General features: G+C 64.3%; 46 protein-coding genes and 1 pseudogene (2 of these 47 only partly in view). 23 read left to right on the top strand and 24 right to left on the bottom strand.

Annotated elements, in window-relative coordinates; all coding sequences use genetic code 11:
• Window positions 1–938, top strand: the 3' portion of a protein-coding gene (locus ABIG06_RS10850) for a Na+/H+ antiporter (protein ID WP_370136331.1). The gene continues 670 nt to the left of window position 1, outside the view; only the last 938 of its 1,608 coding nucleotides appear in the window; its start codon lies beyond the left edge, outside the window; it ends in the stop codon at window positions 936–938.
• 35 nt (window positions 939–973) lie between these two features.
• Here ABIG06_RS10850 and ABIG06_RS10855 read toward each other — a convergent pair whose 3' ends face one another.
• Window positions 974–1,789 (bottom strand): N-acetylmuramoyl-L-alanine amidase, encoded by an 816-nt coding sequence (locus ABIG06_RS10855; protein ID WP_370136333.1) that lies wholly within the window; start codon window positions 1,787–1,789, stop codon window positions 974–976.
• 231 nt (window positions 1,790–2,020) lie between these two features.
• Window positions 2,021–2,917 (bottom strand): TauD/TfdA dioxygenase family protein, encoded by an 897-nt coding sequence (locus ABIG06_RS10860; protein ID WP_370136335.1) that lies wholly within the window; start codon window positions 2,915–2,917, stop codon window positions 2,021–2,023.
• A gap of 119 nt (window positions 2,918–3,036) precedes the next feature.
• Between ABIG06_RS10860 and ABIG06_RS10865 the strand changes: the two genes are divergently transcribed.
• Together ABIG06_RS10865 and ABIG06_RS10870 are read left to right on the top strand one after the other, a co-directional pair.
• Window positions 3,037–3,426 carry a DUF7662 domain-containing protein gene (locus tag ABIG06_RS10865; protein ID WP_424578275.1) on the top strand — a complete coding sequence of 130 codons (390 nt, stop codon included), beginning with the start codon at window positions 3,037–3,039 and terminating at the stop codon, window positions 3,424–3,426.
• Entirely contained in the window at window positions 3,419–3,841 is a 423-nt protein-coding gene (locus tag ABIG06_RS10870; protein WP_370136341.1) for a type II toxin-antitoxin system VapC family toxin, read from the top strand. The genes ABIG06_RS10865 and ABIG06_RS10870 overlap by 8 nt, the downstream gene beginning before the upstream one ends.
• A gap of 9 nt (window positions 3,842–3,850) precedes the next feature.
• Here ABIG06_RS10870 and ispG read toward each other — a convergent pair whose 3' ends face one another.
• From ispG to ABIG06_RS10885, 3 genes are all read right to left on the bottom strand, one after another.
• Window positions 3,851–5,134: a flavodoxin-dependent (E)-4-hydroxy-3-methylbut-2-enyl-diphosphate synthase gene (gene ispG / locus ABIG06_RS10875; RefSeq protein ID WP_370136343.1), complete on the bottom strand. Its 1,284-nt coding sequence runs from the start codon at window positions 5,132–5,134 to the stop codon at window positions 3,851–3,853.
• Window positions 5,135–5,276: 142 nt separating this feature from the next.
• A complete protein-coding gene (locus tag ABIG06_RS10880; RefSeq protein WP_370140819.1) occupies window positions 5,277–6,260 on the bottom strand; it encodes a DMT family transporter in 984 nt (327 codons plus the stop codon).
• A gap of 35 nt (window positions 6,261–6,295) precedes the next feature.
• Window positions 6,296–6,790, bottom strand: coding sequence for a Fur family transcriptional regulator (locus ABIG06_RS10885; RefSeq protein ID WP_124160239.1), 495 nt, complete (start codon window positions 6,788–6,790; stop codon window positions 6,296–6,298).
• 157 nt (window positions 6,791–6,947) lie between these two features.
• Between ABIG06_RS10885 and ABIG06_RS10890 the strand changes: the two genes are divergently transcribed.
• From ABIG06_RS10890 to ABIG06_RS10900, 3 genes are read left to right on the top strand one after another with little or no spacing between them, the layout of a single operon-like run.
• Entirely contained in the window at window positions 6,948–7,430 is a 483-nt protein-coding gene (locus ABIG06_RS10890; protein ID WP_370136345.1) for a MarR family winged helix-turn-helix transcriptional regulator, read from the top strand.
• A complete protein-coding gene (locus ABIG06_RS10895) occupies window positions 7,423–8,592 on the top strand; it encodes an HlyD family secretion protein (protein WP_370136347.1) in 1,170 nt (389 codons plus the stop codon). Before ABIG06_RS10890 ends, ABIG06_RS10895 begins: the two co-directional genes overlap by 8 nt.
• Window positions 8,593–8,636: 44 nt before the next feature.
• A complete protein-coding gene (locus ABIG06_RS10900; RefSeq protein ID WP_124160236.1) occupies window positions 8,637–10,193 on the top strand; it encodes an MDR family MFS transporter in 1,557 nt (518 codons plus the stop codon).
• Window positions 10,194–10,316: 123 nt separating this feature from the next.
• Here ABIG06_RS10900 and ABIG06_RS10905 read toward each other — a convergent pair whose 3' ends face one another.
• The 5 genes from ABIG06_RS10905 to pcaF form a co-directional block, all read right to left on the bottom strand.
• Window positions 10,317–11,381 (bottom strand): phosphotransferase, encoded by a 1,065-nt coding sequence (locus ABIG06_RS10905; protein ID WP_124160235.1) that lies wholly within the window; start codon window positions 11,379–11,381, stop codon window positions 10,317–10,319.
• 75 nt (window positions 11,382–11,456) lie between these two features.
• The gene (locus tag ABIG06_RS10910) at window positions 11,457–13,145 is read right to left on the bottom strand and encodes a methyl-accepting chemotaxis protein (RefSeq protein WP_370136349.1); all 1,689 of its coding nucleotides are present in this window, start codon (window positions 13,143–13,145) and stop codon (window positions 11,457–11,459) included.
• A gap of 256 nt (window positions 13,146–13,401) precedes the next feature.
• Complete coding sequence (gene pcaG / locus ABIG06_RS10915) at window positions 13,402–14,004, bottom strand: protocatechuate 3,4-dioxygenase subunit alpha (protein ID WP_370136350.1); 603 nt, start codon at window positions 14,002–14,004, stop codon at window positions 13,402–13,404.
• Between the two features lies 1 nt (window position 14,005).
• A complete protein-coding gene (gene pcaH / locus ABIG06_RS10920) occupies window positions 14,006–14,707 on the bottom strand; it encodes a protocatechuate 3,4-dioxygenase subunit beta (RefSeq protein ID WP_124160232.1) in 702 nt (233 codons plus the stop codon).
• Window positions 14,708–14,909: 202 nt separating this feature from the next.
• A complete protein-coding gene (gene pcaF, locus ABIG06_RS10925; RefSeq protein WP_124160231.1) occupies window positions 14,910–16,118 on the bottom strand; it encodes a 3-oxoadipyl-CoA thiolase in 1,209 nt (402 codons plus the stop codon).
• Window positions 16,119–16,333: 215 nt separating this feature from the next.
• Here pcaF and mutS point away from each other — a divergent pair, with 215 nt between their 5' ends.
• Window positions 16,334–19,072: a DNA mismatch repair protein MutS gene (gene mutS, locus ABIG06_RS10930; protein ID WP_370136351.1), complete on the top strand. Its 2,739-nt coding sequence runs from the start codon at window positions 16,334–16,336 to the stop codon at window positions 19,070–19,072.
• 166 nt (window positions 19,073–19,238) lie between these two features.
• Here mutS and ABIG06_RS10935 read toward each other — a convergent pair whose 3' ends face one another.
• The 3 genes from ABIG06_RS10935 to ABIG06_RS10945 form a co-directional block, all read right to left on the bottom strand.
• A complete protein-coding gene (locus ABIG06_RS10935) occupies window positions 19,239–20,915 on the bottom strand; it encodes a methyl-accepting chemotaxis protein (protein WP_370136353.1) in 1,677 nt (558 codons plus the stop codon).
• A gap of 371 nt (window positions 20,916–21,286) precedes the next feature.
• Window positions 21,287–22,090: a hypothetical protein gene (locus ABIG06_RS10940; RefSeq protein ID WP_370136356.1), complete on the bottom strand. Its 804-nt coding sequence runs from the start codon at window positions 22,088–22,090 to the stop codon at window positions 21,287–21,289.
• A 171-nt stretch (window positions 22,091–22,261) separates the two neighbouring features.
• A complete protein-coding gene (locus ABIG06_RS10945) occupies window positions 22,262–22,771 on the bottom strand; it encodes an OsmC family protein (protein WP_124160227.1) in 510 nt (169 codons plus the stop codon).
• 247 nt (window positions 22,772–23,018) lie between these two features.
• On the opposite strand from ABIG06_RS10945, the gene ABIG06_RS10950 reads away from it, so the two are divergent.
• On the top strand, window positions 23,019–25,808 hold the full coding sequence (locus ABIG06_RS10950; protein ID WP_370136357.1) for a [protein-PII] uridylyltransferase: 2,790 nt from the start codon (window positions 23,019–23,021) through the stop codon (window positions 25,806–25,808).
• Between the two features lie 134 nt (window positions 25,809–25,942).
• On the opposite strand, the gene ABIG06_RS10955 is transcribed toward ABIG06_RS10950, so the two are convergent.
• Window positions 25,943–26,473: a methylated-DNA--[protein]-cysteine S-methyltransferase gene (locus ABIG06_RS10955; protein ID WP_370136358.1), complete on the bottom strand. Its 531-nt coding sequence runs from the start codon at window positions 26,471–26,473 to the stop codon at window positions 25,943–25,945.
• Between the two features lie 101 nt (window positions 26,474–26,574).
• Here ABIG06_RS10955 and ABIG06_RS10960 point away from each other — a divergent pair, with 101 nt between their 5' ends.
• Window positions 26,575–26,931: a DUF1304 domain-containing protein gene (locus ABIG06_RS10960; protein ID WP_199751492.1), complete on the top strand. Its 357-nt coding sequence runs from the start codon at window positions 26,575–26,577 to the stop codon at window positions 26,929–26,931.
• Window positions 26,932–27,065: 134 nt separating this feature from the next.
• Window positions 27,066–28,292, top strand: coding sequence for an ABC transporter substrate-binding protein (locus ABIG06_RS10965; RefSeq protein ID WP_124160224.1), 1,227 nt, complete (start codon window positions 27,066–27,068; stop codon window positions 28,290–28,292).
• A gap of 129 nt (window positions 28,293–28,421) precedes the next feature.
• On the opposite strand, the gene ABIG06_RS10970 is transcribed toward ABIG06_RS10965, so the two are convergent.
• A complete protein-coding gene (locus ABIG06_RS10970; protein ID WP_124160223.1) occupies window positions 28,422–28,847 on the bottom strand; it encodes a DUF1330 domain-containing protein in 426 nt (141 codons plus the stop codon).
• Between the two features lie 168 nt (window positions 28,848–29,015).
• Between ABIG06_RS10970 and ABIG06_RS10975 the strand changes: the two genes are divergently transcribed.
• Both ABIG06_RS10975 and ABIG06_RS10980 read left to right on the top strand, forming a co-directional pair.
• Window positions 29,016–31,232: a transglycosylase domain-containing protein gene (locus ABIG06_RS10975; RefSeq protein ID WP_124160222.1), complete on the top strand. Its 2,217-nt coding sequence runs from the start codon at window positions 29,016–29,018 to the stop codon at window positions 31,230–31,232.
• Between the two features lie 265 nt (window positions 31,233–31,497).
• Window positions 31,498–32,157 carry a hypothetical protein gene (locus ABIG06_RS10980; protein ID WP_370136361.1) on the top strand — a complete coding sequence of 220 codons (660 nt, stop codon included), beginning with the start codon at window positions 31,498–31,500 and terminating at the stop codon, window positions 32,155–32,157.
• A gap of 156 nt (window positions 32,158–32,313) precedes the next feature.
• On the opposite strand, the gene ABIG06_RS10985 is transcribed toward ABIG06_RS10980, so the two are convergent.
• The 4 genes from ABIG06_RS10985 to ABIG06_RS11000 all read right to left on the bottom strand — a co-directional run bounded on the left by ABIG06_RS10985 (window position 32,314) and on the right by ABIG06_RS11000 (window position 36,671).
• On the bottom strand, window positions 32,314–33,153 hold the full coding sequence (locus ABIG06_RS10985; RefSeq protein ID WP_124160220.1) for a M48 family metallopeptidase: 840 nt from the start codon (window positions 33,151–33,153) through the stop codon (window positions 32,314–32,316).
• A gap of 288 nt (window positions 33,154–33,441) precedes the next feature.
• Complete coding sequence (locus tag ABIG06_RS10990; protein ID WP_370136364.1) at window positions 33,442–34,770, bottom strand: polyhydroxyalkanoate depolymerase; 1,329 nt, start codon at window positions 34,768–34,770, stop codon at window positions 33,442–33,444.
• A 121-nt stretch (window positions 34,771–34,891) separates the two neighbouring features.
• A complete protein-coding gene (locus tag ABIG06_RS10995; protein ID WP_370136367.1) occupies window positions 34,892–35,710 on the bottom strand; it encodes an ABC transporter permease in 819 nt (272 codons plus the stop codon).
• Window positions 35,711–35,867: 157 nt separating this feature from the next.
• Window positions 35,868–36,671: an ABC transporter ATP-binding protein gene (locus ABIG06_RS11000; RefSeq protein WP_370136368.1), complete on the bottom strand. Its 804-nt coding sequence runs from the start codon at window positions 36,669–36,671 to the stop codon at window positions 35,868–35,870.
• A gap of 108 nt (window positions 36,672–36,779) precedes the next feature.
• Between ABIG06_RS11000 and ABIG06_RS11005 the strand changes: the two are divergent.
• From ABIG06_RS11005 to ABIG06_RS11015, 3 genes and pseudogenes are all read left to right on the top strand, one after another.
• Window positions 36,780–38,103 (top strand): annotated as a pseudogene (locus ABIG06_RS11005) (ActS/PrrB/RegB family redox-sensitive histidine kinase).
• A 102-nt stretch (window positions 38,104–38,205) separates the two neighbouring features.
• Entirely contained in the window at window positions 38,206–38,760 is a 555-nt protein-coding gene (locus tag ABIG06_RS11010; RefSeq protein WP_283811839.1) for an ActR/PrrA/RegA family redox response regulator transcription factor, read from the top strand.
• A gap of 357 nt (window positions 38,761–39,117) precedes the next feature.
• Complete coding sequence (locus ABIG06_RS11015) at window positions 39,118–40,107, top strand: c-type cytochrome (RefSeq protein WP_370136370.1); 990 nt, start codon at window positions 39,118–39,120, stop codon at window positions 40,105–40,107.
• Between the two features lie 74 nt (window positions 40,108–40,181).
• On the opposite strand, the gene ABIG06_RS11020 is transcribed toward ABIG06_RS11015, so the two are convergent.
• Window positions 40,182–40,673 carry an MmcB family DNA repair protein gene (locus ABIG06_RS11020; protein ID WP_424578577.1) on the bottom strand — a complete coding sequence of 164 codons (492 nt, stop codon included), beginning with the start codon at window positions 40,671–40,673 and terminating at the stop codon, window positions 40,182–40,184.
• A 275-nt stretch (window positions 40,674–40,948) separates the two neighbouring features.
• Between ABIG06_RS11020 and ABIG06_RS11025 the strand changes: the two genes are divergently transcribed.
• Complete coding sequence (locus tag ABIG06_RS11025; protein ID WP_370136373.1) at window positions 40,949–42,649, top strand: alpha-amylase family protein; 1,701 nt, start codon at window positions 40,949–40,951, stop codon at window positions 42,647–42,649.
• Window positions 42,650–42,809: 160 nt separating this feature from the next.
• Here ABIG06_RS11025 and ABIG06_RS11030 read toward each other — a convergent pair whose 3' ends face one another.
• On the bottom strand, window positions 42,810–44,411 hold the full coding sequence (locus tag ABIG06_RS11030) for an alpha-amylase family glycosyl hydrolase (RefSeq protein ID WP_370136376.1): 1,602 nt from the start codon (window positions 44,409–44,411) through the stop codon (window positions 42,810–42,812).
• A 182-nt stretch (window positions 44,412–44,593) separates the two neighbouring features.
• Between ABIG06_RS11030 and ABIG06_RS11035 the strand changes: the two genes are divergently transcribed.
• Window positions 44,594–45,274, top strand: a complete 681-nt coding sequence (locus ABIG06_RS11035; RefSeq protein ID WP_370136378.1) for an MBL fold metallo-hydrolase — start codon at window positions 44,594–44,596, stop codon at window positions 45,272–45,274.
• A gap of 206 nt (window positions 45,275–45,480) precedes the next feature.
• Here ABIG06_RS11035 and ABIG06_RS11040 read toward each other — a convergent pair whose 3' ends face one another.
• Window positions 45,481–46,668, bottom strand: coding sequence for an extracellular catalytic domain type 1 short-chain-length polyhydroxyalkanoate depolymerase (locus ABIG06_RS11040; RefSeq protein ID WP_370136380.1), 1,188 nt, complete (start codon window positions 46,666–46,668; stop codon window positions 45,481–45,483).
• A gap of 140 nt (window positions 46,669–46,808) precedes the next feature.
• Window positions 46,809–48,221 carry an MFS transporter gene (locus ABIG06_RS11045; protein WP_370136382.1) on the bottom strand — a complete coding sequence of 471 codons (1,413 nt, stop codon included), beginning with the start codon at window positions 48,219–48,221 and terminating at the stop codon, window positions 46,809–46,811.
• 274 nt (window positions 48,222–48,495) lie between these two features.
• Here ABIG06_RS11045 and ABIG06_RS11050 point away from each other — a divergent pair, with 274 nt between their 5' ends.
• Together ABIG06_RS11050 and ABIG06_RS11055 are read left to right on the top strand one after the other, a co-directional pair.
• Window positions 48,496–49,731 (top strand): LLM class flavin-dependent oxidoreductase, encoded by a 1,236-nt coding sequence (locus ABIG06_RS11050; RefSeq protein WP_370136383.1) that lies wholly within the window; start codon window positions 48,496–48,498, stop codon window positions 49,729–49,731.
• Between the two features lie 192 nt (window positions 49,732–49,923).
• A complete protein-coding gene (locus tag ABIG06_RS11055) occupies window positions 49,924–51,300 on the top strand; it encodes a cytochrome P450 (RefSeq protein WP_424578276.1) in 1,377 nt (458 codons plus the stop codon).
• Between the two features lie 141 nt (window positions 51,301–51,441).
• On the opposite strand, the gene ABIG06_RS11060 is transcribed toward ABIG06_RS11055, so the two are convergent.
• Window positions 51,442–52,278: an SDR family NAD(P)-dependent oxidoreductase gene (locus ABIG06_RS11060; RefSeq protein ID WP_370136387.1), complete on the bottom strand. Its 837-nt coding sequence runs from the start codon at window positions 52,276–52,278 to the stop codon at window positions 51,442–51,444.
• Window positions 52,279–52,457: 179 nt separating this feature from the next.
• Here ABIG06_RS11060 and ABIG06_RS11065 point away from each other — a divergent pair, with 179 nt between their 5' ends.
• The 4 genes from ABIG06_RS11065 to ABIG06_RS11080 all read left to right on the top strand — a co-directional run.
• Complete coding sequence (locus ABIG06_RS11065) at window positions 52,458–53,423, top strand: sensor histidine kinase (RefSeq protein ID WP_370136388.1); 966 nt, start codon at window positions 52,458–52,460, stop codon at window positions 53,421–53,423.
• A gap of 429 nt (window positions 53,424–53,852) precedes the next feature.
• Complete coding sequence (locus ABIG06_RS11070) at window positions 53,853–55,589, top strand: putative bifunctional diguanylate cyclase/phosphodiesterase (RefSeq protein WP_199751472.1); 1,737 nt, start codon at window positions 53,853–53,855, stop codon at window positions 55,587–55,589.
• Between the two features lie 157 nt (window positions 55,590–55,746).
• Window positions 55,747–57,189 (top strand): sigma-54 interaction domain-containing protein, encoded by a 1,443-nt coding sequence (locus ABIG06_RS11075; RefSeq protein ID WP_424578277.1) that lies wholly within the window; start codon window positions 55,747–55,749, stop codon window positions 57,187–57,189.
• A 243-nt stretch (window positions 57,190–57,432) separates the two neighbouring features.
• A protein-coding gene (locus tag ABIG06_RS11080) for an acyl CoA:acetate/3-ketoacid CoA transferase (RefSeq protein WP_370136389.1) crosses the window boundary here: on the top strand, window positions 57,433–57,671 show its beginning. It continues 1,786 nt past the right edge of the window; 239 of the gene's 2,025 nt are visible here — the first part of the coding sequence; it begins with the start codon at window positions 57,433–57,435; the stop codon falls past the right edge of the window.

A 57,671-nucleotide genomic window follows, 5' to 3' on the forward strand; every position in this document is an offset into this window, starting at 1 on the left:
CCTACTGGCTGCCCGAACATGTCGGCGGCTCCGGCGTGATCGCGACCGTCGCCTGCGGCCTCTACGTGAGCTGGAACGGGCCGCTGCTGATCTCGTCGGCAACGCGCCTGCAAGGCATCTTCTTCTGGGATCTGGTGATCTATCTGATCGAGGGCATGCTGTTCCTGCTCACCGGCTTCCAGATGCGCGCGCTCTACGAGAAGTCGAAGTCCTTCCCGCTCGACGACATTCTCATCGCGACGGCAGTGGTCCTGGTCATCGTCGTGATCGCGCGCTTCGCCTGGCTCTACCCCGCGACCTACCTGCCGCGGATGCTCAGCAAGTCTCTGCGCAAGCGCGACCCGTCGCCGCCATGGCAATGGCCGTTCGTGCTTGCTTTCACCGGCGTGCGTGGCGCCGTGTCGCTGGCGGCCGCGCTGGCGCTGCCGTTCACGCTGCCTGACGGCGAGGCCTTTCCGTATCGCGACCTGATCCTGTTCGTCGCCTTCGGCGTCATCTTCGTCACGCTGATCGGCGTCGGCCTGACGCTGCCGCCGGTCGTGCGCTGGCTCGGCGTCGCCGAGGCCGGCCGCCACGAGCATGCCGCGGAGCACGAGGCCGAGATCGCCGCCCGGCGCCAGGCGCTCGAGGCCGCGCTGGAATCGCTCGACGCGCTGACCGCGCAGAAGGAAGTGTCCGAAGAAGTGATGCGGCTGCTGCGCGCAAGGCACGACATCCGCGTCAACCAGCTCCCCGACTCGCTCGATCCCAACCACCACGACGTCTCCGCCGCCGGTACCGCGCTGACCCGCGAGCTGATTGCCGCCGAACGCAAATTCATCCACGGCCTCCTGCGCGAGGGCCAGATCACCGACGAGACGCGACGGCGGATCGAGCGGGATCTCGACCTGGAGGAGGCGAGCCTGGCGAACCGGGAGTATCGGGGCGCGCCCTTGTAGCTTCGCATCGTCTTCGCTTGAAGCGGCCAGGCAAGCTAGCGCCTGTCGCAAAACTCCCTCATTGCAGCCGCGACGGCTCCCGCGACGGCCTCGTGCCGCTCCGCCGAGTTCATCTCCATCTCCTCGTCGCGATTGATGATCGAGCCGGCCTCGATCAGCACGGCGGCGCTCCTCGTCCGCGACAGCACAATGAGCCCGTCATAGCGATAGACGCCGACGTCCTTGTCGAGCAGCTGGCGCCGGTAGCGGCCCATTAAGGGCAAGGTGTACTGGCTGGCATAGTGCAGGCCCTGCTGCTTCAACTGACTGCCGATCATCCGGGCCAGCATCAGGCTGGTGGCGAAGTGCGGATTCTGTCGCGACACGAACAGCGAATGCCCCGAAAAACGGTCGCTGAAATAGCTTTTTGCGCCGTCGAATTCCCAGGTCTCGAGCAGCTTGTCCGGCACCGAATCATGATGGACCGACAGGAACAGATCGGCGCGGCCTTCGTTCGCGGCACCGATGCGCTTGAACAGGCTCGGCCGTGCCTTGCCATCCGTGACGAGCAGGCGGGTTGCGGCAAAGCCTTCGGATTTGAGCTTGGCCGTGATGAGCCGTGCGAGGCGGAAGTTGAAGCCGAACTCCGGATCATTGCGCGCGCTCAACGCGCCGTAGGAGTCGGGGGTGTGCCCGACATCCACGACGATCCGGAATTTCGGCACCTCGCATTTGACTGGTGCGGGCGACGGCTTAGGTCTGGGTCTTGCAATCTTTCGCGCGGCAGCAGCGTCGCCGGCATCGATAATGGCGAGCGACGACAACAGGATCGACGCGACCAGCCCGGCGATGATGCTCCGCGGTTGCCCCAAGCGCTGCTCCGCTGCCGTGATCCGCGGGCGACCAATGAAGCCCGCAGTTGGTTTTCGGGAAGATTGGCGCGGCAGCGCGAGGACGTCAACGCGAGATCGGTTCGTGTCCCGGACGCGGCCCGGCATGGAATGACGCGACGCAGAGCCGGGACCAGCTTTCTCCGCAAGAATAGGCCCCGGCTCAGCAGCGCATCACTGCGTGCTGCGCCGCGTCCGGGGCGCTAGATCAGCCTACACCGGCCTTTCCCCTTTCACCGTCACGCGCGTGCCCGAGCGCGTGTGCGGCCAGTAGTCCCACATCGCGCGGTGCTGGGTGCAGCGGTTGTCCCAGAAGGCGATGGCGTTCTCGGTCCAGCGGAAGCGACACTGGAACAGCGGGTTCTCGGCGTGCTGGTAGAGATAGGCCAGCATCGCATCGCTCTCGTCGCGCGGGATGCCGTTGATGTGGCGGGTGAAGCCGCGGTTGACGTAGAGCGCCTTTCTGCCGGTGACCGGATGCGTGCGCACGACGGGATGCTCGGCATGCGGATACGAGGGACGGTCGGCGACGCCGTAATTGGCGTAGAGTCCGCGATAGATCGGTTCGCCATCGTGCAGCGCGGTGAGCCCATCGAGATAGGCCTTCATGCGGTCCGACAGCGCCTCATAGGCTGCATACATGTTGGCGAACAGAGTATCGCCGCCGCGCGGCGGGCACTGCCTGATGTAAAGGATCGAGCCCATCGGCGGATCGAGATCGCAGGACACGTCGGAATGCCAGCCCTCGCCATTGGCGCGCGGCGAGTTCTTGTCGGCGTAGATCTTCATCAGCGCCGGATCGTCGTCCTCGTGGGGCGCCGCGGGATGGACATGCAATTCGCCGAACTTGCGGCCAAAAGCGAGATGCTGCTGCGGCGTGATGTGCTGGCCGCGGAAGAAGATGACGAGGTTTTCGGCGAGCGCGCGATGGATCTCGTCCATCTGCCGGTTGGAGCGCGCGTCGCCATCGACGAGCTTGCCGATATCGACGCCACTGATTTCCGCGCCGATGATTGGGGTGAGCTTCTCGACCGCGATAGTTTCGTACGGCGCGCCGTCGTCCATCGTGTGGCGATAGCGCGGACCCTGCTTGCCGGCGAGTGAGCTCATGGCGTGTCTCCCGATCGTTCTGAGCCATCGTAGGCCTTACCGATGTGAGGGCAAGGGTCCACGGCGCAATCTTGACACACTCCTAAAGCTTTAGTAGTGTTTATAGATGGAGTTTGACTATGGGAAAATATGATCGACTTGGTGAGTTCCTGAAATCCCAGCGGACCCGGGAAGTGCCAATGTCCTTTGCCGATATCGAGCGGGTGATCGGCGGGAAACTGCCTCCCAGCTCACCCCAGTATCCGGCATGGTGGAGCAACAACCCCACGAACAACGTCATGACCAAGGTTTGGTTGGCGGCCGGCTTCCGAACCGAGCAAGTGGACACGAAGGCACGCAAGGTCGTGTTTCGCCGGATCGAGCAGAAGGCTCCGGAAGCCAATTTCCTGCGCACGAGGAAGAGCGGTCGCCATCCGCTTTTTGGTGCCCTGAAGGGATTGGCGCACGTGCCGGCGGGCGTGGACTTGACTGAGCCGGCGGACCCCGATTGGGCAAAGGTTTATGAGTAAGCCGGCGCCACTCCTGCTCGACACGCACGCAGCGATCTGGGCGGTCGAAGACCAGCCGATCGCCGCGGCTGCAAAGGAGGTCATCGACGACGCCTACCGGACCGGTCGCACGATCTTCGTTTCCGCTATCACTGCCTGGGAAATCGGCCTGTTGGTCTCGCGCAATCGGTTGGGCCTCTCCACGACACCCGAACGCTGGTTCCAACGATTCCTGGCAATCGAAGGGGTACACTTGGCCGAGCTCTCCCCCGATATTTTGATCGCATCGTCGTTTCTGCCCGGCGAGCCGCCCCGTGACCCCGCAGATCGCATTATACTCGCGACTGCTCGCGACCTCGGAGCTGCGCTGATCACGCGCGATCGGTTGCTGCTCAAGTATGGAGAAGCGGGCCAGGTCAGCACGATCGCATGCTGACCTGAAAAACTACTCCGCCGCAGGCGCCGGCACCTTGGCGCCCTGGCCGTAGCGCTGATCGATGTAGTCGATCACCAGCGCCTTGAAGTCGGCCGAGATGGTGGGGCCACGTAGCGTGCGGAACTTCTTGCCATCGACGAAGACAGGTGCGGCCGGCGCTTCGCCGGTGCCGGGCAAGGAGATGCCGATATTGGCATGCTTGGACTCACCGGGGCCGTTGACGATGCAGCCCATCACCGCGACGTTGAGTTCTTCCACGCCGGGATATTTCGTCTTCCAGGTCGGCATCTCGTCGCGGATGAAATCCTGGATCGAGCGCGCCAGCTCCTGGAACGTGGTCGAGGTGGTGCGGCCGCAGCCGGGGCAGGCCGCAACCAGCGGCACGAAGGTGCGGAAGCCCATGGTCTGCAGGAGCTCCTGGCCGACCTGCACCTCACGGGTGCGGTCGCCGCCAGGCTCCGGAGTCAGCGAGATACGGATGGTGTCGCCGATGCCCTGCTGCAGCAGGATGCCGAGCGCGGCCGAGGACGCCACGATGCCTTTCGAGCCCATGCCGGCCTCGGTAAGACCGAGATGGATGGCATAATCGGAACGAGACGCGAGATCCTGATACACGGCGATCAGATCCTGCACCGCCGACACCTTGGCCGACAGGATGATGCGGTCCTTGGGCATGCCGAGTTCTTCGGCGCGCGCGGCGGACAAGAGGGCCGATTGCACCATGGCCTCGCGCGTCACCGCGCGCACGTCGCGCGGATTGGCAGACGCGGCGTTCTCGTCCATCAGCTTGGTCAAAAGCTCCTGGTCGAGCGAGCCCCAATTGGCGCCGATGCGGACCGGCTTGTTGTTCTTGTTCGCGATCTCGATGATGTCGGCGAACTGGGTGTCGCGCTTGTCCTTGAAGCCGACATTGCCGGGGTTGATGCGATACTTGGCCAGCGCCTCGGCGCAGGCCGGATAGGCCGCGAGCAGCTTGTGGCCGATATAATGGAAGTCGCCGATCAGGGGCGTGGTGATGCCGCGCTTGGCAAGGCCGTCGCGGATGTACGGAACCGCGGCGGCGGCCTCCTCGCGGTCCACGGTGATGCGGACCATTTCGGAGCCGGCGCGCGCTAGCGCTGCGACCTGGGCGATGGTGCCGTCGATGTCGGCGGTGTCGGTGTTGGTCATCGACTGTACGACGATCGGCGCACCGCCACCGACGGCGACGTTGCCGACCTTGACCTGGGTGGTCCGGTGCCGGGGCGCCGGGCCTGCGAGGTCGGAATCGAGAGGGTTTTCGAGCTTGTTCATGGGGTCCAAATATCAGGTTTTGGTGACGTTCAGCAATGCATCACGCGGCGCCGCAGCCGATGAGGGTATTCCTTTGAATTCGAAGTTCGCCTCCCTTGCGGCGCCCCCGAGCGAACTTGGAATTCAAAGGAATACCAAGAACTTATGAATCGAGTGCGGCCTCCGGTTCAGGAGCTCCCTTACGAGCTTGCGGCACCGGGAGAGGGAGCTCCTGAACGGCCGCACTCGGACGGTTAACCAGGAAAAGCCCAGCAATTACAAGGACCGCGGCGGCCCCGAATGTCAGGCTCAGGCTGTCGTGCATGATGAAATAGCTACCCACCACGCCAAACAAAGGGGTGATGAAGGTAAAAGCGGACAATTTGCTGGCTGAGTAGGTCTTCACCAGCGCGAACCAAAGCGTGAACGTGGTTCCCACCACCCAGATCGCCTGGAACGCCATCAGGCCGAGCGAAAGCGGCGCCGGCATGTGTGTGATGGATTCGCCGAACAACCAGGCCGCCATCCCCAGAATCGGGATCGAGGTGGCGACCTGATAGCCCAGCGCCTTCTCGGGCGCGGCGAATCGCAGCCGCGTGCCCTTGGCGACCAGCGTCGTCGCGGCCCACAGCGCAGCGCCGCCGACGATCATGAGATCGCCGAGCAGAACATGCGAATCGACATTGGGCTGCGGCACGCCGATCGCGAGGGCGACGCCGGCAAAGCTGATGGCCAGGCCCAGCCATTGCGAGCTGCCAAGACGCTCTCCAAGCACCTGGTAGGAGCCGAGCGCAACGAAGAACGGCGCCGTATAGAGGAACACCACCGCACGCGAAGCAGACGTGAGACGCAGCCCCTGGAAGATCAGCACGAATTCGATGCCGAACATCAGCCCGGCGATCAGGCCGGGCTTCCAGGTGCCATCACGTTCGAAGAAATTGACGCCACGAAAGGTGCCGATGATGAACAGCACCGGCAGCGCGCCCATCGAGCGGATCGTGGCCTGGAGCATCGGCGGAATGTCCGGCAGGACCAGCTTCACCGCGATCTGGTTGAACCCCCAGGTCAGGCACAGCATGAGCATGAGGGCGATGGCGCCGGCACTGAGGGGGCGTGCGGCGGAGGGTACGATTTGAGCTGAGGACATCTCTTCCCGAATACCGGCTTTGCGCCGTTGTTGGTCTATGCAATCTTCTGACAATGGGTGCAGACGCCCGTGATCTCCACCACGGACAATTTGGGGGCAAAGCCCGAGGAGCGCGCGGCCGCATTGAGATCCCCGGCAAAGGACGCCGACGGAATCTCACCGACGAGGCCACAGCGCTCGCAGATCAGGAACGCGACAGCCGAGGTCGCATCGTGATCATGGGCGGCGCAGGCGAGATAGGCATTGCGGCTCTCGATGCGATGCACGAGGCCGTTGGCCATCAGGAAATCGAGGGCACGATAGACCGTGATCGGCGCCGGCCGCGCCATCGATTTTGCCAGTTCGTCGATCACCTCATAGGCACCGAGCGGGCGGTGGCTGGAAAGCAAGGCTCCCAGCACCTGACGGCGAATTGGCGTGAACTTCTGCGCACGCTGCTCGCAGACCGCCTCGGCATGCGCGAGCGCATCCGCGGCGCAGCGGCGGTGATCGTGATCTGGCGCGGGAAATGCCGGCTTAGCGAGGGTCATGCGATAAACCTTTTAGCATTTTGGCCCGGGAACCCAAAGCACGACGCTACGAACGGCTGCCAGCCATGCTGGCATTGCGGGACAGCCACCCGTTAATCCGCCATGAAATAATCATAAGCTTGCTTATGATATCTCCTGCTTATTGGAGACCAAGCTCATGACCCGCGGGTCTGTCGACCAGAATTTCCTGTTCACGCTCGCCGAGCTCTACCGCCTGCTGCGCGTCTATGCCGACAAGGAGGCCTCGCGGTTCGGCATCACCCGCGCGCAATGGGCCGTGCTGGCCAAGGTCGAGCGCAGCGAGGGCATGAAGCAGTCGGAACTCGCCGAACTGCTCGAGGTGCAACCGATCACGCTGACCCGCTTGATCGACAAGCTCTGCGACAATGACTGGCTCGAACGGCGCAGCGACGCCTCGGACCGCCGTGTCAAGCGCCTCTACCTGAAGAAGTCCGGCCGGCAGCTGCTCGGCCGGATGAGCGGGCTCAGGTCCGAAATCACCGCCAACGCACTCGACGGCATCAATCCGGCGGATGCCCATCGTCTCCTCACCCAGCTCGAAACCATCAAGGAAAACGTGCGGACCGCGATCCAGGCCAGCGGCGCGGAACAAGCGCGTAAGGAGCAGCGCTATGGCTGATCAGGTCCTCAAGTTCCAGCCCGAGCAGAAGGGCGAGAGCGGCAAGCCGGCGAAGAAAGCGGGCTCCGATCCGCGCCGCCGCCTGGTGGCGGGCCTGCGCCGCTATCGCCGTTTCCTGCTCCTGGTCGTGCTGCCGGTCGTGGTCGCCATCGGCGGCCTCACCTTCTATCTCAATGGCGGACGCTATGTCGGCACCGACGACGCCTATGTCGGCGCGCAGAAGGTGCTGGTGACGCCCGACATCTCCGGCAAGATCCAGAAGGTGGTCGTGAAGGAGGGCCAGTTCGTCAAGCAGGGCGACGTGCTGTTCGAGATCGACCCGGTGCCGTTCCGCCTCGCGGTGGACGAGGCCAGAGCACAGCTGACGCAGGCGCAGACGACCTATGACAATCTCCGCGCCAACATCAAGATCTACGGCGACATGCTCAATCTCGCTCAGCAGGGCGTCGACCTGAAGCAGCGCGACGTCGAGCGCAAGCAGGCTCTGGTGAAGAACAGTTTCGGCTCGCAGCTCGATCTCGACAACGCAGCGAATGCACTGGTCACGTCCGGGTCCATCGCGCAATATGTCAGGCAGCAGCTCTCGACGGCGAAGACCCAGCTACTCGGCGATCCCGACCTGCCGCTGGAAAAATTCCCAGCCTATGCGGAGGCCAAGGCCAAGCTCGACAATGCCGAACGCAATCTCGACCACGCCGTGGTGCGCGCCTCGATGGGCGGGGTGGCGACGCAGGTCGAGCAGATCCAGCTCGGCCGCTATGTCGCCGCCGGCACGCCGGTATTCACCATCATCGACGTCGCCCATCCCTGGGTTGACGCCAACCCGAAGGAGAGCGACCTCACCTACGTCACCGAAGGACAGCCCGTGACGCTCGAGGTCGACGCGTTTCCGAACCACGTCTTCAAGGGCAAGATCGGCTCGCTCTCGCCGGGCACCGGTGCGCAATTCGCGATCCTGCCGCCGCAGAACGCCACCGGCAACTTCGTCAAGGTGGTACAGCGCGTGCCGATCCGCATCTATTTCGACGAGACCGACAAATATGTGCGGAAGCTGAAGGCCGGCATGAGCGTCTATGCCACCATCGACACCGGCCACAAGCGCACGCTGGCCGGCCTGCTCGGCCTGTCGGCGACCGCGGGCCAGGACAAGGACCAGGACTAGGACTAGGAAAGACCAAGCTAGAGACTGCGACAAGGACTGATCCAATGTCCGAAGCCAATGCCAGCCTGATGGTCCCCGGCCTGCGCCGGAACATGGTGACGATCTGCGCCATGACCGCGACCGTCATGCAGGCGCTGGACACCACCATCGCCAACGTCGCCCTGCCATACATGCAAGGCACGCTGTCTGCGTCGCAGGACCAGATCAACTGGGTGCTGACCTCCTACATCGTCGCCGCCGCAATCATGACGGCGCCGGTGGGCTGGATCGCCAACCGTTTCGGCCGCAAGCGCATCTTCATCATCTGCTCGGCCGGCTTCACCATGGCGTCGGTGCTGTGCGGCCTCGCGCAGGACATCAACCAGATGGTGCTGTTCCGCCTGCTTCAAGGCGTGTTCGGCGCGGCTCTGGTGCCGCTGTCGCAGTCGGTCATGCTCGACTATTACACGCTTCAGGAACGCGCCAAGGCGATGTCGATCTGGGGCATGGGCGTGATGATGGGTCCGATCATGGGACCCTCTCTGGGTGCCTGGCTCACCGAGACCTATTCCTGGCACTGGGTGTTCTTCGTCAACCTGCCGTTCGGTGCCATCACCGTGCTCGGGCTGATCCTCTTCATGGACGAGACCAGGAAGGACCTCAGCCTCAAATTCGACTGGTTCGGTTTCGCCGCACTGGCGATCGCGATCGGCGCGCTGCAGCTCGCGCTCGACCGCGGCGAGCAACTGGGCTGGTTGGAATCCAACGAGATCCTGGCGGAGTTCATCGTCTCGGCCGTCGCCTTCTATTTCTTCCTCGCGCATTCGTTCACGACCTCGACCCCGTTCATCCGCTTCGCGCTGTTTCGAGACCGCAACTTCGTCACCGGCTGCGTGTTCATGATCGTGATGGGGCTCGTGCTGTTCTCGACCATGGCGCTGGCCTCGCCCTACATGCAAAACGTGATCGGCTATCCCATCATCACCGCCGGCCTGCTGCTGGCGAGCCGCGGCATCGGCACCTTCTTCGCCATGATGCTGGTCGGCCGCATGATGCGCTATTTCGAGGCGCGCACGCTGATCATCTCCGGCCTGACGCTGACCGCGGGCTCGCTGTTCCAGATGACCGGCTGGACCGACCTGACCCAGGTGCCGGAGATCGTCACCGTGAGCGTCATCCAGGGCTTCGGCTTCGGCCTCGTCTTCGTGCCGCTCTCGACCGTGGCGTTCCTGACGCTATCGAACGAGCTGCGCACCGACGGCACCGCGATGCTCACCCTGATGCGCAACGTCGCGAGCTCGGTCGGCATTTCCGTCGTCATCGCCGAGCTGACGCAGGGCACGCGGCGGACCTATGCGATCCTCTCCGAGCACGTCAATCCGTTCAACCATGCGCTGCAGATGCCCAGCGTCAGCGGCATGATCAATCTGTCCACCGACGTCGGCCGCGCCATGGCCGACAGGATGATCAGCGTGCAGGCGCAGATCATCGCCTTCGCTCACGACTACCAACTGGTGATGGTCTTCATCCTCTGCACCATCCCGCTCGCGTTCCTGATCGGCTCGACCAAGGCCACGCTGCGCAAGCAGGCGGCGGGGCCGGAGCACGCGGTGATGGAGTAGACCCGGGTCGGGGCGCGGTGCAGCGCCTAGCGATGCGCCGCAGAACCGGGACCTATTCTGCTGGCCGACCTGGGCCCCGCCTCAGCAGCGCACCACTGCGTGCTGCGCTGCGTCCAGGAGAGATCATCCCAACAATTCCTCGCAGCCCAGATCATCCACGGCCGCAAACACCCGCTCCAGATTATTCCACCAGATCAGCGGCGGGATGTTGATGCTCCACTGCCAGACCGGCCTCGTGATCTGCCAGAGCACCGCCCAGCGGTAGTCGCGATCGAGCGCGCCGCGCGTATAGCCGGTGATGCCGCTTTCAATCAACGTATCGTGGTAGACATTGAGCAACGGGCGTTCGAGTGCCTGCCGGCGTTCCGGATACCAATGCATGGCCATCATATAGGCGAGGTCGTGGGTTGGAACGTTGACGCTCCACAGATCAAAATCGAAGATGCGCACGGTATCGGCAACGCCGGCGCGCGGCAGCAGGAAGTTCCAGACATGAGCGTCGCCATGGGTGATGCTTGTGTGACGGCGCGAGTGATAACGCTGGGACAGTCGCTCCGACTGATCGATGAGGCGACGATAGAGGGTACGTCGTTCCTCGCTGAGGCGATCACCGAGAGCGTCGGCAAAGCGGTCGTAATGACCCGCGAACGTCTCCATGCGCTCCGCGCTGTCCTCAGGGCTCGCCCAGGTGCCGACGGTGCCGCCGAGGCTCGGATGGTCCCACCAGGCCGCATGCCAACGCGCGAGCGTGGTGACGATCGCAATCGCCTGCTTCCGCGACGGCGGCAGCGGCCAAACCGTCGCGATGTCGTGGCTGTCAGTGAGGTCCTGGAGCAGAAGATACCAGGTGAGGCTGGCTTCGTCGAAATATCCGTCGAAGCAGCGGGGCACCAGTCCCGGCGGCATGCTCGGCGTCAATTGCGTGTAGTATTCCACCTCCCGCCTGCCGCCATTGGCAAGCTTCTCGGCGAAAGCTGCATTTGCAGTCTTCAGGATCAGCGACTGCGGAGCGCCGGCGGATTCGCCGACGTAACGCAGGCCAAGACGGAGAATGTGCGACACGACCGTGTCGCGCTGATGCAGCACCTTCACTTCGCGCACCGCGCCGGCGTCGAGCACGCCGCCCCTGCGCAGGGCGGCCGTCAGTCGGGCGGGCTCAACGACCGCCGGCAATTGTGGAGATGTCATGAACCACGATGCCCCTGTCCCGCGCCATACTGAAGATCACACTCCCGGGCACCAGCGGCCGAGCGGCCGCCGGGCTCAGGCTGCCGCGGTCGAGTCGCGCACGGTTCGCACGACGACCGATCGCAGCTGTTCGAGATTGGCCGCCATCCCGGAGATTGCCTGCCTTACATCCGCGGCGCGCTGGTCGACGGAGGCAGCGTCGCGGCTGACATCGCCGATCTTCGCCGAGACCTCCTTCGCCGCGGAGGCGGATTCGGAGATCGACCGCGTGATCTCCCGTGTCGCCGCGTCCTGCTCTTCCATCGCGGCGGCGACCGAGGTCGCCACGCCATCGATCTCGACGATGTGGCCCCCCATGGCCTCGACGGCATCGACCGCGGCCTGGGTCGAAGTCTGGATTTCCGTAATCAGCCGCCCGATCTCATCGGTGGATTTGGCGGTCTGATCGGACAGGGATTTCACCTCGGCGGCAACCACCGCGAAGCCACGGCCGGCTTCGCCGGCGCGTGCCGCCTCGATCGTCGCGTTGAGTGCGAGGAGATTGGTCTGGCCCGCGATGCCGCCGATGAGGTCGGAGACCTCGGCGATCTTCTTCACTGATCCGGCCAGCGTCTGAATGGTCGAGCGCGCCTGCTCGCGGCCGGCGACCGCCGACTTGGTGACCGCGCTGGTGCGCGCGACCTGGCTTGCGATCTCGCGGATCGAGGCGCTCAATTCTTCGGCTGCGGCCGAGACGGCCTGCGAGCTGCCGAGGGCCTGCGTGGAGGCCGCCGCGACCGCCTGAGACTGCGCAGAGAGCGACTTCGCGATCTCCGACAGGCCGGAGGCGGCCCGCTCGATGCCTGCCGTCGCCGCGGTTGCGGTATCGACCGAGCGGCCGGTCTCGCGCTCGACGGTTTCGGCCATCTGGTGCAAGGCGGAGCGCTTGGCAAGCGCCGCCTCCTGCTCCTGCCGCAACTGTTCCTCGCGCAGACGGGAATTCTCGACCGCCGCCTGCTTGAACACCACAAGCGCACCCGCCATCGAGCCGACCTCGTCCTTGCGGTGCGCGAACGGAATGTCGGCGGCGAGATCGCCGGTCGCGAGCTTCTGCATCGTATCCGTCATGCGCACGATCGGACGCACCACGCCGAGGGCAACGCCGAGCAGACCGGCGGCAATGAAGGCCAGAACGGCGGCGGAGACGCCGAGGAGGATATAGAGCATGGAGCTGTCGCGGTCCGCGGCCAGCTTCTCCATCGCGGCATTCCGCTTGTTGGCGTTCTCGACGATGCTGTCGATGACGGCGCGATGCGCGGTATAGGCGTCCTTGACCTGCGCATAGGCGCGCTCGGACCCAGCTGCATCCTTGGCCTTGAGGGCGGGCAGGAGCTGGTCGGACGCCTTCCAGAATTTCTGCACCTCCGCATCGGACTTCGACACCAGCGCGGTCTTGAGGTCGGCCGAGAGGCTGGAGGAGACCCAGAAGGCCTTGCGCTCGTCGTAATCCTTGCGGAGCTGGACCAGGCGCTCGCCATGGGCGGCCAGCTGGTCCGGCTCGCGCATGGCGAGGGTAGCCTCAAGATAAGCCTCGATGACGTATTCCGGCGGCGGCAGGATGTCGGCGATGAGGTCGTTGCCGAGCTTGATGTCGGAATAGAGCGGCCCACCGACCTTGAGCTCGCGCAGCGCATAGAGGCTGGTGGAAACGACCGCAGTAAAGCCAATGGCAAGAACGATCCCGAAAGCGATGATCGCGGCCGACAATGACAGGCGAATCTTCATGAAATAATCCAGGGCGCGCGCTGAAATCGCGAGGAGCCTAGATCAATATGGTAAATGCAGGATTGCCCTGCGGGGAGGTCTCGAAAGAAAGGCTCCGAAAAATCACGGGATTGAACGTCGATCAACCGGATTTGGGTCAGTGGGACTGACGCACCGGAGCCTGGAGAGGATCGGGCCGGATCAAGGCAACGCCGATCGCGATTGCGCTGGATGAGAACGTGGTGCCGACGACCTGGCGTCATCGGCACATATTCGCTCAGACCTCGAAGAACACCGTCTCGTCGTCACCCTGGAGGTGCAGGTCGAGCCGGTAAACCGCCTTGCCGGCCTCGCGCACCGCAGTCAGCGTGGCGCGGCGGTCAGCCGGGACCAGCGCCAGCACCGGATCGGCCACGTTGCCGGCCTCGTCGCTGAAATAGATGCGGGTGTAGAGATGCCGCAGCATGCCGCGGCCGAACACCGCAAGCAGGATGTGCGGCGCCTGCGGCTTGCCGTCGGGATCCGGCACCGCGCCCGGCTTGATGGTTTCGAAGGCGTAGTTGCCGTCCTTGTCGGTGCCGCAGCGGGCAAAGCCGCGGAAACTCGCATTCGGCAGCGCACGCTTGTCCTGCGGGTCGGCGAAACGTCCCTGCCCATCCGGCTGCCAGATCTCCAGCATGCAATCCGGCACGGCGACGCCGTCGCCATCGAACACGCGACCCTCGATGCGGATGCGGTCGCCTGAGACGTCGGCAGTCAGCGTCGAGTTGGTGAACGCGTCGTTCCAGGCATATTCGCCGTTCGGCGTCAGGCCGTATTTGAAGAACGGACCGACCGTCTGCGATGGGGTGATACCGTCAGGCTTCACAGACTCTTGCACTTTAGTGGTTCTCCATAGGCGTAGCGTTCTTGCCGCGCAGCACGATGTCGAAGCGATAGCACAGCGCCCATTCGGGCTGGGTGTTCTCGAGATCGAACGAGGAAACCATTCGCGCCCGCGCTTTCTCGTCCGGCACCGAGTTGAAGATCGGGTCGAACGGAAACAAGGGATCGTTCGGGAAATACATCTGCGTCACGAGGCGCGTGACGAAGGAATAGCCGAACACCGAGAGATGAATGTGCGCGGGGCGCCAGGCGTTGTGGTGATTGCCCCAGGGATACGCGCCGGGCTTGATGGTGACGAAGCGATAATAGCCGGAAGCATCGCTCAAAGTGCGGCCCGCACCGGTGAAATTCGGATCGAGCGGCGCCGGATGCTGATCGCGGACGTGAACATAGCGGCCGCAGGAATTGGCCTGCCAGATCTCGATCAATGAGTTTGGCACGCCGCGGCCGTCCTCGTCGCGCACATGGCCATGCACGATGATGCGCTCGCCGAGCGGCTCGCCGCTGTGCTGGGTGGTGAGGTCGTTGTCGCCATCGCGCACGGTCTCGTGGCCGTAGACCGGGCCGGTCAGCTCCGACAAGGTGTGGCGCATCGGAATCAAGGGCTTGCTCGGCGCGCGCTTGATCGAGCTCTTGTATTCGGGCGACAGCGGCAGCGGATGCGCCTTGTTGCTGTCCGGGGGATAGATGAATGTCATGGCGAACTCCTCCCAGGCCGTTTTCGGTCCGGCCGGTCAACGCTTCGCCGATCACTATAGGACATAACTAATTTGGGGAAGCGGGTTTCGCGGCTTCCCGAAGCTGTCGTTCCGGGGCAGCCCGCAGGGCTGAACCCGGAATCTCGAGATCCCGGGTCGGTGCAAGTGCACCGCCCGGGATGACGGGACGCTACGCGTCCCGTCAGTTCAACTTCTCGATCGCAACCGCGACGCCCTGGCCGACGCCGACGCACATGGTGGCCAGCGCCAGCTTGCCACCGCGCTTCTCCATGCCGTGGACGGCGGTGAGCGCGAGGCGCGCGCCGCTCATGCCGAGTGGATGGCCGAGGGCGATGGCGCCGCCATGCGGATTGACGTAATCAGCATCGTCGGCAACGCCGAGCTGGCGCATGCAGGCGATGCCCTGCGAGGCGAAGGCTTCGTTCAGCTCGATCAGGTCGAAATCGCTGATCTTCTTGCCGAGTCGTTCCATCAGCTTGCGGGTGGCCGGCACCGGGCCGATGCCCATGATGCGCGGCGGCACACCGGCCGAGGCAAGCCCGAGAATGCGTGCGCGCGGCGTCAGGCCATGCTTCTTCACCGCGGCTTCCGAGGCGAGGATCATGGCGGCGGCACCGTCATTGACGCCCGAGGCATTGCCGGCCGTCACCGTGCCGGGATTGCGCACGATCGGCTTCAGTTTTGCCAAACCTTCCAGCGTGGTTTCAGGGCGCGGATGTTCGTCCTTGTCGACCGTGATCGGACCGGCTTTGCCGCCGGGAATGGTGATCGGCGTGATTTCTTCCGCGAAATAGCCGGCCGCGATGGCCTTGCCCGCACGCTGCTGCGAGCGGATGGCGAAAGCGTCCTGGTCGGCGCGCGAAACCTGGAATTCCTCGGCGACGTTCTCGCCGGTTTCGGGCATGGCATCGACGCCGTACTGCGCCTTCAGCAGCGGATTGATGAAGCGCCAGCCGATGGTGGTGTCGAAGATTTCGGCGGAGCGCGAGAAAGCTTCCTGCGCCTTGCCCATCACGAAGGGTGCGCGCGTCATCGATTCGACGCCGCCTGCGATGGCGAGCTCGATCTCGCCGGAGCGGATGGCGCGGCCCGCGGCTCCGACTGCATCCAGACCCGAGGCGCAGAGCCGGTTCAGGGTCTGGCCGGGAACCGAATCCGGCAGGCCCGCCAGCAGCAGCGCCATGCGCGCGACGTTGCGGTTATCCTCTCCGGCCTGGTTGGCGCAGCCGAAGAACACTTCGTCCACCTGCGCCCAATCGAGATTGGGGTGCTTTGCCATCAACGCCTTGATGGGGGTAGCGGCCAGATCGTCGGCGCGCACCTTGGCGAGCGAGCCTCCGAAACGGCCGATCGGGGTCCGCACGGCATCGCAGATAAAGACGTCACGCATCGTTGTTCTCCCTGAATGCCGCGGTCCGGCCAAATTCTTCAATGTCGGCGGAGTTTTAGGAGGGCGCCCGCGGCAGGTCAATTGACTGATGCGCGCGTGTTCCGAAGGGGCCGCACGCCGCAAGCGCATGCCACCGTGCGGACAACGTGGAAAACCTCGTCTCTCCGGCCAAAGCGATAGGAGCAAGGGGCGAAATTTTGTAGGTTGCGCCGCCCATGACGATGCAACAGCCAATACCTGTCCCGCCCCCCGACAACACGCCCGCGCCGCAGGCCGAAGCCGCCGCGCGCGTCACGCCGATGATGGAACAGTACCTTGAGATCAAGGCGGCGCATCAGGGCTTGCTGCTGTTCTACCGGATGGGCGACTTTTACGAGCTGTTCTTCGAGGACGCCGAGATCGCCTCGAAAACGCTCGGCATCGTCCTGACCAAGCGTGGCAAGCACCAGGGCGCGGATATCCCGATGTGCGGCGTGCCGGTCGAGCGCTCCGAGGATTATCTGCATCGCCTGATCAGCGCCGGCCACCGGGTCGCGGTCTGCGAGCAGACCGAGGATCCCGCTGCAGCCAAGGCGCGCGGCAACAAGAGCGTGGTGCGGCGCGGCGTGGTGCGGCTGGTGACGCCGGGCACGCTGACCGAGGACACGCTGCTCGACGCGCGCGCCAACAATTACCTGCTGGCGATCGCACGTGCCCGCTCCTCCGCCGGCGGCGACCGCTTCGGCCTCGCCTGGATCGACATTTCGACCGCCGAGTTCATGGTGACCGAAGCTTCCGGCGGCGACCTCGCCGCGACGCTGGCGCGGATCAATCCGAACGAGGCGATCGTCACCGACGCGCTCTACAACGACAGCGAGCTCGGACAGACCCTGCGCGAGCTGCCGGCCGTGACGCCGCTGACACGCGATGTCTTCGACGGCGCGACCGCCGAGAAGCGGCTGTGCGACTACTTCGCCGTCGCGACCATGGACGGGCTCTCCCAGCTGACGCGCTTGGAGGCCACCGCCGCGGCCGCGGCCGTCACCTATGTCGACCGCACGCAGGTCGGCAAGCATCCGCCGCTGTCGCCGCCCGCGCGCGAGGCCTCGGGCGCGACCATGGCGATCGACCCGGCCACCCGCGCCAATCTCGAGCTGACGCGGACGCTGGCCGGCGAGCGCCGCGGCTCGCTGCTTGACGCCATCGACCGCACGGTGACCTCCGCCGGCTCTCGCCTGCTGGCGCAGCGGCTGGCGGCGCCGCTGACCGACGCGCCGGCGATCGCGCGGCGGCTCGACGCGGTCAGCGCCTTCGTTGCCGATTCCGCGGCACGCGAGGACATCCGCAGCATCTTGCGCGGCGCACCCGACATGTCGCGCGCATTGGCTCGGCTCTCGGTCGGCCGCGGCGGACCGCGCGACCTTGCCGGCATCCGCGACGGCATCATCGCCGCCGACCAGGTGCTGACGCGACTCTCCGAACTGGACGAGCCGCCGCAGGAGATCGTGGCCGTGATGGCGGCGCTGCAACGACCGTCGCGCGAACTCGCATCCGAATTTGCCCGTGCGCTCGACGAGCAGCTGCCCCTGATCAAGCGCGACGGCGGCTTCGTTCGTCCCGGCTTTGAACCCGCCCTCGACGAGGCGCGGAACCTGCGCGACGCCTCACGCCTCGTGGTGGCCTCGATGCAGGCGCGCTACGCCGACGCGACCTCCGTCAAGGCTCTGAAGATCCGGCACAACAACGTGCTCGGCTATTTCGTCGAGGTCACGGCCCAGCACGGCGACAAGCTGATGTCGCCGCCGCTGAACGCCACCTTCATCCATCGCCAGACGCTGGCCGGGCAAGTGCGCTTCACCACCTCCGAGCTCGGCGAGATCGAAGCCAAGATCGCCAATGCGGGCGACCGTGCGCTCGGCCTCGAGCTCGAGATCTTCGAAAGGCTCTGTGCGAGAGCGCTCGAGATCAGCGACGATCTGCGCGCCGCGGCGCAAGGCTTTGCGCTGCTCGACGTCGCGACGTCGCTGGCCAAGCTCGCGGTCGACGAGAACTATGTGCGGCCCGAGGTCGATGGCTCGCTCAGCTTTGCGATCGAGGCCGGCCGCCATCCCGTGGTCGAGCAGGCCCTGAAGCGCAACGGCGAGCCGTTCATCGCCAATGCCTGCGACCTGTCGCCTGCGCCAGCGCAGAAGTCCGGTCAGCTCTGGCTGCTGACCGGCCCCAACATGGCGGGTAAATCGACCTTCCTGCGCCAGAACGCGCTGATCGCCTTGATGGCTCAGATCGGCAGCTTCGTGCCGGCGACGCGCGCGCGGATCGGCATCGTCGACCGCCTGTTCTCGCGCGTCGGCGCCGCCGACGATCTGGCCCGCGGCCGCTCCACCTTCATGGTGGAGATGGTCGAGACCGCGGCGATCCTGAATCAGGCCGGCGAACGCTCGCTCGTCATTCTCGACGAGATCGGCCGCGGCACCGCGACCTTCGACGGCCTCTCGATCGCCTGGGCCGCGATCGAGCATCTGCACGAGAGCAACCGCTGCCGCACATTGTTCGCCACGCATTATCACGAGCTGACCGCGCTCTCGGCAAAACTGCCGCGGATGTTCAACGCCACCGTGCGCGTCAAGGAATGGCAGGGCAACGTCGTGTTCCTGCACGAGGTGCTGCCGGGCTCGGCCGATCGCTCCTACGGCATCCAGGTGGCGAAACTCGCCGGCCTGCCGCCGGCGGTGATCACACGCGCCAAATCCGTGCTCTCTAAGCTGGAGGCGCAGGACCGCGGCCAGACCGCGCGCGCGCTGGTGGACGACCTGCCGCTGTTCGCAGTCCCCTCCCGCGCCGCCGCGGAAGCCGCGCCGCCGAGCGAGGCCGAGTTGCTGATGGAAGCGGTGAAGGCGCTGCACCCCGACGAGATGTCGCCGCGGGAAGCGCTCGACGCGCTATATGCGTTGAAGGCGAGGCTGCCGAAGCCGTAAATGAGACCGTCATTCCGGGATGGTCCGAAGGGATCGCGAAGCGACCCTGAGGACCAGACCTCAGGTGCGCGATTGCGCACCGGGGAATCTCGAGATTCTCAGGTGCGCAATTGCGCACCGTAGTTCACCTCTTCGAGTCGCCCCGGAATGAGAGTGTGGTTGGCGCCTACCCCCGCGCCGCGATCGCCGCCGCCTCAGCGGCCGCGCGCTGCATGCTGGTCGACATCTCGTTCGTCACCGTGCTCTGCTCCTCGATCGCCGCGGCGGTGGACGTGACGTACTCGCTGACATTGTTGATCGCCTGCTTGATCGAACCGAGCGCGCTGACGACGTCGCCGGAGATGCTGTTGAGGCTGCCGATCTCCTCGCCGATCTTGTCGGTAGCCTGCTTGGCCTGGTTGGCGAGGCTCTTGACTTCGGAAGCGACCACCGCGAAGCCGCGGCCAGCCTCGCCGGCGCGGGCCGACTCGATCGTGGCGTTGAGCGCGAGCAGGTTGATCTGTCCCGTGATGTTGTTGATCATCTCGACGATGCCGCTCATCGCCTGCGCGGCTTCGGTGAGGCGCTGGGCCTGCGCATCAGCGGAGGAGACCTGATCGACCGCGCTCATCGCGGTTTCGCGGGATTTGGTCATCGCCTCGGAGATCTCCCGCACCGAGGCATTGAGCTCCTCCGAGCCGGCGGCGACCGATTCCATCATGCCGCGGACGCGCTCATTGCCCATGCGGACCAGCACCTGTTTCGTGGTGTCGGTGGCGTATTTCACCACCTTGAACGGCTTGCCGTTGAGATCGAGGATCGGGTTGTACGAGGCCTGGATGTAGACCTCCTTGCCGCCCTTGCCGATGCGTTTGTATTCCGCCGCCTGATACTGGCCGCGATTGAGCGCGGCCCAGAACTCGCGATAGGCGACACCATCGCGCTCCGAGGGATCGACGAACATGCTGTGATGCTTGCCCTTGATCTCGGCCAGCGAATAGCCGAGCGCGCCGAGGAAGTTGGCGTTGGCGGTGATGATCGAGCCGTCCATGTTGAACTCGATCACCGCCTGGGCCTTGTCGATCGCAGCGATCTGGCCGGCGAGATCGGCGTTCTTCAGCTTCTCGGCGGTGACGTCGGTGGCGAATTTGACGATGCCGAACGGCTTGCCGCTTTCGTCGAGCAGCGGATTGTAGGAGGCGAGGATCCAGACCTCACGGCCGCCCTTGGCGATGCGCTTGAACTCGCCCGCCTGGTATTCGCCGCGGTTGAGCGCGGCCCAGAACTCGCGATAGGCCGGGCTGTTTCGTTCGGCCTCGGCCACGAACAGGCTGTGCTGCTTGCCCTTGATCTCGTCGAGCGAATAGCCGAGCGCCTTGCAGAAGTTCTCGTTGGCCGAAACGATGGTGCCGTCGAGATTGAACTCGATGACGGCCTGGGCGCGGCTGATGGCAGCGATCTTGGAGGCGTCCGTCATGCTCCGGATCTTCTTCGCGGTGATGTCGGTCGCAATCTTGGCGACCATCACCGTCTTGCCGTTGCCGTCGAGCACCGGATTGTAGGATGCTTCGATCCAGACCTCGTGGCCGTCTTTCGCGATCCGCTTGAACTCGCGCGCCTGATACTCGCCACGGTTCAATGCAGCCCAGAACGCCTTGTACTCGGTGGTATCGCGCTGGTCGGCCGGCACGAACATGGAGTGATGCTTGCCCTGAATCTCCTCGAGCCGATAGCCGAGGGCGTCGAGAAAGTTCTTGTTCGCCGTGATGATCGAGCCATCGAGATTGAATTCGATCATGGCCTGCGAACGGCCGATGGCGTCGAGCCGTGCCTGTGCATCACTGTGGGACTTGCGACCGAACATCAAGGAATCTCCATCTCGAAATAGCGTGGACGGCTCGTAGGGGAAGTAACAGTTGCAGCGGCACAGCCGTATTCAAATCGACAATTCCCGCGCGTCCCTGCACTCTGATGCAGCTCGGACGAGTTCGCGCTCACGGCAGCGGACGCGGGTACGCTGGTTTATTCGTAGATGAAAAGCGCGAATAAAGTTCTAATAGACCTGTCGGAAATCGGCTGGAGCCAGCGCGATTCTGTGCGCGTCGAAGATCAACGGCAATCACGGCTGCGATTTGAAATGACGCATCTCGATCAATGGCTTGTGCGTACGCCGCGCTGTGCTCGACATTTCTGGGCCAGCGTTTGCGCGACGCGATGACGCTCCGCTCCGTAGTCTCACGGAGACCGCGCCTTCCGCATGACGCGTCCACGCTGCCACAGCGTCAAGTTCCACAGCACGCAGCTTGCAAGCGCAACAGAAAGACCAGTCGCCGATCCGAATTGCGCCACCGCAATGTGCATGATGGCGATCGCCATGCCGAAGCCGAGCAATCCCCAGGCGGAGTTGGCAAGCACCGCGGCCGTCGGCGGGCCGCCGATGCGCGGGTGCAGGATCACCATCATGCTGGTGAACACGACCGGGAACAGCGCGATGATACCGCTGATCCGCGGGCCGACCCATCCTGAAGTCGAGACCACAAGGGCGACCAGGGTCGCAACCAGCGCAGCCCGCATCGGAATGTCATACCAGCGGCGCGTCACCAGCGGCATTTTCACATGGCGATAGCTTGCCAGGAGCGGGATGCAGATTCCGAACGCGATCAGGTTGGCAGCAAGCCCCGCGGCGAGCGACCAGTCGAACCGGCGGATGATCGATGCAAGCACGATCCAGACCGCGACGGCGCTTCCACAACTCACCAGAAGGCTATGTCGCTGCGCCAGCACCACGTAGGTGAGCGCGAGGACGATCGTCGCAGCATTCACCGGCAGGCTCGCCAGCGCACCTTGCGCGATGAAGGCGGCGTCATGATCGATCGCGAGGAAGACGTAGGAGGGACCGGCCGACACCGGCAGGGTCGCAACCAGCGCGCCGATCACAGGCCCTGCGCGTTCGGCGATGATCGACGCCGACACCACGAACGCCGCCGCGATCGCCATGCGCAGGAGCAGGAAGAGGATGAAGTGGAGATCGAGGGACATTTTTTCTTCTTACCCTCCCCTGGAGGAGGAGGGTCGCTGTGCATAGTTCGAAGCGAACTGCGCAGCGGGGGGTGATCTCTCGACACGAACAGTGTGCGACGTGGAGAGATCACCCCACCCCGCTCGCGCTGCGCGCGATCGACCCTCCCCCTCCAGGGGAGGGTAAGAGAGTCAGATCCGCTGCATCGACACCGACACCTTCGGGCCGTTCTTGATGGTCTGATAGACCACGCAATAGCGCTCGGTGAGCTTGAGCAGCAGGTCGAGCTTGTCCTGCGGCGCGTCAGTGTCGACTTCGAAGCGCAGGCGAATCTCGGCGAAGCCGACCGGGGTCTCCTTGTCGATGCCGAGCGTGCCGCGGAAGTCGAGATCGCCCTCGGCGTAGACGTTGCCGGTCCTGAGCGGAACCTCGATCGCAGTCGCGACCGACTTCAGCGTGACGCCGGCACAGGCGACCAGCGCTTCCAGTAGCATGTCGCCGGAGCAGAGCTCGAGGCCGGAACCGCCGGTGCCCGGATGCAGACCCGCCATTGCTATGGCGCGGCCGGTCTCGACCTTGCAGGCGATGCCTTCGCCATCGGTGGAGCCCTTGGCCTTCAGCGTGATCAGCGCGGCCTTTGGATCGGTCTTGTAGCGCTCCTTGATCGGGGCCTGCATCTGGCGCAGTTGGACAGCGTCCATCTTTTTCTCTCCCGGCATGTCGTTCTCACGAGTGGTATAGAAGGCGGCCGGTTTCGTGTCAGCTCATGATTGATGGGATCTGCCATGAGCGACCGGAATCGAGCCAAAAACAAACGTATTTTCATGATGTTACGCTTGAATTCACGAGCAGCGCCACAGACCGTCCGATCTGCATGATCGAGCTCATTGGTCACTGGCTTGCGAATGTCTCGTGACAGCGCCTGTCACCTCTTATATCCGGAGAGACATGGACAGCATCGCGACTGAGCAGAAGGCCGGGGTGGACGATCGTTTCGACACCGCGCGGATCACCGCCGCGGTCGATGCGCTTGCCGAAAAGCATCAGGGACGCGAGGACGCTTTCCGCACGGCGATGGCGCAACTGCTCAAGGCGGAACTCATCGCGGCACGCGCCGCCGCACAGGCGATCCTGCTGAAGGACCGCCACGGCCGGCGCTGCGCCGAGCGGCTCTGCCACGTGCAGGACGAGATCATCCGCATCCTGTATTCGGCGGCGACCCGCCATCTGTACCGCTCGCCGATCCCGAGCGGCGCCGAGCGCATGGCGGTGGTGGCGACCGGCGGCTACGGCCGCGGCCTGATGGCGCCGGAATCGGACATCGATCTGCTCTTCATCCTGCCTTACAAGCAGACCGCCTGGGGCGAGCAGGTCGCCGAAGCGATCCTCTATTGCCTCTGGGACATGGGGCTGAAGGTCGGTCACGCCACGCGCTCGGTCGACGAATCGATCCGGCAGGCGCGCGGCGATATGACGATCCGCACCGCGATTCTCGAGACGCGCTTCCTCACCGGCGACAAGCCGCTCTATGAGGAGCTGGTCGAGCGCTTCGACAAGGAAGTCGTGCAGGGCACCGCTTCTGAATTCGTCACCGCAAAGCTCGCCGAACGCGAGGAGCGACACCGCCGCGGCGGCCAGTCGCGCTATCTGGTCGAGCCCAACGTCAAGGACGGCAAGGGAGCCTTGCGCGACCTGCACACGCTGTTCTGGATCGCCAAGTACGTCTACCGCGTCCGCGATACGAATGAGCTGGTCGTGCGTGGCGTGTTCGACGCGCAGGAATATCGCACATTCCGCCGCTGCGCCGACTTCCTCTGGTCGGTCCGCTGCAATCTGCATTTCTACTGCAACCGCGCCGAAGAGCGCCTCTCCTTCGACCTCCAGCGCGAGATCGCGGTCCGGCTCGGCTACACCTCGCATCCCGGCATGCAGGACGTCGAGCGCTTCATGAAGCACTACTTCCTGGTCGCCAAGGAGGTCGGCAACCTCACCGCCATCCTCTGCGCCAAGCTCGAGGACCAGCAGGCCAAGCCCGCTCCGGTGCTGAGCCGGATGATGGCGCGCTTGCGACCGACCGCGGCGAAGCGGCGTGTCCCCGACAGCGGCGACTTCATCGTCGACAACAACCGCATCAACGTCGCCGCGCCCGACGTCTTCAAGCACGATCCGGTCAACCTGATTCGCATCTTCCGCCTCGCGCAGAAGAACAACCTCGCCTTCCACCCGGATGCGATGCGCGACGTGACGCGGTCGCTTGGCCTGATCAACGCGCAGCTCCGCGAGAATCCCGAGGCCAACCGGCTGTTCATGGAGATCCTGACCTCCGAAAACGCGGAGATCGTGCTGCGGCGGATGAACGAGACCGGCGTGCTCGGCCACTTTATCCGCGCTTTCGGCAAGATCGTCTCGATGATGCAGTTCAACATGTATCATCACTACACGGTCGACGAGCACTTGATCCGCTGCATCGGCTTCCTCCAGGACATCGAGCGCGGCGGCATCGAGGAGTTCGCGCTCGCCAGCGATCTCATGCGCAAGACCCGGCCCGAGCACCGCGCGGTGATCTACATCGCGACATTGCTGCACGACGTCGCCAAGGGGCGGCCCGAGGATCACTCGATCGCCGGCGCGAAGGTGGCCCGGCGGCTCTGCCCGCGGCTCGGCTTCAGCCCTGCCGACACCGAGCTCGTGGCGTGGCTGATCGAGGAGCATCTGACGATGTCCACGGTCGCGCAGTCGCGCGACCTCTCGGACCGCAAGACCATCGAGAATTTCGCCGCCGTGGTGCAGTCGGTCGAGCAGATGAAGCTCCTGACCATCCTGACCACGGCCGACATCCGCGGCGTCGGCCCGGGCGTGTGGAACGGTTGGAAGGCGCAGCTTTTGCGCTCTCTGTATTATGAGACCGAACCGGTGCTCACAGGCGGGTTCTCGGAGGTCGACCGAGGAAAGCGCCTTGCGGCCGCGCACGCCGAATTCCGCATGGCCTTTGCCGAATGGCCGAAGGACGAACTCGACGCCTATATCGGCCGGCACTATCCCGCCTACTGGCTCAAAGTCGAGCTGCCGCGCAAGATCCGCCACGCCCGCTTTGTCCGCTCCAGCGAGCAGGCCGGCCACAAGCTGGCGATCAATGTCGGCTTCGACGAGGTGCGCGGCGTCACCGAGCTGACGATCTTTGCCGCCGACCATCCCTGGCTGCTGTCGATCATCGCGGGCGCCTGTGCCTCGGCCGGCGCCAACATCGTCGACGCCCAGATCTACACCACGACCGACGGCCGCGCGCTCGACACGATCTCGATCTCCCGGGAATACGACCGCGACGAGGACGAGGGTCGGCGGGCCACGCGCATTGGCGAGATGATCGAGGACGTGCTGGAAGGCAAGCTGCGCCTGCCCGAAGCCGTGGCGCGGCGCACCGTGCGCAGCAAGGCGAAGCCCTTCGTGATCGAGCCGGAAGTGACCATCAACAATCAGTGGTCCGACCGTTACACCGTGATCGAGGTCTCCGGCCTCGACCGGCCCGGCCTGCTCTACGAGCTGACCACGTCCATCTCCAAGCTCAATCTCAACATCGCCTCGGCTCATGTCGCCACCTTCGGCGAGCGCGCGCGCGACGTGTTCTACGTCACCGACCTCCTGGGCGCACAGATCAACGCCCCGACGCGGCAAGCCGCAATCAAGAGCGCGCTGACCCATGTCATGGCCGGCGACAAGGCGGTGCAGCCGGCTGCGTGACTCTCGCCGTCATTCCGGGGAATGCGCAGCATCGAACTCAGGTGCGCACTTGCGCACCCGAGAGTCTCGAGATTCCGGGTTCGCGCTTCGCGCGCCCCGGAATGACGACGGGGAGAGATTGGCGCGTTATCCTTTCACACCTCCACCCCCTCATGCCGCAGCAGCCAGCGCTTGCGCTCCAGGCCGCCGCCGTACTTCACCAGCGAGCCATCCGCGCCGATCAGGCGGTGACAGGGCAGCACCACGCTGATCGGGTTGGAGCCGTTGGCATGGCCGACCGCGCGAACGGCCTTGGGCATGCCGATCCTTGCGGCGAGCGCGCCGTAGCTCAGCGTGGTACCCGCCGGGATTTGCGCAAGCGCGGTCCAGACCTTCTGTTGGAACCGCGTGCCGGCGATGCGCCACGCGATGGCCGAGAGCTGGCCGAGTTCGCCTTCGAAATAGCCCGACAACGCCGTCCGCATATCCGCAGGCGCAGGCTGATTTCTCAGATCCACGGCGCCGTAATGCAGGCGCAACAGCTCGCGCATGCGATGCTCGTAATCCTCCCAGTCGAGCGCGCGTAGCGCGCCGTCGACATCGGTCACGAGCAGCGCGATCCCGATCGGCGTCATCAGGCGATCGAGGCCGAGGCTTACGGACGGGTTGGTTGATCGAGCGGGCATCGCGGCACCAGGCAATCGAAACACACCCATCGCACTTGCCATGCCGGCCGTGCTAACGTCCACCCGAAAGCTGACGCTTTTGGGGGGAGCTCACCTTGATCCTGATCGCCAATGTGCTGGTGGCGCTGGTCGCGGCACTGCACGTCTTCTTCCTGATCCTGGAGATGTTTCTCTGGGACAGGCCGCTGGGCCTGAAGGTGTTTCGGAATTCGCCGGAGAAGGCCGAGATCACGAAAGTGCTGGCCGCCAATCAGGGCCTCTACAACGGCTTCCTCGCTGCCGGCCTGGTCTGGGGGCTTGCGCATGGTAACCCGACCTTAGCATTCCAGATCAAGGTGTTCTTCCTCCTCTGCGTGATCGTGGCCGGTGCTTATGGCGCGGCGACCGTCAGCACGCGGATTCTGATGGTGCAGGCGCTGCCGGCGGCAGTCGCGCTGGTTGCGTTGTTCCTGGCCTGAGACGCTACGGCGCAGCGCCGCCATCCTTGCGCAGCGGCAAACCTTCCTCCACAATCTTCGGCAGCGATGGCGACCGTTGCAATCAACGGAGAAAGACCGTCGGCCGATAATTCCGTCAGGAGGAACGACCCAACATGAACAATCGCAGAGCCTTCATAGCTGCCGCGGCGGCGCTCGCCGTCGCGGTCTCCACCAGCCAGGCCCTCGCCCAGAAGAAGTACGATACCGGCGCAACCGACACCGAGATCAAGATCGGCCAGACCGTGCCGTTCTCCGGCGCCTATTCCGTCTACGCCAATATCGGCAAGACCCAGGCCGCCTATTTCAAGATGATCAACGATCAGGGCGGCATCAACGGCCGCAAGATCAACCTGATCCAATATGACGACGCCTATTCGCCGCCGAAGACCGTCGAGCAAGTGCGCAAGCTCGTCGAAGGCGACGAAGTGCTGTTCACCTTTCAGCTGATCGGCACCGCGGCGAACGCGGCCGTGCAGAAGTACCTCAACGGCAAGAAGGTCCCGCAACTCCTTGCCTCGACCGGCGCCGCGCGCTTCAACGATCCGCAGAACTATCGCTGGACCATCGCCTACAATCCCAACTACGTGTCCGAGGGGCGAATCTACGCCAAGTACATTCTCAAGGAACATCCCAACGCCAAGATCGGCGTGCTCTACCAGAACGACGATATGGGCCGGGACTATCTGGCGGGCCTCAAGAGCGGCCTCGGCGACAAGGCCGCCAGCATGATCGTCGGCGAGGTCTCCTATGAAGTCACCGACCCGACCGTCGATTCGCAGGTGGTCAAGCTGAAGTCGATGGGGGTCGATCTGTTCTTTGACGCCTCGACGCCAAAATTCGCGGCGCAGGCGATCAAGAAGCTTGCCGATCTCGGCTGGACCCCGGTGCACATCCTCGACATCAACGCGAGCCCGGTGTCGGCAACGCTGAAGCCGGCCGGCCTCGATATCTCCAAGGGCATCATCTCGACCAATTACGGCAAGGATCCTGGCGATCCCCAGTGGAAGGACGATCCGGGCGTGAAGGCCTTCTTCGCCTTCATGGACAAGTATTTCCCGGAGGGCGACAAGCTCAACACCATCAACACCTATGCCTATTCGGTGGCCGAGCTGCTGGTGCAGGTCTTGAAGCAATGCGGCGACGATCTGACGCGCGAGAACGTCATGAAGCAGGTCGCCAACATCAAGGGCTACACGCCGAGCCTGGCGCTGCCCGGCATCAAGATCACCACCGGGCCGGACGACTATCGCGTCAACAAGCAGATGCAAATGATGAAGTTCAACGGCGAGCGCTGGGAGCTGTTCGGACCGATCATCGAGGACACGGGCCCGTCGGGTTAGGACGCAGCTGCCTCTGCGACGTCGTGCCCGGGCTTGTCCCGGGCATCCACGTTCTTGGGCCAAAGGGAAGCCGTGGATCGCCGAGTCAAGCCCGGCCATGACGATCGAGAGAGGCTTCCTGCTTGGCGTTCAGGTCGGTATCTCGCCGAAATTCTTCCCCACCGGTAGCACGGCGTGCCGGATCAGCCGCGAATCCTCCACCGCGGCCTGGCGGTGCTTCACCGCCTCGCGATAGAGAGGATCACGGATCATCTCGACGAAGGCAGCGACGCTGGGATATTCGGCGATGAAGCAATGATCCCAGCGCTCCTCCTGCGGGCCGATCAGCATCAGCTCGAATTTGCCCTGCCAGACGATGCGGCCGCCGAGACGTTCGAACACCGGGCCGCTCTCGCGGCCATAGGCCGCATAGGCCTCCGCGCCGCTCGCCTTGCGGCCATCGGGATACGCCGCCTTCTTCCGCAGGCGCACCAGATTGAGCATGTGGATCGGGCCCGGGCGGTCGTTCTCCCGGAATTGCGCGAAGATCTCCTTGGTCGGATCGATGTGGCCCATGCGAGTTCCCTCTTTATTTATACGGACTATCCTAGCCCCGGCGCCAAGCGCGCGGAACTGCGGCGCGCGAATGCCCCACCTCCTAATCACGCGTTAACGCCAGGGTAACCGGGCCTTAAACAGCGACCGCTAGCGTGCGGCGGGGCGGGCTGACCGGGCGTATTGCGTATGGCGTGGGGAAAGAAAAAGGGTGCGCGAAAGGAGCCGCTGTTCGGCTTGCCCGCGGCGCTCGCCGACCTGCGCCTGACCGCTGCGGACCGCATTCCCGGCGGCGACGACAAGCCGAAGAAGCCTGCGAAGGCATCCGCCAAGCGCAAGAGCGAGGATGCCGGCGACGAGCCGCCCCGCGAACGGAAGGCACCTGGCAGCCGCAGCGGCGCCAAGCGCCGCTCGAAGTCGCGCGGCGGCTTCAGTCTCGGCCGCCTCGTCTATTGGGGCGCGGTGCTGAGCCTGTGGGCCGGCATCGCCGTGATCGCCGTCGTGGTCTATGTCGGCGCCCATCTGCCTCCGATTCAATCGCTGGAGATTCCCAAGCGGCCGCCGACGATCCAGATCGTCGCCATGGACGGCAGCATGCTGGCGCAGCGTGGCGAGATGGCCGGCGCCAACGTGTCGCTGAAGGATCTCCCGCCGTACTTGCCGAAGGCGTTCATCGCCATCGAGGACCGCCGCTTCTATTCGCATTTCGGCATCGATCCGATCGGCATCCTGCGCGCCCTCGTCACCAACGTGCTCCATCGCGGCGTATCGCAGGGCGGCTCGACCTTGACGCAGCAGCTCGCCAAGAACCTGTTCCTGACCCAGGAGCGCACCATGCAGCGCAAGCTGCAGGAGGCGGAGCTCGCGATCTGGCTGGAGCGGAAGCACTCCAAGGATGAAATCCTGGAGCTCTATCTCAATCGCGTCTATTTCGGCTCCGGCGCCTACGGCGTCGAAGCCGCCGCGCAGAAATATTTCGGCAAGTCGGCGAAGAACGTCACCATTGCCGAAGCCGCGATGCTGGCCGGCCTCGTCAAGTCGCCGTCGCGCCTTGCGCCGAACCGCAATCCGGAAGGCGCGGAAGCGCGCGCGCAGATCGTGCTGGCGGCGATGGCGGATGCAAACTTCATCACTGATGCGCAGGCCAAGGCCTCGATCGGCCATCCCTCCTACAACGTGAAGCCGGCCGGCGCCGGCACGGTCAACTACGTCGCGGACTGGATCGGCGAGGTGCTGGACGATCTGGTCGGCCAGATCGACGAGAGCATCAAGGTCGAGACCACGATCGATCCGAAGCTGCAGAGCGTGGCGGAAGCCGCGATCATCGACGAGCTCGCGGCCAAGAGCGTGAAGTTCAATGTCAGCCAGGGAGCGCTGGTGGCGATGACGCCCGACGGCGCCGTGCGCGCCATGGTCGGCGGGCGGAACTATTCCGACAGCCAGTACAACCGGGCTGTGACCGCCAAGCGGCAGCCGGGCTCCTCGTTCAAGCCGTTCGTGTACCTCACCGCGCTCGAGCAGGGGCTGACGCCCGATACGATGCGCCAGGACGCGCCCATCGAGGTGAAGGGCTGGAGGCCCGAGAACTACACCCACGAATATTTCGGCGCGGTGACGCTGACGCAGGCGCTGGCGATGTCGCTCAACACGGTCGCGATCCGCCTCGGCCTCGAGGTCGGGCCGAAGAACGTGGTGCGCACCGCGCACCGGCTCGGCATCTCCTCCAAGCTCGAGCCCAATGCCTCGATCGCGCTCGGCACCTCCGAGGTCTCCGTGGTCGAGCTGGTCGGCGCCTATGCGCCCTTCGCCAATGGCGGCCTCGCGGTGGCGCCGCATGTCGTGACGCGGATCAGGACGCTCGGCGGCAAGCTGCTCTACATGCGCCAGCCTGAGGAGCGCAACCAGGTCATCGAGCCCCGCTATGTCGGCATGATGAACGCGATGATGCGGGAGACGCTGATATCGGGCACCGCCAAGAAGGCCGAGATTCCCGGCTGGCCGGCCGCCGGCAAGACCGGCACCAGCCAGGATTATCGCGACGCCTGGTTCATCGGCTACACCGCCAACCTCGTCACCGGCGTCTGGCTCGGCAACGACGACAACTCGCCGACCAAGAAGGCGACCGGCGGCGGCCTGCCGGTGGAAGTCTGGACGCGCTTCATGAAGGCGGCGCACGAGGGCGTGCCGGTCGCGAACTTGCCGAACGCGCAAGCGACCTGGGGCCTGTCGAACCTCGCGCAGGCGGCCTCGCAGGTGTCGCCGCCGACAGCGGCAGCACCAGGACCGGCAGCAGCCAACAATGGCGGCTACCGCCCGCCACCGCCCACGCGCACCAATGTGCGGCCGGAAGCGGCGGCAGGGCTCGATGGCTGGCTGATGGACCGGCTGTTTGGCGGAAACCGATAGGCTCTGCCCAAGGTTTCGATGACCTCGAAACAAGAACTGCGAAAACAACCCCATGCACAGTAGCCGAGCATAACGAAATCAACGGCTTGCGCAGGCAGCGCGGAGCCTGAAGCGCGCGCTTCACCACTTCGGCAATTCCTGCCCAGCGCGGCAAGATCGACCGCGACCCACGCATGGCTGAAGGGAAAAATACCAATCACTTCAAGCACCCGTCTTCGGCCCGGGATTTGCTCTCATAGGTTGAGCAGGGACCTGGGAGCGTTCGATGATTTCAAATGTATCCGGTGCGGCGTTGCCTCATCTGCGGCCCGCATCAACATCCGCTTCCAACGCGACATCGGGTCTTGAGCCGGTAGCTCCCGAAACAACCGACGCTACTGCCAGCGGCTTCCGCATCGACCTCTCGCAGGTTAAGCCGCTCTCGGGCGCCAAGGTGATATCGGCCGCGGATCATCCCGTCCTGCGCGACCTAATGGCAACGCACTGGCTGATCGCCCACGACACGAATGCACCGCAATCGGTCGTCGCGGACAACGCGCCTCAGAACGTTTATGCCCAGGTGAAAGTCGACGGCAAGGTGGTGGCCACGTTGTACAATGGCGGGTCCTCGGCGATGACCAACCAGGCCGCGGCGAAGGTCGGCAAGCTCGAGGATCCTCCCGGCTTGAGCGGGCCGGACCTGGCGCAATGGCGGGCCGGCAGATACGCCGAGCTGCTTGGCGGCACCGTCGAGAAGGCCTCCACGGCCATCACGCAATCGCAATGGACGCCGCGCGAGAGCAGGCCCACGACATATAGTCGCGAGCAACTCGACGCGGCGTTCCAGGCGATGCTGGCGGAGGGGCAGACGGCTGGCGCGCAGCAGCAATCAGCCTATCTGGCCTCACGCGCGCAGCCGGGGACGAGTGCGGATTTCAGTGCCTGAGGGCGATTTGAAGCCGTCCCGCTCTCTGCTGTCACTTACCGCGAAAGCGGGGGCATCCAGTGCACCACCGCCCCCGGCTCAACAACCGTCTCTGGAATACTGGGTCGTCCGGTCAAGCCGGACGACGACAGCGAGTGTCAGGCGGGTCGTGAGAGCCTAATCCTCGACACCATACCGGTGCAGATCATTGCCGTACGTATCGAGCCACTTCTTGGCGCGCTCCATCGACGGACAGATCTTGCCGCAGACGCGCCAGAACCGCGCCGAGTGGTTCATCTCGACGAGATGAGCGACCTCGTGGGCGGCGAGATAGTCGAGCACGAAGGGTGGCGCGAGGATTAGGCGCCAGGAGAACGACAGCGAGCCGGCCGAGGTGCAGGATCCCCAGCGGCTGGACTGATCACGGATCGAGAGCCGTTTGACGCGGACGCCAAGCTCGGCGGCGTAGGCCTCTGCCGAGCGCTGAAGATCGCGGCGGGCTTGGCGCTTGAGAAAGTCGCTGACGCGGCGGTCGACATGCTCGAGGCCGCCGGCGACGCAGAGAATGCGTTCACCGCTATCGCGCATCTCGGTCCACACCGTGCCGCGCTGGCCGGCGCGATGAACGATGCGATGGGGCGTGCCGCGCAGCGGTATCACCGTGCCCGGCTGAAACGGTGCGGCCTTCGGCAGGCGGCCGAGGCGTGCAGCGATCCACGCACCGTGACGCTGCGCGAAATCCTTGGCATCGGCGAGCGTGCCGCGCGGCGGCATGGTGAGGATGGCTTCGCGGTCGCTCGGATGAATTCTGAGCGTGTAACGCCTCGCGCGTCTGTGCCGGCGCAGCCGAATCGCAAAAAATTGCGATCCGTGGGTGATGACGAGGGTCTTCGGTTCGTGGGGCCGACGATAGAGGAGTGCGCGAGTGGCCATGTCTGTCAGTCCGGGGAGCAGGAGTTCGCCCGGATTCTGCCATAACCGCCGCCAGGGAAAGCGCTCGGCGCAAAAACAAATCATTTGCCCAATATACAGCGGTCAGGCGCCGGGGAGACCCTACAGACTGGGGTTGGAACCCGCTTTTTTCGCCCCCGCTGGATGCATGCGACACCCCCAAGGGGTGAGGGCAGACTCACTCCTATAAAGCTACCTAAATACCGCGAATCTGGCGGGAATTTACCCCGCCGAAAGGCTCCGGCAGGGCCGAAATTTCGACGGGAAAGCCGAAATTCGGCTGTTCACAGGCGAGATCCGCGGCCTTCATGGTTCGAGACGCGCGTTCCGCGCTCCTCACCATGAGGAGCAGCTCTATTCGGCCGCGAGAGCCTGTAACGAGCTCGGATTCGCAGCCGAAACCATGAAGTCGTGAATCCGCGGCACGATCTCCGACTTGAAACGCGATCCGTTGAACACGCCGTAATGTCCGACACCTTTCTGGACGTAATGAACGCGGCGGTGATCGGGGATCAAGCTGCACAAGCCGTGCGTTGCTTCCGTCTGACCGAGGCCGGAGATGTCGTCGTTCTCGCCTTCGACCGTCATCAAGGCGACGCGCTTGACCTTGGAGGGGTCGACGCGGGTTCCGCGATGGGTCATCTCGCCCTTCGGCAGCGAGTGCTTCACGAACACGGTGTCGACGGTCTGCAGGTAATACTCGGCCGAGAGATCCATGACCGCGAGATATTCGTCATAGAAGTCGCGATGCTTGTCGACGAGATCGCCGTCACCCTTCACCAGATTGGCAAACAGCTGCTTGTGCGCATCCATGTGCCGATCGAGATTCATGCTGATGAAGCCGTTGAGCTGCAGGAATCCAGGATAGACGTCGCGCATCATGCCCGGATGCGGGAACGGCACCTTGGTGATGACGTGGTTGCGGAACCAGTCGATACCGCGCTCCTGGGCGAGGTTGTTCACCGCGGTCGGATTGCGGCGGGTGTCGATCGGGCCGCCCATCAGCGTCATCGAGGTCGGCACGAACGGATCGCGCCGCGCCTCCATGACCGAGACGGCTGCGACAACGGGCACGGAGGGCTGGCACACCGCCATGACATGGGTGTTGCCGCCGAGGACGTGCAGCATCTCGATGACATAGTCGATGTAGTCGTCGAGATCGAAGCGTCCTTCGCTCAAGGGGACCATGCGGGCATCGGCCCAATCGGTGATGTAGACCTCGTGCGCCGGCAGGAAAGCCTCGACGGTGCCGCGCAGAAGCGTCGCATAATGGCCGGACATCGGGGCCACGATCAGCACGCGCGGCTGCGGGCTGCGCAACGGGCGGGTGAACTTGCGATCGAAATAGAGCAGCCTGCAGAACGGCTTTTCCCAGACCGAGCGGATCTCGACGGGGACGCGGATGCCGTTGACCTCGGTGTCGTCGAGACCCCATTCCGGCTTGCCGTAGCGGCGCGTGGTGCGCTCGAACAATTCGCAGGCCGCGGCAACCGACTTGCCGACCTCGGTGCGCGCCCAGGGGTTGAGGGGATTCTGAAACAGCAGCTTGGTCGCGTCGGTGACCGCACGTGCCGGATTGAGAGAGGCATGAGCCATCTCGTACATCCAGTACATCGGCGTCGTCAGGACCGGACTGCCTTCTGCCGCCAGCGGCGGCGCGCCGCCGAACTCACCAATGGGCATCGCTATATTCCTCTTCGCATCGCAACATACTGCCGAATGCGTAATACTGCGTCAATGCATGGTTCCGTACATCTACGTAGCCAAAACGGCTAAACCAGCCTGAATCCACGGGAAAGTGACGTTATTCGCCGCCGGACAGCAGTGAGCCGTGCTTTCTCGCGCTGCGCAAAAGGGCAAGGAATGCCCAAAAAGATGCAACCAGAAGCACGGCGTTGATGGCCAACGCCTGCAGCATCAGATCGGTCCTGAAGGTGTGCTCGATCAGGAGCGCGCGCATTCCCTCGAAGGCGTAGGTCGGCGGCAATGCCCAGGCGACGTATTGCAGCCAGCCGGGCAGCACACTGACGGGGTAATACACGCAGGCCAGCGGCAGGATCGCGAACATCAACGTCCAGACGATGCTCTCGGCGCCAAGGCCGTTTCGCAGCACCAGACCAGAGACGAAGATGCCGACCGACCAGCTCGTGAAGATCAGAGTGCAGAAGAAGGCGATCAGCGGCAGGCCGAGGGCATAGACGTTGAAATGAAACAGGAACAGCGCGAGCAACGTCATCGGGATGACGCCGATCGCGAGCCGGATCAGGCTCATGACCATCAACGACAGCAGAAACTCGATCGGCTTGAGCGGGCTCATCATGAGGTTGCCGAGGTTGCGCGCCCACATCTCTTCCAGGAACGAGATGGAGAAGCCGAGCTGTCCCCGGAACAGGATGTCCCAGAGGATGACGGCGCCGATCAGCGTGCCGCCGGCACGCGCGAAGAAATTGGCGTTCTCGGCGATGTAGAGCTGGAGAAAGCCCCAGGTGATGACCTGCAGCGCCGGCCAGTACAAGAGCTCGAGCAGCCGCGGCCAGGACGACAGCAACAGATACCAGTAGCGCAGGATCATCGCGCCGATGCGGTGGAGCGAGATGCCGCCGTGGAGGGAGAGGTCGGTCATGGCGCGCTCCCGCAAACGGATTGAAATGCCGCGCGCGGTCTATCCAAGACGTCATTGCGAGGAGCCCTTGCGACGAAGCAATCCAGGGTCCCTCCGCAGAAAGACTCTGGATTGCTTCGCTTCGCTCGCAATGACGAAAGGAGCACCCGCTGCCCACTCATCGCACCGCCTCCTGCGCGCCATTCACCCGGCCGCGCGCGACGTCCAGAAACACCTCCTCGAGCGTGGTGCGGTTGTAGCGGGCCATGATCGCTTCCGGCGTATCGTCGTCCTCGATGCGGCCGCGCTTCATGATGATGACGCGGTCGCAGAGCCGTTCGACCTCGAGCATGTTGTGCGAGGCCAGCAGGATGGTGGCGTTGTTGTCCCGGCGATAGCGCTCCAGATGCGCGCGCACCCAGTCGGCGGTATCCGGGTCGAGCGAGGCGGTCGGCTCGTCCAGGAGCAGCAGCTCGGGCTGGTTGATCAGCGCCTTCGCCAGCGCGACGCGGGTCTTCTGTCCGGCCGAGAGCTTGCCGTTGGCGCGGTCGATGAAATCGGCGAGGTCGAGATCCTCGGCGAGCTTCGCGATGCGGTCAGAGAGATTCTTCACCGCATAGAGCTTGCCGAACACGGTGAGGTTCTGCCGCACCGTGAGCCGCATCGGCATGTCGACATAGGGGCTCTCGAAATTCATCCGCCCCAGCACGGCCGCGCTCGCCTCGGGCATGCGATGCCCCAGCACCTGCACGCGGCCGGAGGTCGGCAGCACCAGGCCCATGATCATCGCGATGGTCGTGGTCTTGCCGGCGCCGTTGCCGCCCAGAAGGCCGGTGATGCTGCCGCGCGGAAGCGAAAAGGAGATATCGTCGACGGCGCGGGTCTGCTTGTAAACCTTGACGAGGTGATCGACCGCGATCGCTGCGGACGAGCTGCGATCCGCGACAGTCGGCCGACTTGAAGCCTTGTCATTCTCGGTCATGCTGGCCGTTCTTCTGCTATTGCAGCCGATAGCGCAAGGCCTGTAATTCCTGCGTGGTTCCGCGAGCCCAGCGATTGTGATCGAGAAAGCACCGCCACCTTGTCCGACATGACCGAAATTGCCGCCACCGACTTCCGCCTCGCGCAACGGCACATCCGGCTGGACACGATCCTGCGGCTGCGCTGGCTCGCGGTGCTGGGTCAGCTCGCCGCGATCTTCATCGTGGCACAGGGGCTGGAGTTCAACGTCGAGATCGTCCCCTGCGTCAGCATCATCGCCCTGTCGGCGGCGCTCAATCTGGCGCTCCAGACCGCAGCCAATCCGATGCAGCGGCTGGAGCCGATTCAGGCGGCCGGCCTCCTCGCGCTGAACATCGTGGAGCTGGCCGGCCTGCTGTTCTTCACCGGCGGTCTGCAGAACCCGTTCTCGTTCCTGTTCCTCGCGCCCGTGCTGATCTCGGCCACCGCGCTGCCGGCCCGTTTCACCTTCGGCCTCGGCCTGCTCGCCGTCACCTGCGCTTCGCTCCTGTTTCTTCTTCCATTTTCCGCTGCCGTGGGATTCCGACGATCCGCTGGTGCTGCCGCCGGTCTATCTCGTCGGCGTCTGGCTCTCGATCGCGCTCGCAATCGGCGTCACCAGCCTCTACTCGTTCCAGGTCACCGAGGAGGCGCGCAAGCTCGCGGACGCACTGGCCGCGACCGAGCTGGTGCTGACGCGCGAGCAGCACCTGACCCAGCTCGACGGGCTGGCGGCCGCGGCCGCGCACGAGCTCGGCACGCCGCTCGCGACGATCTTCCTGATCTCGCGCGAATTGGAGAAGACGGTGAAGGACCCAAGCTTTGCCGCCGACCTGAAGACCTTGCGCGAGCAGACCCAGCGCTGCCGTGACATCCTGAGCAAGATCACCCAGCTCTCCTCCACCGGCGCGCCGTTCGACCACATGAAGCTGTCGGAGCTGATCGAGGAGGTGGTGGCACCGCACCGCGATTTCGGCGTCGAGATCAAGGTGCGGATCGCGGTAGCCGTCGCCGCCGAGCCGGTCGGCTCGCGCAATCCGGCGATCCTCTACGGCATCGGTAACATCGTCGAGAACGCGGTCGATTTCGCTCGCACCACCGTCGAGGTGAACGCATGGTGGAACAAGGACACTATCGAGCTCGTGATCTCCGACGACGGACCGGGCATTCCGCCCGACATCCTCAACCGGATCGGCGAGCCCTATCTGTCGCGGCGTCGTAACCAGGACGATGGCAGCGGCGAACGACGCGGTCTCGGCCTCGGCGTGTTCATCGCGCGCACATTGCTGGAACGCACCGGCGCCAAGGTCTCGTTTACCAACCGGACCTTTCCGGAACACGGCGCGGTGGTCCAGATCACATGGCCCAGGCAGCGTTTTGAGGCTATCGAGACGCACGAAGAAACAATAGGATAGCCGCGACCTTGCGTCGCACAACAGGGCCGATGGACCATCGGCGGCCTTGGCACCGCGTGATTGCGAGGCCATATGTCGATGCGCTGGAGAGAGGACAAAACCTTGAACGCCATTGCCGAACTGAACGAACAGAGCGACCGCTCGCTGCTCATCGTGGAAGACGACAAGCCGTTTCTGGAGCGGCTGTCGCGCGCCATGGAGACACGGGGCTTTTCGGTGACATCGTGCGACACCGTCTCGGACGGACTTGCGCAGATCGGCAAGTCGGCGCCAGCATTCGCGGTGGTGGATTTGCGGCTCGGCGACGGCAACGGTCTCGACGTCGTCTCGGCGCTGAAGAAGAAGCGTCCCGACGCACGCGCAATCGTGCTGACCGGCTATGGCAACATCGCCACCGCCGTCACCGCGGTGAAGATGGGCGCGATCGATTATCTCTCCAAGCCCGCGGATGCCGACGACGTCGTCGCGGCACTGCTCTCGACCAGCTCCGAGAAATCCGAGCTGCCGGCGAACCCGATGTCCGCCGACCGCGTGCGCTGGGAGCATATCCAGCGCATCTACGAGATGTGCAATCGCAACGTCTCCGAGACGGCGCGCCGGCTCAACATGCACCGCCGCACGCTGCAGCGCATTCTGGCCAAGCGCGCGCCGAGGTAATCCCGGCGCTCACTCGAGGAAACGCAAATCTCCACCCTTCATGGCTGAGGCGGAGATGCTCGACGTGGCAAAGCGCTGTCACTTTGACCTGGCGTGGGCGTTTCGTGAGAGAAATCAGCGGCGGCGGAGGCGGAGTTAGCCACTCAGGCCGATGAGCTGCCGGACTTCGCAGCTCTCGGCGCGTACGCTCCTGGCTCAATCGGCCTAAATCGGTCGGCGACTGAACGTGCCCGGCCCGATGCCCCCGCGCTCAATCGACAAAGCCGGCTGCTGGCGTCGTGCGCTCGCTGAACCCGACGTTAACCTCAGACGGAGGATCATCGCGCCGACCTGACGCGTCGAACACTCGAGAGAACGATGGTTCACCCCACGCCGCTGCTTGCATCGCTTTGCTTCTGGACGGTACGCGCAATTGCCGTCGCTGTCGTCGCCGTAGCCGCACCAGGTGCGGGGCGTGCGCAGCAAGTCTCCCCGCCGGTCTGGACGGTTCCGGAAGTCGGCGCGCTGCCTGATGATGCCCATGGCCGGCTCGTGCGACGCGGGCGCGACCTCATCACGGCGACCTACGCCCATGTCGGGCCGGAGGTGCCGGACCCAGCCAAGCGCTATGCCGGCAACAATCTCGCCTGCAGCAACTGCCATCTCGAAGCCGGCACGAAAAAATTCGGCTTGCCGATCTTTGGGCTGGTCGGGCTCTTCCCGCAATACAGTGCCCGCCTCGGCGCCGAGATCACGATCGAGGATCGTGTGAACTCGTGCATGGCGCGCAGCATGAATGGCCGCGCGCTGCCGCTCGACAGTCCGGAAATGCAGGCCTTCGTGGCTTACATCAAATTTCTCTCGTCCGGCGTGCCGGCGGGTAAGGCGTTGTCAGGACTCGGCACCGGATCAATGCCTGAGCTCGATCGAGCGGCCGACCCCGTTCGTGGCAAGGCGATCTATGCGAGCGCTTGTCTCTCCTGTCACAACGAGGACGGCTCCGGAATACGCCGCAGCCTGCCGAGCGTCGATCTCGGCTACATGGTGCCGCCGCTCTGGGGCCCCGATAGTTTCAACGATGGCGCCGGCATGGTGCGGCTGATTACTGCGGCGAACTTCTTGCACTTCAACATGCCGCACGGAACGGACTACCTGAATCCGCAGCTCACGGTCGATCAGGCCTGGGACGTTGCCGCCTATATGATCTCTCAACCACGTCCGAGAAAGGCCGGTCTCGACAAGGACTATCCAGATCTTGCGACGAAGCCGGTCGACACGCCTTACGGACCGTACCCCGACGGATTCGATCAGCAGCAGCACATGTACGGGCCTTTCGGTCCGATCCGAGCGGCGCACGCCAAAAAGTAGTCCCGACGGAAGGGAACTCGGCGCCATCGCATCACGAGGACTCCGGATCACGCCGCGCTTCGCTCAGTCCGCGCCTACTCCCAGAAATCCGCGTGGCCCTGCGGGTCGACCAGCCGGTTGATCCGCAAGGCTGCCGCCATTGCAAAGCGCACTGTCATCTGCTTGCGGGTCGGCGCGGCCATCTTGTGCTCGGGCGCCTCGCAATGCAGATGCGCGCCATAGGCGTCGGCGATGATCAGGCCGGTGTCATCAGGAAAGATCTCGCACGGCAGATCCTGCGTGAAGGCGAAGAACAGCCGGTCGCAATGGGCGCGGTACTCGTGCCATTTCTGGTCGGCGCGCAGATCCTCCACCGACGATTTGATCTCGACGATCCAGATCTCGCCGCGCTCGTTCAGCGCCACGAGATCGGCGCGCCGGCCCGACGGCAGCGGCAATTCGCTGATGCAGGAGAAGCCGAGCGAGCGCAAGAGCCGCGCCGTGCCGCGCGCGACCGCGAGCGCCGTCTCCGACTGGCGGCGATCGGGCGACGGTACGAGAGCGATGTTGCGGGCGGTATTGTCCATCGGGGGAAGATAGCCGATTCCGTGAAGGGTGGACACTGTCTCCCCACCCGTCATTCCGGGCGCGTCACTTGGTGCGAGCCCGGAATCCATAACCACAGGGCGTAGTTGTGCAGGAAAGCGGGTAACTCCGAATTTTCGCGAAACGGCATCCTGTGGCTATGGGTCTCGGGCTCGCGACTTCGTCGCGCCCCGGGACCAGAAAGCGGGAACCTCGCTCCCCCCACGCACTTATTACGCAGCCGCCGCACCTCGGCGGAACCCGAGGCTGCCCGCGCATGATCGACGATCTCTGGTACAAGAACGGCGTGATCTATTGCCTGTCCGTCGGCTCCTACATGGACGCCAACGGCGACGGCGTCGGCGATTTCAAGGGCCTGTTGCGGCGGCTGGACTATCTGCACGGGCTCGGCATCACCGCGATCTGGCTGATGCCGTTCCAGACCTCGCCGGGCCGCGACGACGGCTACGACATCGCTGACTATTACAGCGTCGATCCTCGCTACGGCACGCTCGGCGATTTCGTCGAGTTCACTCACGGCTGCAAGCAGCGCGGCATCCGCATCATCATCGACCTCGTCGTCAACCACACCTCGGACCAGCACCATTGGTTCAAGGACGCGCGGCGCGACAAGAACTCACCCTATCGCGACTGGTATGTGTGGTCCGACAAGAAGCCGGCCAATGCCGACGAGGGCATGGTGTTTCCCGGTGTGCAGAAATCGACCTGGACGCGCGACAAGGAAGCCGGCGCCTGGTACTTCCACCGCTTCTATGATTTCCAGCCCGACCTCAACACCTCGAACCCGCATGTCCAGGCCGAGATCCTGAAGATCATGGGCTTCTGGATCCAGCTCGGCGTCTCCGGCTTTCGCATGGACGCGGTGCCGTTCGTGATCGCGACCAAGGGCGCGAAGGTGAAGAAGCCGGTCGAGCAATACGACTTGCTGCGCGCGTTTCGCGAATTTCTGCAATGGCGCCAGGGCGACGCCATCATCCTCGCCGAGGCCAACGTGCTCCCGAAGACCGACATGGAATATTTCGGTCGCGATGCCGACCGCATGCACATGATGTTCAACTTCCACGTCAACCAGCATCTGTTCTACGCGCTGGCCTCCGCCGATTCGCGCCCCTTGGCGAAGGCGCTGAAGGCGACCAAGCCGCGGCCCGCGACGGCGCAATGGGGCCTGTTCCTGCGCAATCACGACGAGCTCGATCTTGGGCGCCTGACCGAGGCGCAGCGGGACACCGTGTTCAAGTGCTTCGGACCCGACAAGGACATGCAGCTCTACGACCGCGGCATCCGCCGCCGCCTTGCGCCCATGTTGGGCGGCGACCGCAGGCGGCTCGAGCTCGCCTACAGCCTGATGTGCACGCTGCCGGGAACGCCTGTGATTCGCTACGGCGATGAGATCGCGATGGGCGACGATCTCTCGTTGCCCGAACGCAATTGCGCGCGCACGCCGATGCAATGGTCGACCGAACCGCATGGCGGCTTCACCAAGAGCGACAAGCCGGCCTGCCCTGTCATCGACAAGGGTCCTTACGGTTTTGAGCACGTCAATGTCGCCAAGCAGCGGCGCGATCCGAATTCCATGCTGAACTGGACCGAGCGCATCGTCCGCATGCGCAAGGAGGTGCCGGAAGTGGGCTGGGGTGATTTCACTGTCATCCCGATGCGCGATCCCGCCGTGTTCATCATGCGTTATGACTGGCGCAACAATTCGGTGCTGTTCGTGCACAATCTCGACGAGAAGCCGCGCGAGATCGCGTTCTCGGCCGGACTACCCCGCGATACCGGCGCGCACCTGATCAACCTGCTCGCGGAGGACCACAGCCACGCCGACAAGCGCGGCCATCATCGCATCGTGCTGGAGCCGTATGGCTATCGCTGGTATCGGGTCGGGGGGCTGGACTATCTGTTGAAACGGAGTGACATCGACGGCGACACCGTGGGCGGGAAGAAGCATCCGGGATAGCTAGAAATGTCGAATCTGCCCTGCCGTTTCAACGATCGTCATTGCGAGCGCAGCGAAGCAATCCAGACTGTCGCCGCGGAGAAACTCTGGATTGCATCGTCGCAAGGGCTCCTCGCAATGACGGGGAGAGAGCGTCGGTCATCCGCAACCGTTGCGACGGCTACGAAGGCGGCGCCACCACCACGCCTTCATTGCCGCGCAAATCCAGCACGCCTTCGATCTCCTCACCTTCGCGGTCCAGGAACGTCGACAGCAGGATGCTGCTGCCGAATCGGATCGCGCTGGTGGTCACCGCGACCGGCTCGGGGCCGAGATTGAGCGCCACGATGACCGCCCTGCCGCCGGCCTCGCGGCGGTAGATCAGGAGATCGCCTTGCGCCGAGATCGGATGATAGTCGCCCGCGACCAGCGGGGGACAGTCCCCCCGCAAGTCGATCAGGCGCTTGTAGAGATTGAGGATCGAACGCGGATCGGCGTCGAGATTGGCCACATTCTCGCGGATATGATCCTCCGGCAGCGGCAGCCACGGCCTCGCTTGCGAAAAGCCGGCGAAGTTCGACGAATCCCATTGCATCGGCGTGCGGCAGCCGTCGCGGCCGACGCCGATGCCGGGCACGTTCTTCTCGAAGGGATCACGTACGTCCTCCGGCGCGATCGCGAGCTGGTGCATGCCGATCTCGTCGCCGTAATAGAGCGTCGGCGTGCCGCGCAGCGTCAGCAGCAGCATGGCCGCGACGCGGGCCTGCTCCGGCCCGACGCGGCTTGCCACGCGCGGCCGATCATGATTGCCGAGCACCCAGTTCGGCCAGGCGCCCTTCGGCAGCGCCTTCTCGTAATCCTCGATGATCGTCTCGATCGAGCGCGCGCTCCAGAAGGTCGAGAGCAGCGCAAAGTTGAACGGCATCTGCGCGCCGGTGAGATCGTTACCGTAATAGGCCATGAGGCGGTGCAGCGGCAGATAGATCTCGCCGATCAAGACGCGGGCGCCATAGGAATCGGTAACGCGCCGCATCTCGGCAATGACATCGTGCACTTCCGGCTGGTCGGTCGAGTACTGCGTCAGGATCTTCTCGTTCGGCGGCCGGCCCTCGACATAATGCGGGTTGGGCGGGTTGTCGCGGAATTCGGCGTCCTTGATCAGGTGCCAGATCACGTCGACGCGAAAACCGTCGACGCCCTTGTCCAGCCAGAACCGCATCACGTCGTAGATCGCGGCGCGGACGTCCGGATTGCGCCAGTTCAGGTCCGGCTGCTGGGCGAGGAAGGCGTGATAATAATACTGACCCGTGGTCTCGTCGAATTGCCACGCACTGCCGCCGAATTCGGACAGCCAGTTGTTGGGCACGCCGCCGTCATGCGCCGGATCACGCCAGATGTACCAGTCGCGCTTGGGATTGTCGCGCGAGGCGCGGCTCTCGACGAACCAGGGATGCTGGTCCGAGGTGTGGTTCGGCACGAGATCGAGGATCAGCTTCAGGCCCTTGTCATGGGCAGCCGCGAGCAGCGCGTCGAAATCGGCCATCGTGCCGAACAGCGGCTCGATGCCGACGTAATCCGAGATGTCGTAGCCGAAATCGGCCATCGGCGAGGGAAAGATCGGCGACAGCCAGATTGCGTCGACGCCGAGCGACTTGACGTAAGGCAGCCGCCTGAGAATGCCGGCGAGGTCGCCGACGCCGTCGCCGTTCGAGTCCTGAAACGAGCGCGGATAGATCTGATAGAAGATGCCGTCGCGCCACCAATTCTCATTGCCTTGAGCCATGCCGAAGACCACCCAAAATCTGCGCCTTGCGCGGGAGAACGCGACAGCAACGCCCGGGTTCAAATTGGCAGGCCAATTGGGACGGCCGTGTGACGGGGGCCGCGGCTGTTCCCGAACCTCTCGTCCGAATCTTTTGCGAATCTTTTGCTTGGCGGACTGACAAAAATCGGCATTGTGGCGCCATGACCGAGCAAACTGACACCCAGGACTCCTCGCCACCCAAGGCGGGCGCGATCATCGTTCCCGTGACGCTGTTCGAGCAGAACTGCACCATCATCTGGGACGAGCCCACCAAGAAAGCCGTGGTGATCGATCCCGGCGGCGACGTGCCGAAGATCCTGGACGCGATTAAGCAGACCGGCGTCACCGTGGAGAAGATCTGGCTGACCCACGGCCACATCGATCATGTCGGTGGCGCTGCGGACTTGCGCGATGCGCTGAAGGTGCCGATCGAGGGCCCGCATGTCGCGGACAAGTTCCTGCTCGACAACGTGGTCGAGAGCGGCGCCCGCTTCGGCATGACCGGCGTGCGCGATTTCGCGCCGGACCGCTGGCTCGACGAAGGCGACAGCGTGTCGATCGGCGACTTACAGTTCGACATCTTCCACTGTCCCGGCCACTCGCCCGGCAGCGTGGTGTTCTTCAACAAGGCGCTGCGCTTCGCCCATGTCGGCGACGTCCTGTTCGCGGGCTCGGTCGGACGTACCGATCTGCCCGGGGGCAGTCACGCCACGCTTATCAATTCGATCAAGACAAAGCTGCTGCCGCTCGGCGACGATGTCGGCTTCATCTGCGGCCATGGCGCAGGCTCGAGCATCGGCCAGGAGCGGATGACCAATCCGTTCATCACCGGCGAGATGTAGCAACGAACTCCGCTATCGTCACCGACAGTCCGCCACAAACTCCGCCGTCGTCCCGGACAAGCGCAGATCCGGATCCATAATCACAGGGAGACGTGGTTACGGGGACTCGGAGTTACGCTTTGGCGCCTCACTCAATCCTGGGAGTATGGGTCGCGGATCGGCGCGCGCTTGGGGCGCGCTTGTCCGGGACGACAGCGGGGATGGAGCTATTTCATCAACCCGGCCGCCGTGAGCGCGCGCGTGATGATCTGGCCGAGATCGAAGCCGTGAGACTTTTCTCGCTGCGGCTCGGCCTGCTCTTCGGCAATTGCTGCACGGATCGAGCGGGCGAGATGCGGCGCGGGCGACTGCGCCGGCTTCGTTGCAGGCTTCATTGCAGCCTTGACCTCCACCTTCTTGGTCGCCGCGTCTGGAATCCAGCCGGTGAGGCCGAAGAACTTTGCGATGTGGTAGGACGAGGAAATGCCGGCCTCGATCAGGAACGCGCCTTCGACGCCGTAGCGCTGATCGTTATCGGCGATCCCAAGCGGCGTGCCATGCGCCATATCAGTGATGGCGAAGGATTCGACCAGCGTTTCGCCGTCCTTGTTCCACCAGGCCTGGCGCGGATAGCCGTCGACGACCGTCTCCGCCATCGGCGCGTCAGGCAGGCCGTGCAGGTCGAGCCATTGCTTGACGATCTCGTTGGCGTTGCCGGGATTGACGGTGCGGTCGGCGCTGCCGTGCCACACGGAGACCTTCGGCCAGGGCCCGCCATGGTCAGAGGCGCTGCGCACGAGATCGCCGAGCTCGCGCGCGGGACGCGCGGGGGAATGAAACATGCCGTCGAGCGCCTCGCGCAAATTCGAGGCGATGCCATAGGGCAGCCCGGCAATGATCGCGCCGGCCGCGAAGACTTCCGGATAGGTTGCGAGCATCACCGACGTCATGCCGCCGCCGGCCGACAGGCCGGTGATGAAAACGCGCCTGTGATCGATGCGGTGCGCCTCGACCATGCGCGCGATCATCTCGCGGATCGAATGCGCCTCGCCGCTGCCGCGCACCGTATCTTCCGGATTGAACCAGTTGAAGCAGGTGTTGCCGTTGTTGACGCGCTGCTGCTCGGGCATCAGCAGCGCGAAGCCATAGTGCCTTGCCAGCGTCGACCAGCCCGCGCCGAGATCGTAAGCCGCCGCGGTTTGCCCGCAGCCATGCAGCACGACGACCAGCGCGCGCGGCTTCTGCAATTGCGCCGGCACGAACGTGAACATGCGCAATGCTCCGGGATTGTCGCCGAAGCCAATAACCTCCTCCAAGGGGCTCGATGAATCAGCGCCGCGGCCGAGCTCGGCAAAGCGCAATCCGTCCAGCCTCGGCAGACGTCTCAAGAGATCGATATTTTTGGCTAGCGACACGGCAGCTTCCTGGTGGGCGACGTTCAACGTCAGTCCAACCAGATAGTTGCTGCATTGCAAAATAAAAAGACCGTGCGCTGTCAATCGAACGAAAATCGCGGGAAATCCCGCTGAAATCGGCAGGTATTAACCGCATTGCCTCAACTTCGTACCGATGCACGACGCATCCACGCCAGAAATGCGGCACAGATCATAATCAATGTCACAAACAGCACGAGCGACGCGAGGAATCCTGCGCGCGCTGATTGCAGGGCTTCGACGGCGAAGAATGCCGCACCGATTGCGGCCACTCCGGCCGCATTTCCGATCTGCGCCGTGGTGCCGTAGATGCCGGAGGCCGAGCCTGCGGCGACAGGCTTCACCGTCGAGAGCACCGCGCCCGAGAGCGGCGCCATCACCAATCCTTGACCATAGCCGAAGATGATCATGGTGAACGCGAGCAGGAGCGGCGACGGCGCATCGACACAGCCTGCGACAAGCGCAAGTGCGGCGAGGCCGACGACCTGAAGCGCGCAGCCTTCGAGCAAAACTCTGGTGCCGCGATGGCGCGCCCGCACCCCGCTGTGGCGCGAGGCCACGACGAAGGCGAGCGCGAGCGGAATGAAGGCCATGCCGGCCGCGAGCGGCGGGATCTTGAGGCCCCGCTGCATGAACAGCGTCATCACCAGATAGAACGAGAGATTGGCGAAGAAGAAAAAGAAGGCGGCGCCGAGGCCGCGCAGGAAACCGGCGTCCGCCAGCAGCGTGAGGTCGATCAGCGGCATGCCGCCGGCGCGTGCGACCGCCTGCTCCAGCTTCAGGAACGCGGCGAGGATCACGCCGCCGCTTCCCATCACCGCCCACAGCCACGGTGCCCAGCCGACATCGTGGCCGAACAGCAGCGGGCCGATCAGGCACAACAGTCCCGCGAACAGCACCACGCTGCCCTTGATGTCGAGCCTTGTACCTGATCGCCGCGATGTCGACGGCATGATGCGCCAGGCGGCAGCCGCGATGACGAGGCCAAACGGCACGTTGACGAAGAACACCGAGCGCCAACCAGCGCCGGCGAGGTCGATTGTGACAAGAAAACCGCCGAGCAGGAAGCCTGCGGCGCCCGCAAGCCCGAGCACGACACCGTAAATGGCGAAGGCACGGCTGCGCGACTCATCGGTGAACAAGAGGTGCAGCGTCGCCAGCACCTGCGGGACCATCAACGCCGCGGTCGCGCCCTGCGCCAGCCGCGCGACGATCAGTTCCGCCCCAGATTGCGAGAGGCCGCACCAGAGCGAGGTCAGGGTGAAGCCGAGCAGGCCCGCGAGGAACACGATCTTCGTGCCGTGGATGTCGCCCAGGCGGCCGCCGGTCACGACCAGCGTGGCATAGGCGATCAGGTAGATCGCGATGATGGATTCGATCTGGGCCGGCGAAGCCTTCAGGTCGACCGCAATGGTGGGAATGGCGACGTTGACCACGAAGGCGTCGACGCCGAACATGAACTGGGCGGCCACGACGATGGCCAGCACCCACCAACGACGGGACGAATCGATTTGCTTTGTGACGATTTGATGCATTGGCGCACGAATCTGGACTCGCGGCCCGATGATTTCAGATCGCGTACGGTGTCGCGATTACCTCACAGGTAGGATTCGCGTGCCCTTCGCCACTGGCGAAGGGGAAAGCCCCGGGCATGGCGCTGTGGAGCGCCTGCACGCAAGCGTGAGAAGAGGAAGAAGACCCACGCATGCCAGCATTCCGCAACACGGGACATCGTGCGATTGCCTTCGTGCCATCGGGCACGTAGCCTGACCCTCTCAACAAACAGAAAATCAAACCGGAGAGATCGTCATGGCGCGCCTGAAGTTCGGAGCCTTCCTTGCCCCGCATCACCCGATCGGGGAGCATCCGATGCTCCAGTTCCGGCGGGATCTCGACCTCGTCGAGCAGCTGGACGCACTCGGCTATGACGAGTTCTGGTGCGGCGAGCATCATTCGTCCGGCTGGGAGATGATCGCCTCGCCCGAGATGTTCCTGGCCGCGGCCGGCGAGCGCACCAAGCGGATCAAGCTCGGCACCGGCGTGGTGTCACTGCCCTATCATCATCCCTTCAACGTCGCCCAGCGCATGGTGCAGCTCGACCACATGACCGGCGGCCGCGCCATCTTCGGCTCCGGCCCGGGCGCGCTCGCCTCGGATGCGCACACGCTCGGCATCGATCCGATGACGCAGCGCGACCGCCAGGACGAAGCGATCGGCATCATCCGCCGCCTCTTCAACGGCGAGCGCGTCACCGCCAAGAGCGACTGGTTCACGATGAACGACGCCGCGCTGCAGATCCTGCCCTTGCAGGAGGAGATGCCGTTCGTGGTGGCCTCGCAGATCTCGCCGTCCGGCATGACGCTCGCCGGCAAATACGGCATCGGCATCATCTCGCTGGGCTCGATGACGACGCAGGGCCTGATGTCGCTGCAGCAGCAATGGCAGTTCGCCGAGGATGCCGCCAGGAAGCACGGCACCACGGTGAACCGTGCGGACTGGCGCGTGCTGCTGACTTTCCACATCGCCGAGACCCGCGAGCAGGCGCGCCGCGAAGCGGGCGCCGGGCTGATGCGCTGGCACAACGAATATAATGTCGGCACGTTGCAGCGGCCGGGCCTCACCGCATTCTCCTCGCCGGACGAGGCCGTCGACAAGACCGCCTTCGTCGAGGGCGCCGCGTCCACCATCGGCACGCCCGACGATCTCGTCAAAACCATCAAGAACGTGATGCAGGTCTCCGGCGGCGTCGGCGCCATCATCGGCTTCGTGCATGACTGGGCCAATCCGGAAGCGACGCGGAGGAGCTGGGACATGGTGGCGCGCTACGTCGTGCCGGAGATCAACGGCTATATCGACGGGCTGCGCAGGTCGCAAAAATTCGTGATCGAGAACCGCGCGATCTTCGAGCGTGCGGGACAGGCCGTGATGGCCAAGATCATGGAGAACGAAAAGGCCGCCGAGGCGTTGAAGGTCACCGGCCCCGGCCGCGTCGCCATTCCCGCCGTCAACGCCCCGGATCTGCAGAAGGAAGCCGCGAAGCGGTAGGCTCAACGCGATGTAGAATCGGTGCGAGCGGTTGGCTGGGTTCACCTCTCTCCGGCGGAAAGAGGTGAACCGCACCGCGGCGCTTTTTGCAGGTGAGAGCCGCCACGTCATTCTCGTCCAACCGTGCTATGCTGGCTCTGTCAGTCGAGCGCGACCGCGAGCCTGTTCGGTCAGCCAACCGGAGCAATCGTCATGTCGATGCAGAATGTGGCCGCCCCCGCACTTCAGTTCACCCCGCCGAGGCGCAATGAGCTGACCCACATTCCCGGCGACGAAGGCTGGCCGATCATCGGCAAGACGTTTCGGGTGCTCGCCGACCCAAAGGGCCATATCGAAGCGAACGGCGCCAAATACGGCCTGGTCTACCGTACGCATTTTTTCGGCGAGACCAACGTCGTGCTGCTCGGCCCCGAGGCCAACGAGCTCGTGCTGTTCGACCAGCAAAAGCTGTTCTCCTCGACGCATGGCTGGAACAAGGTTCTGGGACTGCTGTTTCCGCGCGGATTGATGCTGCTCGATTTCGACGAGCATCGCCTGCATCGCAAGGCGCTGTCGGTCGCGTTCAAGTCCGGGCCGATGAAGTCCTATCTCGGCGATCTCGACCGCGGCATTTCTGCGCGCGTCGCGCAATGGAAGGTAAAGCGAGGGGAGATGCTGCTCTATCCGGCGATGAAGCAGCTCACGCTCGATCTCGCTGCGGCCTCATTCCTCGGCGCCGATATCGGGCCGGAGGTCGACGAGATCAACCGCGCCTTCGTCGACATGGTCGCCGCCTCCGTCTCGCCGGTCCGCCGCCCCCTGCCCGGCACCCAGATGGCGCGAGGGGTGAAGGGACGCAAGCGCATCGTCGCCTATTTCCGGGAGCAGATTCCGCTGCGCCGCGGCAATCATGGCGGCGACGATCTGTTCTCGCAGCTCTGCCGCGCAACCCATGAGGACGGCGCGCTGCTCTCGGAGCAGGACATCATCGACCACATGAGCTTCCTGATGATGGCGGCGCACGACACGCTGACCTCGTCGCTGACCTCCTTCATCGGCGAACTCGCCGCCAATCCTGAATGGCAGGACAGGCTGCGCGCGGAGGTGCTCGCGCTCGGGCTTGCCCCGGGGGCGCCGAGCAGCTTCGACGATCTCGAAAAGATGCCGCTGTCGGAGATGGCGTTCAAGGAAGCGCTACGGATCAGGCCGCCGGTGCCGTCGATGCCGCGCCGCGCGATGCGCGATTTCAGCTTCAAGGGGTTTGCGATCCCCGCCGGCACCGCCGTCGGCATCAATCCGCTCTACACGCACCACATGAAGGACATCTGGCCGGAGCCGGCCCGCTTCGATCCCTTGCGCTTCACCGAGGAAGCGCAGCGTGGCCGCCAGCGCTTCGCCTTCGTGCCGTTCGGCGGCGGCGCGCATATGTGCCTCGGCCTGCATTTCGCCTACATGCAGGCGAAATGTTTCGCGCGGCACTTCTTGCAGAATATCGAGGTGTCGCTGGAGCCGGGCTACAAGCCGGACTGGCAGATGTGGCCGATCCCGAAGCCACGGGACGGGCTGCGGGTGCGCGTGAAGGCGGTTTAGCGCTCAACTCTCGTGTCCCGGACGCGCGCAGCGCGAGCCGGGACTCAGAAAGCCAGAGGGCAAGCTGCTGCGGATAGATGGGCCCGGCTCTGCGGAGCGGCACTTCGCGCCGCACCGCGTCCGGGGCACGAAAGCTGTCCGCTACGCCTGATCGAACGCCTTGCGCAGCGCCACGTAGCCCTGCTGCTGCTGGCTCCAGTTGCGGCCGCCGGTGATGGCGCCGTCGACGACGAGGTCGTGGCCGTTGACGAAGCTGGATTCGTCGCTGGCCAGGAACACCGCGGCATGGGCGATATCATCGGGAAGGCCGGCACGCGGGATCGGCTGCGCGGTCTTGTAGACCTCGCGCATCACCGCCGGCGTCTTCTCCGCCGCGTCGGTCGAGAGCCCCAGCGCCTTGCCGAAGATGCCTGTTGCGATCGCGCCGGGCGAGATCGAGTTGACGCGGACGTTGGATTCGCCGAGCTCCATCGCCACGCATTTGGTGAGATGGATCACCGCCGCCTTGGCCGCGCTATAGACCATCGACGACGAGAAGCCGGCGAGGCGGCCGGCGATGCTGCCATTGTTGATGATGCTGCCTGCCCCCTGCTTCTTCATGTAGGGCGCGGCGTGCTTCATGCCGAGCATGACGCTGCGCACCAGCGTCGCCATCGCCGCGTCGAACCGCTCGACCTCGAGGCCCTCGATGCCGCCGGTCTGCGCCGGCCCGCCGGCATTGTTGAACAGGCAATCGATCTTGCCGAACTTGTCGACCGCGAGCGCGATCAGCGCCTGCATCTGCGCTTCGACCGTAACGTCGGTCTGGCGGAAGATGCAATTGGCCCCGAGTTGCTTCGCCAGTGCCTCGCCTTCCGGTACGCGCCGCCCCGCGATCACAATTTTGGCACCTTCGGCAACGAAGACTTCCGCAGTGCGCAATCCGATCCCGCTTGTCGCCCCCGTGATCACCGCAACCTTGCCGTCCAGCCTGCCCATGGAATGTTCCTGTTTTCGAGCGATTTGATGCCAAATGGCGAATGTCGGCCGCCGCCGTCGCCGGAGCCGCCACTATTCCTGCCCGCTTCCGACAAGGCAAGCTATGCTTGTGCGGGCGGCATGCGTAACATTCTCACGGGCCGCTCGATGTTCGAACGCATATCGCAACTGGGCTGCGCATGGGGAAGCTGATCGACGAGTTCCGCAAGGGCTGGCAGGGCGCGGCGTCGCCTTCGCTCGGTCTGAGCATCTCGTTTGCGGCAATCTGCCTGTTGGCCGCAACCCTGGTCCGCTGGGGGCTCGCTCAGGTTCGTCCGGACATCTACTTCACGCCTTACTTTCCGGCCGTGTTTTTTGCAGCTGCCCTGGGAGGATTCCGGATCGGCGTGATCACCGCGCTGATCGGCGGCGTGCTCGGAGTCGTCCTGAATTTCGGCGATGCCTTTGCCGATCGCGCGCGGTTTGCCCTGCTGGCGCTTTACTGGGCCGTCTGCGCGATAACCATCTGGGGTGTCGAGCACTATCGCACCATGCTGGCCGAGCAGCGCCGGATCTCAAGACGCCTCATCGAGGAAGAAGAGTATCGCAAGCTGCTGGTCGAGGAACTCCAGCACCGGCTGAAGAACAAGCTGTCGACGGTGCATGCCGTGCTGCACCAGGTGCTGCACGACCACCCGCAGGTCTGGGCCCGGGTCGATCCCAGGCTGCGCTCGCTGGCCGCAACGGACGATCTGATCTCGCGGATCGACAAGGGCGGCTGCGATATCCGCGACCTCCTGATCTCGGAACTCGGTCCCTATGGCCATGTCCGCTTCACCCTCAATGGCGATCGGTTGTTCCTGCCGCCGAAGCTCGCAGTCACGCTGTCATTGATGTTTCACGAGCTTGCCACCAATGCGGGCAAGTACGGCGCATTCTCCTCGCCGCGCGGCCTGTTACAGGTGTCCTGGACCATCAGCGACGACCGCCTGACCATCACCTGGGACGAAACCGAAGGGCCGAGTGTGGACAAGGTGTCCGAGCCCGGCTTCGGCACCAAGTTGCTGAAATCGGCATTGTCGTCCTTCGATGGCAGGACCGAGATCTCGTATCTGAAGACCGGGCTGCATTGCATCATGCAGTGCCGAATCCCACGAAGCGAATAGAACGCGAGAGGTCCGCTCCTCCCGCTTGCGGCATGGCGCAAGCGCATTTGCGATATTGCGCGAGATGAGCACGCGCCTCGTCCTCGAGACGACCGCTTCGCGGTCTCCTCAGCATGAGACTAAGCGGCATCGGTGCTCGCGTGATATCGCGCAGCGCACTCCGGTCCTCATCCTGAGGCCCGCCCACGGCGGGCATCTCGAAGGATGGCCGCAGCAGCGAAATCGCTCCCACGCGCATACCTCGCTCGCAGTTTCACTTGACGCATTGACCCTCTGTTAATGACGATCGCCGGCGCGCGTCGCATCGTCGCAAGTTTTCTCCAAAACACCCCCGTATTTCTCCTAGCCCCTTAACCAAACTTAAGAGGGAACTGCCCAAGATCGCGCCCATTGCAAAGGCGCGCCGAAACAACAAGATTCATGACTTGTATGAACGACAATCGATATTCCGGCGCGACTGAAGCCGAGCTCAGTTTTCTCAAGGAAATCGTTAGAATGCTGCCGGCCGGCCTCACCGTGCAGGACGCGCATGGCGAGCTTCTGCTGGTCAACGACGCCGCCGCCGCCCAGCTCGGCATGGACGGCAGCCGTCCCTCACCCGATCTGGCTCCGCGACACGAAGCCTGCCGGCAGGCACTGAGCGCCGGGCAGGCGGTCGTGACCGAGGAGGCGCTTCACGTCGGCGCCGCGCGGCAGGTGCTGCTCACGACCCATCGTCCTGTTCGCCTCGCCGGACGCGAGCTCCTGATCTCGGCGTCCTCCGACATCACCGAACAGAAGAATTTCGAGGACCAGCTGTTCCGCTCGGCCTATTTCGACGAGCTGACCGGGTTGCCCTCGCGGCGCGTGATCGAGCATCACGCCAATAATCTGCTCGCGAAAGATCGTGGCGCCGAGCGTTTCGCGCTGGCCTTTCTCGACGTCGACAATTTCAAGCACATCAACGACTATTACGGCCACTCCGTGGGAGACGCGCTGCTGGTCGAGCTGTCGAGGCGGCTCGGGCGCGACCTGCGCGATTCCGACATGCTGTCGCGCATCTCCGGCGACGAATTCCTGCTGCTGCTCTCCCCGATCCAGAGCCAGGAGGAAGTCGCCGAGTTCATGCAATCGACGCTGGAGCGGCTGACCGCACCGTTCTTCATCGACAATTCGGAAGTCTTTGCATCGACCTCCGTCGGCATCAGCCTCTATCCCGACCACGGAAGCAGCTTCGAGACGCTGCGACAGAACGCCGACATCGCGATGTACCGCATCAAGAACGACGGCAAGGGACTGGCCGCCTTCTTCGACGCCAGCATGGAGCGGGAGGCGCAGGCGCGGATGAAGGTCGAGCAGTCGCTGCGGCTCGCCATCCTGGAAAAGCGCTTCTGCTGCGCCTTCCAGTCCAAGGTCGACATCCGCACACAGGCGGTGAAGGGCATCGAGGCATTGGTGCGCCTGCGCGACGACGAAGGCGTGATCCAGGCCCCCGGCTCGTTCATCAATCTTGCCGGCGAGCTCGGGCTGATCGACGAGCTGACTCATCTCGTGCTCGCCGAGATCGTCAAATCGATCGACCTGATCAACGACACGTTCGGCGCGGAAGCGATCATCAGCATCAACGTCGCCGCCAAGCAGGCCGGCAATCCGGAGTTCATGCGCAGCTTTGCGCAGGCGCTGGACGACACCGGCTTTCCCCAGCGCTTCATGATCGAGGTGACGGAGGACGCCTTCGTCGCCAAGAATCATTTCCAGGCCGAGATCCTGCCGATGTTCCGCAAGCTCGGCGTCGGCATCTCCATCGACGATTTCGGCACAGGTTATTCCTCGCTTTCGGCGCTGGCCGACATCACCGCGGACGAGATCAAGATCGACCGCTCCTTCATCACCGACATCCACAAGCGCCCGCGCAGCCAGGGCATCCTGCGCGCGATCGAATCCTTGAGCGAAGCGCTCGGCATGACGGTGATCGCCGAAGGCATCGAATCCTACGAGGAGCTCGCCTATCTCCAGGCGGCAACGAAGATCCGCTTCGCGCAGGGCTACTACTTCTCCCGGCCGATCTTCCTGGAGGAGCTGAAGCTCGCAACGCCCGTTTCCAGCGAAGCGCGGGTCAGCGTGGCGAGCCGCCCGATGCAGCAGAACCGCCAGGGCTATTCGCGGGCGAGCGGGTATCGGCGGTAGGGGCTGCAATCTCGCTGTCGTCCCGGGTTCGCTACGCGCCCCGGGACGACAGCAAATGCTGAGCTGACTTCAGCGCTATTCCCTCTTGAGCGCCTTTTCCCCCTTTGAAATTGCTGGCCTTTTGCTAATACACAGGCGGACCTCCCCGAGGTATCTCATGTCTGCGCCTTCCTCCTCGATCAGCGATCCCGTCTATCTCCGTGCGCGCGCGATGGAGACGCTGTTCGCGCGGCTGGAACAGCTCTGCGAAGGTGCCATTGCGATCGATCGCGGCGGACGTGTCGTCTACGTCAACGAGAAATACCTTGCCGCGCTCGGTCTCAACCATGCCGGCGAGGCGATCGGCCGCTCGATCGAGGAGGTCATCCCGAACAGCCTGATGCGGAAGGTGGCCGAGACCGGCGAGCCGATCCTGCTCGACATCATGGCGCTCGGCGGCGAGCAGCTCGTCGTCACCCGCATGCCGATCGAGGACGAGAACGGGACGGTGATCGGCGCGATTGGATTCGTGCTCTATGATCATCTCGAAAGCCTGAAACCGCTGCTCGCCCGCGTCGCCCAGCTCGAGAGCGATCTGCGGCTGGCGCGGCGGCAATTGTCCAACGCCCGCGCGGCGCGTTTCACGTTCGCCGATTTCGTCGGCAGCACGCCCGCCATCGCGCAGGCCAAGGAGCTCGCAAGCCGTGCAGCGCGGCAGAGCGTCACCGTGCTGCTCACCGGAGAGACCGGAACGGGAAAGGAGATGCTGGCGCAGGCGATTCACAACGCCTCCTCGCGCGCGGAGAAGCCGTTCGTCAGCGTCAACGTCGCCGCCATCCCGGACACGCTGATCGAGTCGGAGTTCTTCGGCACTGCGCCGGGCGCCTATACCGGCGCCGACCGCAGGGGGCGCGAGGGCAAATTCCGCATTGCCGACGGCGGCACGCTGTTCCTCGACGAGATCGGCGAGATGCCGCTGCAATTGCAGGCCAAGCTGCTGCGCGTGCTCCAGGAGCGCGAGATCGAGCCGCTCGGCTCGGACAAGATCTCGAAGGTGGACGTGCGCGTGATCGCCGCCACCAATGTGGATTTGCGCAAGCGCGTCAGCGACGGCGCGTTCCGGCCCGACCTTTATTATCGGCTCAACGTGCTCGCGATCGAGCTGCCGCCGCTGCGCCATTGCCTCGATGATCTCCCCGACATCTGCGCCAGGCTGCTCGACGACATCAGCGGATCGGGCGACTACGTCAAGGCGAAGATCACACCGAGCGCGCTCGCCGCGCTCGCGCGCTATGACTGGCCGGGCAATGTCCGCGAGCTCCGCAACATCCTCGAGCGCGCGCTGATCCTCAGCGATTCCGGGCGGCTGACCGGCGAGGATGTCGCGCGCATCCTCCCCGTCGACACCGAGGTCAGGCTTGCACCGCCCGCGCGCCCGGCCGGAGCGGTGGTGCCCTACGCCGAGGCCGAGGCCGAGTTCGAAAAGCAGACGCTGGAGCAGGCGCTTGCCGCCAGCAACGGCCAGATCACCGAGGCCGCCAGGATGCTGCGGATCTCGCGCGCGACCTTCTACAAGAAGCTCGCCAAGTTCGGCCTCGCCACGGGACCGGCTGCCGTCTGAGTTTCGAGACTCCCTCTGTCCGGAGTCTCGGATTCCGAACACGGTGCCCGGCTACTCCCTGCCCGCGGACATGCGGAAATCGCCTTAGCTTTGGCCGCTTTCCGCGCATTGAGGGCATCTGGCGCAGACCTTGCTCTCTGCTGCCTTCTCTCATGGGGAGCAAGCTGTTCCAGGGCCGATCTCCACGATAAGATCAACGCAAAACAATAACGGCATACGGTCGAAGGAATCGGGAGGAACGCCGTGAGCCACCACCCAGCTCTGCCTTACTTGCGCAACTCCGAGAAGGGCAAGGTCGTCTCGGCGGCGGAGGCCGTCATGCTGATCCGCGACGGCGACACCGTGGCGACCGGCGGCTTCGTCGGCATCGGCTTTGCCGAGGAGATCGCGATCGCGCTGGAGGAGCTCTATCTGTCCCACGAGGGCGATGCACCCTATACGCAGGGCAAGCCGCGCAATCTGACGCTGGTCTATGCGGCTGG

Origin of the sequence: Bradyrhizobium sp. USDA 326, from assembly GCF_049739485.1 — a bacterium.
GTDB lineage: Bacteria > Pseudomonadota > Alphaproteobacteria > Rhizobiales > Xanthobacteraceae > Bradyrhizobium.

Coding starts and splice junctions, on each gene's coding strand:
- ABIG06_RS10860 (WP_370136335.1), bottom strand. CDS start 2,917: ATGAGCTCACTCGCCGGCAAGCAGGGTCCGCGCTATCGCCACACGATG.
- ABIG06_RS10865 (WP_424578275.1), top strand. CDS start 3,037: ATGGGAAAATATGATCGACTTGGTGAGTTCCTGAAATCCCAGCGGACC.
- ABIG06_RS10870 (WP_370136341.1), top strand. CDS start 3,419: ATGAGTAAGCCGGCGCCACTCCTGCTCGACACGCACGCAGCGATCTGG.
- ispG (WP_370136343.1), bottom strand. CDS start 5,134: ATGAACAAGCTCGAAAACCCTCTCGATTCCGACCTCGCAGGCCCGGCG.
- ABIG06_RS10880 (WP_370140819.1), bottom strand. CDS start 6,260: ATGTCCTCAGCTCAAATCGTACCCTCCGCCGCACGCCCCCTCAGTGCC.
- ABIG06_RS10885 (WP_124160239.1), bottom strand. CDS start 6,790: ATGACCCTCGCTAAGCCGGCATTTCCCGCGCCAGATCACGATCACCGC.
- ABIG06_RS10890 (WP_370136345.1), top strand. CDS start 6,948: ATGACCCGCGGGTCTGTCGACCAGAATTTCCTGTTCACGCTCGCCGAG.
- ABIG06_RS10895 (WP_370136347.1), top strand. CDS start 7,423: ATGGCTGATCAGGTCCTCAAGTTCCAGCCCGAGCAGAAGGGCGAGAGC.
- ABIG06_RS10900 (WP_124160236.1), top strand. CDS start 8,637: ATGTCCGAAGCCAATGCCAGCCTGATGGTCCCCGGCCTGCGCCGGAAC.
- ABIG06_RS10905 (WP_124160235.1), bottom strand. CDS start 11,381: ATGACATCTCCACAATTGCCGGCGGTCGTTGAGCCCGCCCGACTGACG.
- ABIG06_RS10910 (WP_370136349.1), bottom strand. CDS start 13,145: ATGAAGATTCGCCTGTCATTGTCGGCCGCGATCATCGCTTTCGGGATC.
- pcaH (WP_124160232.1), bottom strand. CDS start 14,707: ATGACATTCATCTATCCCCCGGACAGCAACAAGGCGCATCCGCTGCCG.
- pcaF (WP_124160231.1), bottom strand. CDS start 16,118: ATGCGTGACGTCTTTATCTGCGATGCCGTGCGGACCCCGATCGGCCGT.
- mutS (WP_370136351.1), top strand. CDS start 16,334: ATGACGATGCAACAGCCAATACCTGTCCCGCCCCCCGACAACACGCCC.
- ABIG06_RS10935 (WP_370136353.1), bottom strand. CDS start 20,915: ATGTTCGGTCGCAAGTCCCACAGTGATGCACAGGCACGGCTCGACGCC.
- ABIG06_RS10940 (WP_370136356.1), bottom strand. CDS start 22,090: ATGTCCCTCGATCTCCACTTCATCCTCTTCCTGCTCCTGCGCATGGCG.
- ABIG06_RS10945 (WP_124160227.1), bottom strand. CDS start 22,771: ATGGACGCTGTCCAACTGCGCCAGATGCAGGCCCCGATCAAGGAGCGC.
- ABIG06_RS10950 (WP_370136357.1), top strand. CDS start 23,019: ATGGACAGCATCGCGACTGAGCAGAAGGCCGGGGTGGACGATCGTTTC.
- ABIG06_RS10955 (WP_370136358.1), bottom strand. CDS start 26,473: ATGCCCGCTCGATCAACCAACCCGTCCGTAAGCCTCGGCCTCGATCGC.
- ABIG06_RS10965 (WP_124160224.1), top strand. CDS start 27,066: ATGAACAATCGCAGAGCCTTCATAGCTGCCGCGGCGGCGCTCGCCGTC.
- ABIG06_RS10970 (WP_124160223.1), bottom strand. CDS start 28,847: ATGGGCCACATCGATCCGACCAAGGAGATCTTCGCGCAATTCCGGGAG.
- ABIG06_RS10975 (WP_124160222.1), top strand. CDS start 29,016: ATGGCGTGGGGAAAGAAAAAGGGTGCGCGAAAGGAGCCGCTGTTCGGC.
- ABIG06_RS10980 (WP_370136361.1), top strand. CDS start 31,498: ATGATTTCAAATGTATCCGGTGCGGCGTTGCCTCATCTGCGGCCCGCA.
- ABIG06_RS10985 (WP_124160220.1), bottom strand. CDS start 33,153: ATGATTTGTTTTTGCGCCGAGCGCTTTCCCTGGCGGCGGTTATGGCAG.
- ABIG06_RS10990 (WP_370136364.1), bottom strand. CDS start 34,770: ATGCCCATTGGTGAGTTCGGCGGCGCGCCGCCGCTGGCGGCAGAAGGC.
- ABIG06_RS10995 (WP_370136367.1), bottom strand. CDS start 35,710: ATGACCGACCTCTCCCTCCACGGCGGCATCTCGCTCCACCGCATCGGC.
- ABIG06_RS11000 (WP_370136368.1), bottom strand. CDS start 36,671: ATGACCGAGAATGACAAGGCTTCAAGTCGGCCGACTGTCGCGGATCGC.
- ABIG06_RS11015 (WP_370136370.1), top strand. CDS start 39,118: ATGGTTCACCCCACGCCGCTGCTTGCATCGCTTTGCTTCTGGACGGTA.
- ABIG06_RS11020 (WP_424578577.1), bottom strand. CDS start 40,673: ATGGACAATACCGCCCGCAACATCGCTCTCGTACCGTCGCCCGATCGC.
- ABIG06_RS11025 (WP_370136373.1), top strand. CDS start 40,949: ATGATCGACGATCTCTGGTACAAGAACGGCGTGATCTATTGCCTGTCC.
- ABIG06_RS11030 (WP_370136376.1), bottom strand. CDS start 44,411: ATGGCTCAAGGCAATGAGAATTGGTGGCGCGACGGCATCTTCTATCAG.
- ABIG06_RS11035 (WP_370136378.1), top strand. CDS start 44,594: ATGACCGAGCAAACTGACACCCAGGACTCCTCGCCACCCAAGGCGGGC.
- ABIG06_RS11045 (WP_370136382.1), bottom strand. CDS start 48,221: ATGCATCAAATCGTCACAAAGCAAATCGATTCGTCCCGTCGTTGGTGG.
- ABIG06_RS11050 (WP_370136383.1), top strand. CDS start 48,496: ATGGCGCGCCTGAAGTTCGGAGCCTTCCTTGCCCCGCATCACCCGATC.
- ABIG06_RS11055 (WP_424578276.1), top strand. CDS start 49,924: ATGTCGATGCAGAATGTGGCCGCCCCCGCACTTCAGTTCACCCCGCCG.
- ABIG06_RS11060 (WP_370136387.1), bottom strand. CDS start 52,278: ATGGGCAGGCTGGACGGCAAGGTTGCGGTGATCACGGGGGCGACAAGC.
- ABIG06_RS11065 (WP_370136388.1), top strand. CDS start 52,458: ATGGGGAAGCTGATCGACGAGTTCCGCAAGGGCTGGCAGGGCGCGGCG.
- ABIG06_RS11070 (WP_199751472.1), top strand. CDS start 53,853: ATGAACGACAATCGATATTCCGGCGCGACTGAAGCCGAGCTCAGTTTT.
- ABIG06_RS11075 (WP_424578277.1), top strand. CDS start 55,747: ATGTCTGCGCCTTCCTCCTCGATCAGCGATCCCGTCTATCTCCGTGCG.